51 protein-coding genes and 1 tRNA gene (1 of these 52 only partly in view) are annotated in these 56,280 nt (G+C 66.4%); 25 read left to right on the forward strand and 27 right to left on the reverse strand.

The window, feature by feature from the left end:
* Nucleotides 1-386: 386 nt before the first annotated feature.
* The 5 genes from AC5P9I_RS09265 to AC5P9I_RS09285 are packed head-to-tail and all read right to left on the reverse strand — an operon-like array spanning nt 387 to nt 3,408.
* Complete coding sequence (locus tag AC5P9I_RS09265; protein WP_053462448.1) at nt 387-866, reverse strand: hypothetical protein; 480 nt, start codon at nt 864-866, stop codon at nt 387-389.
* 46 nt (nt 867-912) lie between these two features.
* Nucleotides 913-1,173, reverse strand: a complete 261-nt coding sequence (gene minE / locus AC5P9I_RS09270; protein WP_005408532.1) for a cell division topological specificity factor MinE — start codon at nt 1,171-1,173, stop codon at nt 913-915.
* A 2-nt stretch (nt 1,174-1,175) separates the two neighbouring features.
* Nucleotides 1,176-1,985 (reverse strand): septum site-determining protein MinD, encoded by an 810-nt coding sequence (gene minD / locus AC5P9I_RS09275; RefSeq protein ID WP_006424120.1) that lies wholly within the window; start codon nt 1,983-1,985, stop codon nt 1,176-1,178.
* 35 nt (nt 1,986-2,020) lie between these two features.
* Complete coding sequence (gene minC, locus AC5P9I_RS09280) at nt 2,021-2,866, reverse strand: septum site-determining protein MinC (RefSeq protein WP_049464940.1); 846 nt, start codon at nt 2,864-2,866, stop codon at nt 2,021-2,023.
* Nucleotides 2,812-3,408, reverse strand: a complete 597-nt coding sequence (locus AC5P9I_RS09285) for a GNAT family N-acetyltransferase (RefSeq protein ID WP_005415684.1) — start codon at nt 3,406-3,408, stop codon at nt 2,812-2,814. Before AC5P9I_RS09285 ends, minC begins: the two co-directional genes overlap by 55 nt.
* Before the next feature lie 151 nt (nt 3,409-3,559).
* Between AC5P9I_RS09285 and AC5P9I_RS09290 the strand changes: the two genes are divergently transcribed.
* The 4 genes from AC5P9I_RS09290 (at nt 3,560) to AC5P9I_RS09305 (ending at nt 7,181) form a co-directional block, all read left to right on the forward strand.
* Nucleotides 3,560-4,756, forward strand: coding sequence for a sensor histidine kinase (locus AC5P9I_RS09290; protein ID WP_049464938.1), 1,197 nt, complete (start codon nt 3,560-3,562; stop codon nt 4,754-4,756).
* Nucleotides 4,756-5,397, forward strand: a complete 642-nt coding sequence (locus AC5P9I_RS09295; protein WP_006424175.1) for a response regulator — start codon at nt 4,756-4,758, stop codon at nt 5,395-5,397. Before AC5P9I_RS09290 ends, AC5P9I_RS09295 begins: the two co-directional genes overlap by 1 nt.
* Nucleotides 5,398-5,631: 234 nt before the next feature.
* Complete coding sequence (locus AC5P9I_RS09300; protein ID WP_049464936.1) at nt 5,632-6,705, forward strand: polyketide cyclase; 1,074 nt, start codon at nt 5,632-5,634, stop codon at nt 6,703-6,705.
* Between the two features lie 104 nt (nt 6,706-6,809).
* Nucleotides 6,810-7,181, forward strand: a complete 372-nt coding sequence (locus tag AC5P9I_RS09305; protein ID WP_049464934.1) for a DUF423 domain-containing protein — start codon at nt 6,810-6,812, stop codon at nt 7,179-7,181.
* 155 nt (nt 7,182-7,336) lie between these two features.
* Here the strand turns inward: AC5P9I_RS09305 and AC5P9I_RS09310 are convergent, their stop codons facing one another.
* The 5 genes from AC5P9I_RS09310 to AC5P9I_RS09330 are packed head-to-tail and all read right to left on the reverse strand — an operon-like array spanning nt 7,337 to nt 10,035.
* Nucleotides 7,337-8,146, reverse strand: a complete 810-nt coding sequence (locus AC5P9I_RS09310) for a M15 family metallopeptidase (RefSeq protein WP_049464932.1) — start codon at nt 8,144-8,146, stop codon at nt 7,337-7,339.
* A gap of 9 nt (nt 8,147-8,155) precedes the next feature.
* The gene (locus tag AC5P9I_RS09315) at nt 8,156-8,749 is read right to left on the reverse strand and encodes a PH domain-containing protein (RefSeq protein ID WP_049464929.1); all 594 of its coding nucleotides are present in this window, start codon (nt 8,747-8,749) and stop codon (nt 8,156-8,158) included.
* A gap of 3 nt (nt 8,750-8,752) precedes the next feature.
* A complete protein-coding gene (locus tag AC5P9I_RS09320; RefSeq protein WP_049464927.1) occupies nt 8,753-8,932 on the reverse strand; it encodes a DUF4177 domain-containing protein in 180 nt (59 codons plus the stop codon).
* The gene (locus AC5P9I_RS09325) at nt 8,929-9,108 is read right to left on the reverse strand and encodes a type II toxin-antitoxin system antitoxin (RefSeq protein ID WP_005408543.1); all 180 of its coding nucleotides are present in this window, start codon (nt 9,106-9,108) and stop codon (nt 8,929-8,931) included. The genes AC5P9I_RS09320 and AC5P9I_RS09325 overlap by 4 nt, the downstream gene beginning before the upstream one ends.
* 45 nt (nt 9,109-9,153) lie before the next feature.
* Nucleotides 9,154-10,035: an SPFH domain-containing protein gene (locus tag AC5P9I_RS09330; RefSeq protein WP_049464925.1), complete on the reverse strand. Its 882-nt coding sequence runs from the start codon at nt 10,033-10,035 to the stop codon at nt 9,154-9,156.
* Between the two features lie 136 nt (nt 10,036-10,171).
* Between AC5P9I_RS09330 and purT the strand changes: the two genes are divergently transcribed.
* Nucleotides 10,172-11,359, forward strand: coding sequence for a formate-dependent phosphoribosylglycinamide formyltransferase (gene purT / locus AC5P9I_RS09335; protein ID WP_049464923.1), 1,188 nt, complete (start codon nt 10,172-10,174; stop codon nt 11,357-11,359).
* Between the two features lie 113 nt (nt 11,360-11,472).
* On the opposite strand, the gene AC5P9I_RS09340 is transcribed toward purT, so the two are convergent.
* Nucleotides 11,473-12,687 carry an endonuclease/exonuclease/phosphatase family protein gene (locus tag AC5P9I_RS09340; RefSeq protein ID WP_049465631.1) on the reverse strand — a complete coding sequence of 405 codons (1,215 nt, stop codon included), beginning with the start codon at nt 12,685-12,687 and terminating at the stop codon, nt 11,473-11,475.
* Between the two features lie 38 nt (nt 12,688-12,725).
* Nucleotides 12,726-13,481: an arginyltransferase gene (locus AC5P9I_RS09345; protein WP_005408547.1), complete on the reverse strand. Its 756-nt coding sequence runs from the start codon at nt 13,479-13,481 to the stop codon at nt 12,726-12,728.
* Between the two features lie 156 nt (nt 13,482-13,637).
* On the opposite strand from AC5P9I_RS09345, the gene AC5P9I_RS09350 reads away from it, so the two are divergent.
* Entirely contained in the window at nt 13,638-14,198 is a 561-nt protein-coding gene (locus tag AC5P9I_RS09350; protein WP_049465635.1) for an EF-hand domain-containing protein, read from the forward strand.
* A gap of 51 nt (nt 14,199-14,249) precedes the next feature.
* Here AC5P9I_RS09350 and AC5P9I_RS09355 read toward each other — a convergent pair whose 3' ends face one another.
* The 4 genes from AC5P9I_RS09355 to AC5P9I_RS09370 form a co-directional block, all read right to left on the reverse strand.
* Nucleotides 14,250-15,467, reverse strand: coding sequence for an RNA polymerase sigma factor (locus AC5P9I_RS09355; protein WP_088476382.1), 1,218 nt, complete (start codon nt 15,465-15,467; stop codon nt 14,250-14,252).
* Between the two features lie 208 nt (nt 15,468-15,675).
* The gene (locus AC5P9I_RS09360; protein WP_049469051.1) at nt 15,676-16,179 is read right to left on the reverse strand and encodes a pathogenicity-like protein; all 504 of its coding nucleotides are present in this window, start codon (nt 16,177-16,179) and stop codon (nt 15,676-15,678) included.
* 4 nt (nt 16,180-16,183) lie between these two features.
* Complete coding sequence (gene tesB / locus AC5P9I_RS09365; protein ID WP_032953622.1) at nt 16,184-17,083, reverse strand: acyl-CoA thioesterase II; 900 nt, start codon at nt 17,081-17,083, stop codon at nt 16,184-16,186.
* A gap of 153 nt (nt 17,084-17,236) precedes the next feature.
* Nucleotides 17,237-18,013, reverse strand: coding sequence for an enoyl-CoA hydratase/isomerase family protein (locus AC5P9I_RS09370; protein WP_049469053.1), 777 nt, complete (start codon nt 18,011-18,013; stop codon nt 17,237-17,239).
* A 34-nt stretch (nt 18,014-18,047) separates the two neighbouring features.
* Between AC5P9I_RS09370 and AC5P9I_RS09375 the strand changes: the two genes are divergently transcribed.
* Entirely contained in the window at nt 18,048-18,494 is a 447-nt protein-coding gene (locus AC5P9I_RS09375) for a copper chaperone PCu(A)C (protein ID WP_049469055.1), read from the forward strand.
* 52 nt (nt 18,495-18,546) lie between these two features.
* Here AC5P9I_RS09375 and AC5P9I_RS09380 read toward each other — a convergent pair whose 3' ends face one another.
* The 3 genes from AC5P9I_RS09380 to uvrA all read right to left on the reverse strand — a co-directional run bounded on the left by AC5P9I_RS09380 (nt 18,547) and on the right by uvrA (nt 22,776).
* Nucleotides 18,547-19,272: a hypothetical protein gene (locus tag AC5P9I_RS09380; protein ID WP_049469056.1), complete on the reverse strand. Its 726-nt coding sequence runs from the start codon at nt 19,270-19,272 to the stop codon at nt 18,547-18,549.
* A 97-nt stretch (nt 19,273-19,369) separates the two neighbouring features.
* Complete coding sequence (locus AC5P9I_RS09385; RefSeq protein WP_032956469.1) at nt 19,370-19,777, reverse strand: acyl-CoA thioesterase; 408 nt, start codon at nt 19,775-19,777, stop codon at nt 19,370-19,372.
* Nucleotides 19,777-22,776 carry an excinuclease ABC subunit UvrA gene (gene uvrA / locus AC5P9I_RS09390; RefSeq protein ID WP_049469058.1) on the reverse strand — a complete coding sequence of 1,000 codons (3,000 nt, stop codon included), beginning with the start codon at nt 22,774-22,776 and terminating at the stop codon, nt 19,777-19,779. The genes AC5P9I_RS09385 and uvrA overlap by 1 nt, the downstream gene beginning before the upstream one ends.
* Nucleotides 22,777-23,093: 317 nt before the next feature.
* Here uvrA and rplU point away from each other — a divergent pair, with 317 nt between their 5' ends.
* The 3 genes from rplU (at nt 23,094) to cgtA (ending at nt 24,914) form a co-directional block, all read left to right on the forward strand.
* A complete protein-coding gene (rplU, locus tag AC5P9I_RS09395; RefSeq protein WP_005408557.1) occupies nt 23,094-23,402 on the forward strand; it encodes a 50S ribosomal protein L21 in 309 nt (102 codons plus the stop codon).
* Nucleotides 23,403-23,420: 18 nt separating this feature from the next.
* Nucleotides 23,421-23,684, forward strand: a complete 264-nt coding sequence (rpmA, locus tag AC5P9I_RS09400) for a 50S ribosomal protein L27 (protein ID WP_005408558.1) — start codon at nt 23,421-23,423, stop codon at nt 23,682-23,684.
* A 177-nt stretch (nt 23,685-23,861) separates the two neighbouring features.
* Nucleotides 23,862-24,914, forward strand: a complete 1,053-nt coding sequence (gene cgtA / locus AC5P9I_RS09405; RefSeq protein ID WP_049469069.1) for an Obg family GTPase CgtA — start codon at nt 23,862-23,864, stop codon at nt 24,912-24,914.
* 228 nt (nt 24,915-25,142) lie between these two features.
* Here the strand turns inward: cgtA and rpsT are convergent, their stop codons facing one another.
* Nucleotides 25,143-25,412, reverse strand: coding sequence for a 30S ribosomal protein S20 (rpsT, locus tag AC5P9I_RS09410; protein ID WP_005408560.1), 270 nt, complete (start codon nt 25,410-25,412; stop codon nt 25,143-25,145).
* A gap of 117 nt (nt 25,413-25,529) precedes the next feature.
* On the opposite strand from rpsT, the gene murJ reads away from it, so the two are divergent.
* The 7 genes from murJ (at nt 25,530) to AC5P9I_RS09445 (ending at nt 35,215) form a co-directional block, all read left to right on the forward strand.
* The gene (murJ, locus tag AC5P9I_RS09415; RefSeq protein WP_049469062.1) at nt 25,530-27,134 is read left to right on the forward strand and encodes a murein biosynthesis integral membrane protein MurJ; all 1,605 of its coding nucleotides are present in this window, start codon (nt 25,530-25,532) and stop codon (nt 27,132-27,134) included.
* Nucleotides 27,135-27,209: 75 nt separating this feature from the next.
* Nucleotides 27,210-28,157 carry a bifunctional riboflavin kinase/FAD synthetase gene (locus AC5P9I_RS09420; RefSeq protein WP_049469065.1) on the forward strand — a complete coding sequence of 316 codons (948 nt, stop codon included), beginning with the start codon at nt 27,210-27,212 and terminating at the stop codon, nt 28,155-28,157.
* Nucleotides 28,154-30,985: an isoleucine--tRNA ligase gene (gene ileS / locus AC5P9I_RS09425; protein ID WP_088476375.1), complete on the forward strand. Its 2,832-nt coding sequence runs from the start codon at nt 28,154-28,156 to the stop codon at nt 30,983-30,985. Before AC5P9I_RS09420 ends, ileS begins: the two co-directional genes overlap by 4 nt.
* A complete protein-coding gene (lspA, locus tag AC5P9I_RS09430; RefSeq protein WP_014646377.1) occupies nt 30,985-31,509 on the forward strand; it encodes a signal peptidase II in 525 nt (174 codons plus the stop codon). Before ileS ends, lspA begins: the two co-directional genes overlap by 1 nt.
* Before the next feature lie 27 nt (nt 31,510-31,536).
* Nucleotides 31,537-32,487, forward strand: a complete 951-nt coding sequence (gene ispH / locus AC5P9I_RS09435) for a 4-hydroxy-3-methylbut-2-enyl diphosphate reductase (RefSeq protein WP_049466122.1) — start codon at nt 31,537-31,539, stop codon at nt 32,485-32,487.
* A gap of 182 nt (nt 32,488-32,669) precedes the next feature.
* Nucleotides 32,670-34,553: a M61 family metallopeptidase gene (locus AC5P9I_RS09440; RefSeq protein ID WP_130768609.1), complete on the forward strand. Its 1,884-nt coding sequence runs from the start codon at nt 32,670-32,672 to the stop codon at nt 34,551-34,553.
* Nucleotides 34,550-35,215, forward strand: a complete 666-nt coding sequence (locus AC5P9I_RS09445) for a lysoplasmalogenase (protein WP_049466126.1) — start codon at nt 34,550-34,552, stop codon at nt 35,213-35,215. Before AC5P9I_RS09440 ends, AC5P9I_RS09445 begins: the two co-directional genes overlap by 4 nt.
* 88 nt (nt 35,216-35,303) lie before the next feature.
* Here AC5P9I_RS09445 and AC5P9I_RS09450 read toward each other — a convergent pair whose 3' ends face one another.
* Genes AC5P9I_RS09450 through AC5P9I_RS09470 form a run of 5 tightly spaced genes read right to left on the reverse strand, consistent with a single transcriptional unit; the run spans nt 35,304 to nt 41,310 of the window.
* On the reverse strand, nt 35,304-36,011 hold the full coding sequence (locus AC5P9I_RS09450) for a hypothetical protein (protein WP_049466128.1): 708 nt from the start codon (nt 36,009-36,011) through the stop codon (nt 35,304-35,306).
* The gene (locus AC5P9I_RS09455; protein WP_049466130.1) at nt 36,008-36,964 is read right to left on the reverse strand and encodes a hypothetical protein; all 957 of its coding nucleotides are present in this window, start codon (nt 36,962-36,964) and stop codon (nt 36,008-36,010) included. Before AC5P9I_RS09455 ends, AC5P9I_RS09450 begins: the two co-directional genes overlap by 4 nt.
* 43 nt (nt 36,965-37,007) lie before the next feature.
* Nucleotides 37,008-39,803 carry a TonB-dependent receptor plug domain-containing protein gene (locus AC5P9I_RS09460; protein ID WP_130768618.1) on the reverse strand — a complete coding sequence of 932 codons (2,796 nt, stop codon included), beginning with the start codon at nt 39,801-39,803 and terminating at the stop codon, nt 37,008-37,010.
* 14 nt (nt 39,804-39,817) lie between these two features.
* Complete coding sequence (locus tag AC5P9I_RS09465) at nt 39,818-40,786, reverse strand: FecR family protein (RefSeq protein WP_049466134.1); 969 nt, start codon at nt 40,784-40,786, stop codon at nt 39,818-39,820.
* Nucleotides 40,783-41,310, reverse strand: a complete 528-nt coding sequence (locus tag AC5P9I_RS09470; RefSeq protein WP_074726204.1) for an RNA polymerase sigma factor — start codon at nt 41,308-41,310, stop codon at nt 40,783-40,785. The genes AC5P9I_RS09465 and AC5P9I_RS09470 overlap by 4 nt, the downstream gene beginning before the upstream one ends.
* A 236-nt stretch (nt 41,311-41,546) precedes the next feature.
* Here AC5P9I_RS09470 and AC5P9I_RS09475 point away from each other — a divergent pair, with 236 nt between their 5' ends.
* The 6 genes from AC5P9I_RS09475 to AC5P9I_RS09500 all read left to right on the forward strand — a co-directional run bounded on the left by AC5P9I_RS09475 (nt 41,547) and on the right by AC5P9I_RS09500 (nt 52,810).
* Nucleotides 41,547-44,420 (forward strand): autotransporter domain-containing protein, encoded by a 2,874-nt coding sequence (locus AC5P9I_RS09475; RefSeq protein ID WP_049466135.1) that lies wholly within the window; start codon nt 41,547-41,549, stop codon nt 44,418-44,420.
* Nucleotides 44,421-44,516: 96 nt separating this feature from the next.
* Nucleotides 44,517-45,521 carry a 2-hydroxyacid dehydrogenase gene (locus AC5P9I_RS09480; RefSeq protein WP_049466137.1) on the forward strand — a complete coding sequence of 335 codons (1,005 nt, stop codon included), beginning with the start codon at nt 44,517-44,519 and terminating at the stop codon, nt 45,519-45,521.
* 284 nt (nt 45,522-45,805) lie between these two features.
* Complete coding sequence (locus tag AC5P9I_RS09485; RefSeq protein ID WP_130768608.1) at nt 45,806-51,109, forward strand: RHS repeat domain-containing protein; 5,304 nt, start codon at nt 45,806-45,808, stop codon at nt 51,107-51,109.
* 22 nt (nt 51,110-51,131) lie between these two features.
* Complete coding sequence (locus AC5P9I_RS09490; RefSeq protein ID WP_231353023.1) at nt 51,132-52,103, forward strand: RHS repeat-associated core domain-containing protein; 972 nt, start codon at nt 51,132-51,134, stop codon at nt 52,101-52,103.
* Between the two features lie 27 nt (nt 52,104-52,130).
* A complete protein-coding gene (locus AC5P9I_RS09495) occupies nt 52,131-52,589 on the forward strand; it encodes a hypothetical protein (RefSeq protein WP_130768607.1) in 459 nt (152 codons plus the stop codon).
* 145 nt (nt 52,590-52,734) lie between these two features.
* Nucleotides 52,735-52,810 (forward strand) — tRNA-Thr (locus tag AC5P9I_RS09500).
* Nucleotides 52,811-52,905: 95 nt separating this feature from the next.
* On the opposite strand, the gene AC5P9I_RS09505 is transcribed toward AC5P9I_RS09500, so the two are convergent.
* Both AC5P9I_RS09505 and AC5P9I_RS09510 read right to left on the reverse strand, forming a co-directional pair.
* Entirely contained in the window at nt 52,906-53,238 is a 333-nt protein-coding gene (locus AC5P9I_RS09505; protein ID WP_049466140.1) for a hypothetical protein, read from the reverse strand.
* A 13-nt stretch (nt 53,239-53,251) separates the two neighbouring features.
* The gene (locus AC5P9I_RS09510; protein ID WP_049466143.1) at nt 53,252-53,887 is read right to left on the reverse strand and encodes a GyrI-like domain-containing protein; all 636 of its coding nucleotides are present in this window, start codon (nt 53,885-53,887) and stop codon (nt 53,252-53,254) included.
* A 354-nt stretch (nt 53,888-54,241) separates the two neighbouring features.
* Here AC5P9I_RS09510 and cyoA point away from each other — a divergent pair, with 354 nt between their 5' ends.
* Entirely contained in the window at nt 54,242-55,282 is a 1,041-nt protein-coding gene (cyoA, locus tag AC5P9I_RS09515) for a ubiquinol oxidase subunit II (RefSeq protein WP_049465803.1), read from the forward strand.
* Nucleotides 55,283-55,284: 2 nt separating this feature from the next.
* Nucleotides 55,285-56,280, forward strand: partial view of a cytochrome o ubiquinol oxidase subunit I gene (cyoB, locus tag AC5P9I_RS09520; protein ID WP_053462474.1) — the beginning only. It continues 1,002 nt past the right edge of the window; 996 of the gene's 1,998 nt are visible here — the first part of the coding sequence; its start codon is at nt 55,285-55,287; its stop codon lies beyond the right edge, outside the window.

Genomic DNA, 56,280 nt, shown 5'->3' on the forward strand with positions numbered 1-56,280 from the left:
CACGCCTTCGCGTCTTCGGCGTCCTGCTCGAACCGCGCCGAGTGAAAAGAGGGGCGCCGCAAGGTCCGGCGCGTCGCCACGCGCCCGTTGCCAACCGCGCCCGCGGCTTTACGCCACCGGCAAGCCGCGTTCGACCAGCCACTCCTTCGCGTCTTCGGCGTCCTGTTCGAACCGCGCCGAGTGAAAAGAGGGGCGCCGCAAGGTCCGGCGCGTCGCCACGCGCCCGTTGCCAACCGCGCCCGCGGCTTTGCGCCACCGGCAAGCCGCGTTCGACCAGCCACGCCTTCGCGTCTTCGGCGTCCTGCTCGAACCGCGCCGAGTGAAAAGAGGGGCGCCGCGAGGTCCGACGCGTCGCCACGCGCCCGTGGCCAACCGCGCCTGCGGCTTTACGCCACCGGCAAGCCGCGTTCGACCAGCCACGCCTTCGCGTCTTCGGCGTCCTGTTCGAACCACGCTTTCGTAGACCCCAGCCGGTACGTATACCCCCAGGCATCCATGTCGGCCATCAGCCGCTGGCTGCCGACGCCGGGCAGCTGCCCGGCCAGTACGATCTGCAGGTAGCAGGTGGCGTCTTCCTCGGCCACCGAGTCGGTGGCATCGGTATGCACCTGCGCCCGCCGCTCCGGCGGCAGCACGATCAGGTGGCAGGCCTCGTGCAGCATCGAGTGCACGGGCGTGTCGTCGCGCACGTACACGTTGCTGGCGATGATGCCGGCCTCGGGTTCGCCCCAGTAGCTGCCGGGAATCGGCTCGCCGTCGGCCACGTGGTGCAGCCGCAGGCCATGCGCGGCGAGCAGGCACTGCGCATCGGCGAAGGCGATGTCGCCCACGCAGGTGATGTCCACGGCGGTTGTCGTATCGGTCATGCGGGTCGGGCAGCCCCGCCCATGCAGGCACGGGCGGGGCAGGGGATCAGGGTTTGTCCGGGCCTTCCGGCAGCGCCACGGAGATGTCCAGCACATCGTGCTGGCCATCCTTCACCAGGTCGACCTTCACGGCATCGACGTCGATGTTCACGTACTTCTTGATCACTTCCAGCAGCTCGCGCTGCAGCAGCGGCAGGTAGTCCGGGCCACCACGGTGGCTGCGTTCCTGCGCGATGATGATCTGCAGGCGGTTCTTGGCGGTTTCGGCGGTGGTCTTCTTCGCTTTGAGGAAATCAAACAGGCCCATGCTTACCCTCCGAACAGCTTGCTGAAGAAGCCCTTCTTCTCGACGTTGGTGAAGCGCATCGGGCGTTCTTCGCCGAGGATGCGCGCGACGGCGTCTTCATAGGCCTGGCCGGCAGCGGATTCGACATCCAGGATGACCGGCTCGCCCTTGTTGGAAGCGTTGAGCACGTCGCCCGATTCGGGGATCACGCCGATCGCCTTCAGGCCGAGCACTTCCTCGACGTCGGCGATGCTCAGCATCTCGCCGCTTTCCACGCGCACCGGGGTGTAGCGGGTCAGCAGCAGGAAGGCCGGCACGTCCTGGCCGGATTCGGCCTTGTGGGTCTTCGAATCGAGCAGGCCGATGATGCGGTCGGAGTCGCGCACCGACGACACTTCCGGGTTCACCACCACAACCGCGCGGTCGGCGAAGTACATCGCCAGGAAGGCGCCCTTCTCGATGCCGGCCGGCGAGTCGCAGATGATGTAGTCGAAGCCATCGGCGGCCAGGTCCTTCAGCACCTTGCCCACGCCTTCCTGGGTCAGTGCGTCCTTGTCGCGGGTCTGCGAGGCGGCCAGCACGTACAGGTTGTCGAAGCGCTTGTCCTTGATCAGGGCCTGCTTGAGGGTCGCTTCGCCGTGCACGACGTTGACGAAGTCGTACACCACGCGGCGTTCGCAGCCCATGATCAGGTCGAGGTTGCGCAGGCCGACGTCGAAGTCGATCACGGCCACCTTCTTGCCGCGCCGCGCCAGGCCGCAGGCCAGGCTCGCGCTGGAAGTGGTCTTGCCGACGCCGCCCTTGCCGGAGGTGACTACGATGATTTCAGCCAAAGGACTTCTCCTGATGATTCTGTTTGGGTGCTGCGTCAGTCCAGCGCAGCGATCTTGATCTGGTCCTGTTCCAGCCACACCTGCACGGCCTTGCCGCGCAGGTTGTCCGGGACATCGTCCAGTACCTTGTAATGGCCTGCAATGGCGACCAGTTCCGCATGGAAATCACGGCAGAAAATACGTGCCGCGGTGTTGCCCTGGGCCCCTGCCAGCGCGCGGCCGCGCAGGGTCCCGTAGATATGGATGCTGCCGTCGGCGATGACCTCGGCGCCGGCGCCGACGGTGGCCATCACGGTCAGGTCGCAGTTTTCCGCGTACAGCTGCTGGCCCGAACGCACGTTGCCCAGCTGCATGCGGCCCGGCTGCGGCGCGGCGGCGTCGGCCACCTTGGCCACCGGCGCTGCCGGGGCCGGTTTCGGCTCGGCACGGGCTGCCCGGCGCGGTTCCGGTGCGGGCGGCGGCGGGGCCTGCTCGGCCTCGGCACGCTCGTACTGCGCGCGGAACTTGGCGAGCAACGGCAGGCCGAGCTGCTGCGAGAGCAGGTCGATCGCGCTGGTGCCATAGGCCAGCGCCACCGGCAGCACGCCGGCGCTGCGCAGGCCGTCGACCAGCGCCTGCGCGGTGGCCACGTCCGGCACCTGGCTCAGGCCGCCGAAGTCGAGGATCACTGCGGCGCGGCCGAACAGCTTCGGGGCGCGGGTCACGCGCTCGCGCATTTCCTGCACGAGGCGCTCGACGTCAAGGGTACGGATGCGCAGGTTGGCGATGCCCACCTGGCCGATCTTCAGTTCGCCGGCCTGTTCGTAATCGAAATTCACCGCCACGCTCAGGTCCCCGTCGGCCGCTGTGCCTGCGCCGGCAGTTGCCGGGCGCGTGTCCATGCCACATCCGGCAGCTTGCCGCCGTAGGTCTCCTTGACCCAGGGGTAGCTGCACAGTTCCTTGGCCAGCATGCTGGCGCGCACATCGACCTGCGGCATGGTGTTCTGGCCCAGCTCGCGGAAGCCGAAGCTGCCGTGGAAGAGCAGGGCGGCATCGGCGCCATGGTCGAGGAAGACTTCGCAGGTCATCTGCGGGTAGCGCAGCTCGGCGAAGCTCTGCGCGTCGGCGTAGAACGCACGGCCGACACCACCGCCACGGCGGCGGCTGGCGACCACGATGCGGTCGATGTAGAAGAACGGGGTGTCCAGCTGCTGCTTGAACCAGGCGAAATTGCTGCTGTCGTGCTGGCTGTCGCTGCCGAAGCCGATCAGGAAGCCGGCCAGGTTGCCGTCGCGCTCGGCGACGCGGAAATACTCAGCGGTCTCATAGAACAGGCGCAGGCGTGCCGCATCCAGGGGAAGGATGGCCAGGCCAGCGTTGTTGTTCAAAGCCAGGACGGAATCGAGCTCGTGCTCGCGCACGTCGCGGATGACAATCGACATTGTGACTCCGTGGGGTAACGCGGTTGGTCCATCAAGGGACCCTGCGCACGATTATTGCATGCCCGGGGTGGGCTGCGGCATGAACAGGCGACCGGGCAGGCATGACTTCCGTGGGAGTGCGCGAGGCAGCCCGGGCCCGTAGAGTGCTGGCATGTTGGGAGTCCTCAGCCATACCCGCGTCCTCCGTCTGGCCGGCCTGTTCACCTGGGTCATGGTCGGCCTGCCGCTGGCCTACTCGCAGTTCGAGAACCTGCACAGCCGCAGCGACATGGGCGGCTGGGCGATCCTGCTGTTCGTCGCCTACCTGTCTTTCGGCACCGCCTATTACTGGCTCACCCGCATCCTGCGCAGCGACAGCCATACCAGCTGGCTGGACCGTGGCCTGCTGCTGCTGCTGACGATCTCGGCGCTGGGGGTCAGCTTCCTCAGCGGCTCGGGCCTGGGCAGCATCCTGATGATGGTGGCCGCCGGGGTCATCCCGTGGATGCTGTCGGTGCGGTTGGGAGTGCTGTGGCTGCTGGTCAGCCAGCTGGCGGTCGCGCCGGTCTACTACATGCTGCTGCGCTTCCCGCTGTTCGAAGCAGTGATGCAGTCGCTGCTGTATGGCGGCTTTTCGATGTTCATCTTCGTGACCAGCCTGGTCGCGCGACAGCAGACCGAGGCCCGCGACGAGCAGCGCCGGCTCAATTCGGAGCTGCGCGCCACCCGGGCCCTGCTGGCCGAGAGTGCGCGGGTCAACGAGCGCACCCGCATTTCGCGCGAGCTGCATGACCTGCTCGGCCACCAGCTGACCGCGCTGACCCTGAACCTGGAAGTGGCCGGCCACCTGGCCGAGGGCCAGGCGCTGGACCACGTCAAGCGCTCGCATGCACTGGCCAAGCTGCTGCTGGGCAACGTGCGCGAGGTGGTCAGCCAGCTGCGCGAGACCGGCGCCATCGACCTGGCTGCGGCGCTGCGCCCGCTGACCGAGAACGTGCCCTCGCTGGACATCCAGCTGGACATCGAGGACCCGCTGAACGTGGAGGACCCGCAGCGGGCCCACGTGCTGCTGCGCTGCACCCAGGAGATCATCACCAACGCGGTGCGCCATGCCAGTGCCCGCCACCTGTGGATCAAGGTGTACCGTGAAGCCCCCGACCGGGTGGTGGTGGAGGCCCGCGACGACGGCGTCGGCGCGGATATGGTCAACGTGGGCAATGGCTTGCGCGGCATGCGCGAGCGCCTGCAACAATGTGGCGGCCAGCTGCAGATCGAGACCCGCCCCGGTGAAGGCTTCCGGCTGCGGGCGACGGTGCCGGCAACGGTGCTGGTGGCCGCCCTTACCAAGGTTCCTGAAGGAGTGCGTTGATGATTCGCGTCTGCCTGGTCGACGACCAAACCCTGGTGCGGCAGGGAATCCGCTCCCTGCTGGCGCTCGACGACGGCATCGAGGTGGTGGCCGAGGCCGGCGACGGCCGGCAGGCGGTCGAGCTGATACCGCAGGTGCGCCCCGACGTGGTGCTCATGGACATGCGCATGCCGGTGATGTCGGGCCTGGAGGCCCTGCAGGTGCTGTCGCGGCAGGAACAGCTGCCGCCGACCATCATCCTCACCACGTTCGACGATGACCAGCTGGTGCTGGCCGGGCTCAAGGCCGGTGCCAAGGGCTACCTGCTCAAGGATGTCACCCTGGCGCAGCTGGTCGGTGCCATCCGCACCGTGGCCGATGGCGGTTCGCTGGTGCAGCCGGCGGTGACCCAGCGGCTGCTCTCCGGCCTGGAGCACATGCGCAACGAGTTCGTCAGCCTGGACCGCCCGGACCCGCTGACCGACCGTGAGACCGAGATCCTGCGGCTGATGGCCAGTGGCTTCTCCAACAAGGAGATCGCCAACTCGCTGGGCGTGGCCGAGGGCACCATCAAGAACCACGTCTCCAACATCCTCTCCAAGCTGGGCGTGCGCGACCGAACGCGGGCCGTACTGAAGGCGTTTGAACTCCAGTTGGTCTAGGAAAAATCCTTTTGGTACAAGGGCTTGGGTGGCGCCCGGGGGTTCCCGCCAAGGTTGCCCCCTACTTGCCGGGCAGCGGTATGCGTTACCCTTCGAATTCTTTGTCCATACAAATACGCAGCCGGCACGGAAACCGGTGCGCCAATCCCGATAAACAATGCCCGCGAAGCCTGCTAGGATTGGCGCTTCGCTTCAATCAACCCGGCCGTGGGATCGGCCCCGGAGACTCTCTGAATGACCCGTATTATCGAGTTCCTGATCGCCTTGGGGATCGTGGCTGGCCTGTTCGTCATCATTGGCGTATGTCTGCCGGGCGAGCGTCACATCACCGAAAGCATCGAGACCAACCGCAAGATGACGATCGTGTACGACACGGTCAGCAGCCTGCGCCGCTTCAAGGACTGGAACCCGCTGGTACTGCGCGATCCCGCCGTTGAACTGAAGCTGTCCGGCCCGGCGTCCGGTACCGGTGCCACCCTCGACTTCAACTCCAAGGACCTGGGTACCGGTTCCTGGAAGATCACCGAAGCCGAAGAGAACAAGCGTGTTGTGATCGCCATCGAAGACGCCACCAAGGGTCACGACAAGGTCACCACCTTCAACCTGGAGCCGACCGGCAAGGGTGGTCGCAACGTCAAGATCACCCAGGACTACTCGGTGAAGTACGGCTTCGACCTGTTCGGCCGTTACGCCGGCCTGTATGTCAGCCGCCAGATCGGCGATGACATCAAGCTGGGCCTGTCGCGCATCGCCAACATGCTCGCCAGCGTTCCGAACGTCGACTACCGCACCCCGGAAGCCCCGCTGACCGACCTGGCCATCGTGGAAGTGCCGGCCGAGAACCTGCTGGTGGTCAACGCTGGTAACGTGGATCGCGGCCAGGATTCCATCACCAAGTCGATCAAGGACAACCAGGAGTGGATCAAGCGCGTGATGGAGGCCAATGGCCTTGAAGCCGCCGGTCCGTTCCGCATCATCACCACCGACTTCGGCCAGGAGAAGTACGCCTTCGACATCGCCCAGCCGGTGAAGAAGAAGGGTGCTGAAGGTGCTGCAGCCGACGAGCTGACCGTCAAGATCGACGGCGGCGCACCGGTCAAGTACGTGCACGTTGCTCCGCACCGTTCGGCGCATGCGGCCTACACCGGCCACATGGCAGGCCTGGACGTTGCCCGCAACGGCCTGCGTGCCTGGGCCGTGACTTCGGGCAACGAAGTCATCGACCGCCCGTACGAAACCTGGAAGGACGGCATCGACAAGTCGTTCACCCCGGAAGGTACCTACGACATCTACTGGGCCGTCAAGTAAGCCTCGGCTGTCCCATGTAGTGTTGGACACGAAAACGCGCCGCTGACTGCGGCGCGTTTTTTTTTATTCCGCACCCGGTGAGGGGTGCTGCGCAAGGAGCCTTCATGTTCAACCTTGAACGTCGCGCGCGTAAGCCGTCCCTGCTGGCCTGCGTGGGTGCGCTGCTGGCCGCTGCCTCGATCGGCCTGTCTGCCTACGCATCGCACGGCGTAGCCGACCCGCTGGCGCAGCAGCACCTGAACCTGGCAGCGCTGTATGCGTTCGCGCATGGCGCGGTGCTGGTGGCGCTGGGGCCGCGCGCGCACGGAGCGATCGCGCACCTGGCGCTGTACGTGCTGCTGCTGGGCGTGCTGCTGTTTTCCGGCAGTCTGGTGGGCGGGGCGTTGTGGCAGTGGCCGACGCGGATGGCGCCGATCGGCGGCACCAGCATGATGGCCGGCTGGGTGTTGCTGGCGATCAATGCGTTGAGGCGGTGAGGGCAATCCGGGGTGCAGCCGAGCATGGCCCGGCATTACATGGGGGCGTTGCGCGGCAGCGGCTGTAGAGCCGAGCCATGCTCGGCTTCGAGCGAAGCGGCCCGCTTCTGTCTCTGCTCTCTCGTTCCATTCCGCGTGCGGGCGCCACGCCGGGCTCAGCCGTTGGCCGGTCTCCAGCACCAGTGCCAGGGTTCGTAGACGATGCCGTGCGGGTTGTCGCGTGGGTAGCTCAGATGGAAGCCATGCCCGCCGGCATGCACCTGCAGCCAGGCGAACGCGTCGGTGGCTTCAAATGATTCTTCGGCCGGTGCATCGCCCGGTGTGCCGATGTCCAGTGCGTGGCCGCTGTGGTGTTCGCTGAACCCCGGTGCGGCATTGACCTTCAGGATCTCCGCCACGCTCAGCCCGCGTGCCAGCTTCCGCTCGAAGATGCCCAACTGGTAGGCATGGCTGCGGAAGCCGGAGATTGCGTCGAGCGCGATGCCCTCCCGTGCCGCGTGCAGGCGCATCCGCCGCCATCCCTGCGCGGCGCCGCGGCGCAGCCACAGCGGGCGGCCGAACCGGTCACGGCCGGCGAAGTGCAGCAGGCACGGTTCGGGCTCCAATGGCAGGCCGCTGTCGTCGGCATAGCGCTGGGCATCCAGGCCCAGCTGCTGCAGGCGCTGCTGCAGGCCCGCCAGTGGCAACCACTGATCCTGCAGCGCAGCGCCGAAGGGCCGCGCCGCCGCTGCATCGAGCAGCGCCAGAGCCTCCTCGACCCCGGGTTCGCGCGGCAGGCGCGGCACCAGCGAATGCACGCCATGCGTCGTCACCGCCGCCAGGAAGCGGCCATCGCGCTTGCGCCGCAGCACCCACTGTGCCTGCGACAGCAGCCGGGCATCCAGGGTGCTGCATGCGCGCAGCAGGTGGGAGGGCCACAGCTCGATGGCCTCGGTATTGATCAGCAGGGGCGCGCGTCGTTGCATCGCCGCAGCTTACTGCCGCGGCGCCGGTGCGGCCACCTTGCGCAGTGCGTCCAGCAGTACCTGCGGCCGGTCCAGGCTGAGCAGCAGCGCGCTGCCGTCGCGTACCGGCAGCACCAGAACGCGGCTGCGGTCGGTGACCAGGGCAAAGCCCTTGCCGCCGCCCTGCAGGCGGAAGTGCCCGGAGTAGAAGCCCGGCATCGCATAGCCGTTGGTCTTGAAGCGGATGCCATAGCGGCGGTCGCGGGCAAGATCGACCACCTCGGCCTGGTCCAGCCGCAACTGCGTCACCGGAATACGGCGGCGGTACATCGTCGAGCGCACGTCCAGCACGTCGTCGGCCAGTTCCACCCGGCGGCGGAAGAACGCCGCGCCCAGCCCGACGCCGAGCGCTGCAATGACCAGCAGGCTCCAGGCGGCGCTGCCGCCCATCCGGAACCAGGGCGGCGACAGCGTCACTTCAATCCAGGGTGCCGTCGCCGGTGCCTTGTACAGCTGCGCATACAGGCAGGCCACGAAGGCGGCGAGCAGGGGCAGCACGATCCACAGCACGCGCAACGGCGAGCTTTCGGCCACCTCGTACTGCTTCGGATCGCTGGCAGTCATGGTTCAGGCCTGCTTCTTGAACACCAGCATCGCCGGGCGCATCGGTGCCGGGATGATGATGTTGACCAGTTCCCAGCCCAGCTGGCCCTGGCGGGTCAGCTCGGCCTGGACGTCCTCGGCCTTGAGGACGCCCATCATGGATGTCTTGACCTCGATGGTCTGGTAGCTCCAGCGCGTGCTCATTCCTTGTCCTCCGGCGATGGCGTGGGTTTTGGCAGGCGTCCTGCCTTGCGCAGGGCGTCGCGCAGCACGTATTCGATCTGCGCGTTGAGGCTGCGCAGCTCGTCGTCAGCCCAGCGCTGCGCGGCGGCCAGGACCTCGGCGTTGATGCGCAGCGGATAGGCTTTCTTCTCACTCATGAAAACTCCTGGCGGGGCGGTGGGGCGCCCCGTTGCGAGGGTGGTTCAGTACAGCGAACCGGCGTTGACGATCGGTTGGGTGCCGCGGTCCGAGCACAGCACGGTCAGCAGGTTGCTGACCATGTGCGCCTTGCGTTCCTCGTCCAGCTCAACCACGCCGTTCTTCTGCAGTTCGGCCAGGGCCATTTCGACCATGCCCACCGCACCGGCCACGATGCGCGTGCGCGCGGCGATCACCGCGTTGGCCTGTTGCCGCTGCAGCATCGCCTGGGCGATTTCGGCGGCGTAGGCCAGGTGGCTGATGCGCGCATCGATCACCTGCACGCCCGCGTCGGCCAGGCGCTCGGCCAGTTCGTTCTTCAGGTGCTGGGAGATCTCGCTGGCGTGGCTGCGCAGTGCCAGCTGGCCGTCCTCGTGCTGGTCGTAGGGGTAACTGGTGGCCATCGCGCGCAACGCCGATTCGGACTGGATATGCACGAAGCTCTCGTAGTCGTCTACGTTGTAGACGGCCTCGGAGGCGTCGACCACCTGCCAGACGATCACCGCGGCGATCTCGATCGGGCTGCCATCGAGCTCGTTGACCTTCAGCTTGCCACTCTCGAAGTTGCGCACGCGCTGGCTGACCCGGCGCTTGGCATAGAAGGGGTTGTTCCAGCGCAGGCCGTTGTCCTTCACGGTGCCCACGTACTTGCCGAACAGGCTCAGCACCGCGGCCTGGTTGGGCTGGATGGTGTACAGGCCGGCCAGAATGAACACGCCCAGGACCCCCAGCAGCGCACCCAGCAGCATCAGCAGCAGGTTGGGCGAGCCGGTGCTGGCCTTGGCGGCCACGCCCAGTACGAACAGGGCAGCGCCGGCGAGGGCGACGAGCAGGGCACCGGCCAGCGTGCCGAGGCCGTTGAGGGAGGCAAGCGACTTCTCTTTCATGGCGGTACGTCCTTGAGGATTCGATTCAAGATATCAAAGTGATATCACATTTGGGCAACCGTTCGTCGGACGCCCTGCCCGGGGTGCCCGGCCAGCTAGAATGCCCCTCCGCCTTCACACCGTTGCTGGAACCGCCATGGCCAAGCTTGGAACTCCGTTGTCCCCCTCCGCCACCCGCGTGCTGCTGCTGGGCTCGGGCGAACTCGGCAAGGAGGTGGCCATCGAGCTGCAGCGGCTGGGCGTGGAGGTGATCGCCGCCGATCGCTATGCCGATGCCCCGGCCATGCAGGTCGCGCACCGTTCGCACGTGATCGACATGCTCGATGCCATGGCGCTGCGTGCGCTGATCGCCCAGGAGCAGCCGCACCTGGTGGTGCCGGAGATCGAGGCCATCCATACCGAGACCCTGGTCCAGCTGGAGCAGGAGCAGGGCCTGCGGGTGATCCCGACTGCGCGCGCCGCACGCCTGACCATGGATCGCGAAGGCATCCGCCGCCTGGCCGCCGAAACCCTGGGCCTGCCGACCTCGCCGTACCGCTTCGTCGATACCGAGGCCGAGTACCGTGCTGCCGTGGCCGCCATCGGCCTGCCGTGCGTGGTCAAGCCGGTCATGTCGTCCTCGGGCAAGGGCCAGAGCACCCTGCGCAGCGAAGCGGACATCGCCCCGGCGTGGGAGTACGCACAGACCGGTGGCCGCGCCGGCGCCGGCCGCTGCATCGTCGAGGGTTTCATCGACTTCGATTACGAGATCACCCTGCTGACCGTGCGCCATGCCGGTGGCACCTCGTTCTGCGCGCCGATCGGCCATCTGCAGAAGGACGGCGACTACCGCGAAAGCTGGCAGCCGCAGCCGATGTCGAGCGCGGCACTGGCGCGTGCCGAAGAGATTTCGCGCGCGATCACCGACGACCTCGGCGGCTGGGGCCTGTTCGGTGTCGAGCTGTTCGTGAAGGGTGATGAGGTGTGGTTCAGCGAAGTGTCGCCGCGCCCGCACGACACCGGCCTGGTGACGCTGGTATCGCAGGAGCTGAGCGAGTTCGCGCTGCACGCGCGCGCCATCCTTGGCCTGCCGGTTCCGGTGATCCGCCAGAGCGGCCCGTCGGCCTCGTGCGCGCTGTTGGCACACGGCGAGGGCGTGCCGTACTTCAACAACGTCGCCGCCGCACTGCAGGTGCCGGACACCGCCGTGCGCCTGTTCGGCAAGCCGAGCGTGCATGGCCACCGCCGCGTCGGCGTGACCCTGGCGCGCGCGGCAACCATCGACGAAGCACGCGCCATCGCGCGTGACGCCGCCGACGCCATCGGCGTCGAACTGCGCCCGTAAACCGAAAAAGGGGACGGAGGGGATTAAGTCGTTTGTGCCACAAACGACTTAATCCCCTCCGTCCCCTTTTTCCACCGTGCAGTCGACCAACAGTCGACTCTACCCAGTCGACGCTACCGCACGTCCACCCACACCAGGTGGTGGTCGCTGCCGTCGGCGATCTTCGCTTCCGGGCTCTCATTGGCCGGCCAGAAGATGCCGCTGCCCACGTACTCGAAACCGGTCGAGGGCAGCACGTAGTCCAGGCGCATCGTGCCGGACTTCGGGCCGAAATCGCCGGTGGCGTGGAACGGCGCGCCCTTGCGCTCGATGCCCTTGGCCGCATAGGCCAGGCTGGTCTGCTCGCCGCCGACGCTGCGCGGGGTGGGGTAGCGCAGCACGCGGGCGTTCTCGATCAGCTCGACGATCGCCTCATGGCGGCCATCGCCATCGGCCGGGTCATTGTTGAGGTCGCCGAGGATCACAAAGCGCGCATCCTGCGCCAGGCCGCCGCACTGGCCCTTGTCGTCGCACAGCCAGGGCTTGTCACCCTTGGACAGGTATTCCTGCCACAGGCGCAGTTCGTCATGGTTGCGCGCCGCGTTGCGCTTTTCCGGGCCATCGAACACCGGCGGGGTCGGGTGCGAAACCAGCGCGTGCACCACGCCGGCCGGGGTCTTCACCGGCACGTCCCAATGCGACTTCGACGACAGCCGCAGCTGCGACCACACATGATCGTTGTAGAAGCTCTGGCCGGTACGCGGGTCGACCGGGCGGATCGCACCGGGCATCGCGCTCCACTTCAGCAGCTGGAAGCTGCGCACCTTGGCTTCATCGATCGGATAGCGCGACAGTACCAGCATGCCGTACTGGCCCGGGTGCAGGCCGTAGCCCCACGCGTCATTGCCACGGCTGCGGCCTTCGCCGCCGACCACGCCGTTGTTGTCCAGGTCCAGGCCGCTGGGCACGCCGGTGTTGACCGGGGCCAGGTAGCGGTAGGCGAAATGCAGCGGCTTGCCGCCACCGGGCTGGGCCACTTCCAGGTAGCGCTTCTGGAACAGCTCGGCGGCGCGATGGGCATCGTCGAAGTCGAACTCGTTCAGCAGCACCAGGTCCGGGCGCACCTGCTGCAGCACCGCGGCGATCTTGCGCGCGTGCTCGCTCTCGCCTTCCAGCTCCTTGATCAGGCCGCCGGCGTCATCGGAGTACAGCGAGGTGTTGTAGGTGGCCAGGCGCAGCGCAGCGGACGGCTTTTCGGTCATCGCAGGGGACGTGGCGAAGGCAGGGGCCGTGGCGCCGCAGAGCAGGGCCAGGGCGAGGATCAGGGGATGGCGGCGGGTCATGTTCATGGGCCGTATTGTGCACCCGGCCCGGTGTCAGCGGTTTGTCAGCGCCCGTCCAGATCATTGTCGAAATCGTGCCAGCGGCGGCCGTCATACGCCTCCAGCGGATGGAAGCGGCGCTTGTAGTCCATCTTCTGGTGGCCGCGGATCCAGTAGCCCAGATACACGTGCGGCAGCCCCTCGCGGCGTGCCCATTCGATCTGCTGCAGGATCGCGAAGGTGCCCAGCCCGCGCGCGGCGTGGTCCGGGTCGAAGAAGGTGTAGACCGCCGACAGTCCGTGCTCGGTGACGTCGGTCACCGCCACCCCCAGCAGCTGGCTGGGCTGGCCGTCGTGGCCGGGCAGGCGCATCTCCATGAAGCGGGTGTGCGACCAGCTGCCGATCAGGAACTGCTCGAACTCGTGCGGGCCGTGGTCGTCCATGCCGCCGTTGGCGTGGCGGTGGGTGAGGTAGCGGTGATACAGCGCGAACAGGTCGTCGCGGGCGGTGGCGGCGGTGATCCGCACCTCCAGGTCGGCATTGCGGGCGGCGCAGCGGCGCTGGCTGCGGTCCGGAGCGAAGCGTGCCACCGGGATCCGCACTGCAACGCAGGCCTGGCAGTGCGCGCAGTGCGGCCGGTAGACCAGGTCGCCACTGCGGCGGAAGCCCCAGCTCAGTGCCAGTGGATAGAGCGCGCCGAGGCGGCGGTCGTTCGGGTCCAGCACCAGGTCGCGTGCCACCCGGTCCGACCAGTACCCGCAAGGGTGCTCGCCGGTCTGGAAAAGTCGCAGTTCGTCGTCTCTGTCGCCATGGATCGCCATGGACACAGCATAGCCCCAGCCCGTCGCAGTGGCGGCGACTGTCCGCCGGATGAACGGAACCGGCAGCGGCGTCAACCGATGTCGCGTCCGGGCGTTGTTGTCCCTCGAGGGTGAAGTGATCACCCCGACGCTGTTCCCATCCCCAGGAGTGACCTCATGATCCGTACCCCCCTGCTGCTGGCCCTGTTGCTGGGCACCTCTGCTTCCGGAATCGCGCTGGCCGCCGACACCCCGGCCACGCCGGCACCGCGCCCGGCCAAGCTGGACACCAACGGTGACGGCGTCATCGACCGCAGCGAGGCGGCCGCGAACCCGCGCCTGGCAGCGAAGTTCGACGAGCTGGACAAGAGCAAGGACGGCAAGCTCTCGCGCGACGAACTGCCGCGCTGGCAGCATGGCCGCTGCGGCCATGGCGGTGAGCGCTGGGCCACGCTGGACGTCAACAAGGATGGCCGCATCAGCCGCGAGGAAGCCAAGGCCGATCCGCGCCTGGCCGCGCGTTTTGACCAGCTTGATCTGAACAAGGATGGCTACCTGGACAAGGCCGACCGCGAGCTGCGCATGAAGCAGCATCGTGATGCCTGGTTCGCTGCCGCCGACACCAACAAGGACGGCCAGCTGAGCAAGGCCGAGTTCGATGCGGCCAAGGGCCCGATGCATGGTGGCCCGCGCCATGGCGGTCCGCGCGACGGTGCTGCACCGGCGCCGCAGCGCTGAGGGTCAATGCAGTGAATGACGACAACGCCGGCAGAGTGCCGGCGTTGTCCGTTATAGGTTTCCGCCGCGCATCAGCGCATACACCACCAGACCGATCACGAAGACGTTCGCCCCGATGATGCCGGTGCGCCCGTAGACGGATTCGTAATGCCAGTTGGTCCCGCTGCGGCCGCGCCGCGCCGAATCGCGCGTGATCATGGGGGCCATCAGGCGCTGCAGCGGCACCAGGCACTGGTAGTTCACCGTACCCAGGCCGATGACGAGAATGGCAAGTTGCAGCCACAGCGGCACCTGCAGCATCAGCGAGACCAGCAGGCTGGTGCAGACGACCATCGCAGTGAACGTATTGAGGTGCACGAACCGTCGCACGGCCGCCCGCTCCTGCGGGGTGTCTGCGAAGCGCAGCAGGAAGCGGCCCCCCAGATAGCTGCCGATGATGCCACCGACGACGCCCCCGGCAACGGCGGCCCAGTTGCTGGCGGGTATCAGGTGCAGCTGGCTGGCGGCGGCCGTCAGTGAACCCATGGCTGCGCCGCCTGCGGCACTGACGCCGCCCAGGCCCAGCTTGCTGCCGCCCACGCCGACGCCGGTGCTGAGCAGGATCGCGGCGCTGGCGGTGCCGGGCGCGGCCACCAGGACCATCGACACCACCGCGGTGGCGAATGCAGCGCTCGGCGCGCTGCTGCGTGCGAACTCACCGAAGCGCTGCAGCAGGCCGTCGCGGACCAGGGCGCGGGCGCGCGACAGGCGCTTGCGCACGGCTGCGTCGCTGAGCCCGAGCAGGTCGGCCACCTGCTGCGAACGCTGGCCTTCGCGGTAGTACAGGAGCAGCACTTCGCGGCTGTCGGCGGGCAGCGCCGAGATGATGTCCTCGGCGGCGATCTCTTCCTCCACCCGCTGCAGGCGGTCGGCGGCACCCGGGGCCGGGTCGGCAGCCATGCCCATCGCCACCTCGGCCGCCTCGCCGGTCAGCGGTCGGCCACGCTGGGCACGCAGCCAGTCGCGGGCCAGGTTGCGGGTGATCTGCCGCAGCCAGGGCAGGAAGCTGGTCGAGCTGCGCAGCTGGTGCAGCTGCTGCCAGCCCTTGACGAAGGCTTCTTGTGCGATGTCTTCGCTGGCCTGGCGGTCGCGGGTGATGGCCAGCGCGATGGCGGTGACCGTGTTCTGGCAGGCCAGCACGATGCGGCCGTAGGCGTGTTGGCAACCGCTGGCGGCGGCGGGCAGTTCGCGTTCCAGGGTCTGGTCGATCGATGCGGCGAACGTCGTCATGGCGGCGGCTCTCCTGCTGGGATTGTGTCCCATGACGGAGCCGCGCGCGAAGTGTGACCGGCTTTCTGCACGGTCGTGCCGGCCCCCGGCCGGCAACCTCACGAAAAAAAAGGGGACGGAGGGGATTAAGTCGTTTGTGCCACAAACGACTTAATCCCCTCCGTCCCCTTTTTGCAGTTGCCGGCCAGCGGCGGGTACGACCCGTGGGTTACTTCGAGGGCTGGATGCGGACCCGGACTTCTTCCTCTTCCGGCGCTGCCTGCGGGGCCGGCTGGGCCGGCTGCGTCTGGGGAGCGGGCGCCGGCGCCACCGGGGCCGGGGCGCTGCGGTGGCGCAGGCCGATCACCAGCGCCACACCGGCGATCACCACCAGCAGGGCGATGCGGATGCGCCAGGCCCAGCTGCGGCCGCCGCCGCCCTGTTCCGGGGCATCGCGGAAGGCGAACTCGGCGGTCGGGTGGTCGCGGCGGGTGGTGTCGAGCAGGCGTGCCTCGCGCAGGATCTCTCGCGCGCGCGGCTGGTCGTCGGCGCGCACGATCCACACCGCCGGGTAGGCGTTGGCGTTGCCCAGGTCGGTATAGCTGAACTGCCCACGGCGGCGGGTCTTGTAAGAGCGCCCGTTGGTCACCTTGACGTCGATGCCATGCCCGCGCAGGAGCTCAGCCACGCCTTCGACGGTTTCCACACGCTGGCTGCTGAAGATCTGGCGCATCGGATCACTCCTTGGCCGGCACGGCGGCCGCCGCTGCCTGGTCGGGTACGACGCGGATCAGGCCTTCCTGCGCGGTGCTGGCCACCAGCACGCCGTTGCGGGTGAAGAACTGGCCGCGGGCCAGGCCGCGCGAATCCTGTGCGCTGGGGCTGTCCAGCGAGTACAGCAGCCAGTCGTCGGCACGGAACGGGCGGTGGAACCAGATCGCGTGGTCGAGTGAGGCCATCTGCACGTGCGGGTGGTAGTAGCTGATGCCGTGCGGGAAGGTCGCCGTGCCCAGCAGGTGGAAGTCCGAGGCGTAGGCCAGCAGGGCCTGATGCAGCTCCGGGGCATCGCCGACCGGCTCGCTCAGGCGCAGCCACACCTGGTGGTAGGGCGGACGCTTGGGCGGGTTCAGTTCGTCGCGCGGATAGACATGGCGGAACTCGAACGGACCTCCACGCGACAGCCAGCGCTGCACCTTGATCGGCAGGCGTTCCAGCACCTCGGCCGGCAGCGGCCGGTTCGGTTCGATGTCCTCCGGCTGCGGCACTTCGGGCATCTTGTGCTGGTGCTCGGCGCCGGTCTCGGCCTGCTGGAACGAGGCCGCGCAGAAGAAGATCACCTTGCCGTGCTGGATCGCGGTGACCCGGCGTACCGAGAAGCTGCCGCCGTCGCGGGTACGGTCCACGTCGTAGACGATCGGGTGGTCGATGTTGCCGGCGCGCAGGAAGTAGGCGTGCAGCGAGTGCACGTGGCGGCCGTTGTCGACCGTGGCTTGCGCGGCGGCCAGCGCCTGTCCCAGCACCTGCCCGCCGAACACGTACTTGGTGCCGATGTCGCGGCTCTGCCCGCGGAACAGGTTGTCCTCCAGCCGCTCCAGCGTGAGCAGGTCGATCAGCTCGGAGACGACGGGTTCGGGCATGTCGTTCAAGGGGGCGGCCACAGCAGTGAAAGAGGGCCTGATTATACCGGTCAGGGCGGCGGCCCCATCTTCGGTAGTGCCGGCCGCTGGCCGGCAACCTCATGATCCTCTTGGGGGGGGCTGCGGATGCCGGCCAGCGGCCGGCACTACCGTTTACTTGCCCAGCCGGGCGACCAGCGCCTGCAGGGCGTTCTGCGCATCCGGGGCGAACCAGGCTTCGACGAAGCGGTCGAGCTGGATCAGGTCCGGGTGCAGCGCTTCGTGCAGGTCAGCGCGGGCAATCGCGCGCGTCAGCAGCATCGGCTGGCGCGGCTGCCTGAGCAGGTTCTGCAGCCAGGCCACGGCACGTGCCACCACCAGGTCACCTTCGGCCAGCTCATCGACCAGGCCGATCTGCAGCGCCTGTTCGGCCGGCACCAACGCGCCGGTGGTCAGCAGCGCGCCGGCGCGGTGCACGCCCACCGCACGGCGCAGCAGGCGCTGGATGCCTTCCGGTGCAATCAGGCCGACCTGTACTTCGTTCAGGCCGATGGCATACGGGCGCGACGGATCGGCGCTGCGCGCCATCACCCGGTAGTCGCAGCACAACGCCAGCACGCAGCCACCCGCCGGGGCGTGGCCGGTGATCGCCGCGACCACCGGAATGCGGCTCTCGGCCAGCGTGCGCACGGCGCCAAAGAAGGCGTTCCAGGTGTCCAGCAGCTTGTGCTTGTCATCGCCATGCGAGAGCAGGTGCGGCACGTCCATGCCGCCGGTGAAGACGCGCTCGCTGCCCGACAGCACGATGCCGTGCGCGTCTTCGGCCATGGCCAGCTCGATGGCATGGATCAACTGCCGGCACAGGTCGGTGTCCAGTGCATTGACCGGCGGCCGCGCCAGGCGCAGTTCGCGGATGGGGCCATGGTTGATCACCTCGATGAGCGTCGTCATGCTGCGGTCTCGTTGCGAAGAAGGAACCTGGGCGATGATAACCAAACCATTCGTTGGCGTACTGTTGGTGCTGTGTGCGGCCGCAGCATCGGCTTCCGCTGCTGAGCCGGCCTGCGTCACGATGGAGCGGGGCTGGGCGCGGCTGCCACCGAATCCAGCGATGCCGATGACCGCCGGCTATGGCGTGATCCACAACGGTTGCAGCAGCGCGGTGGCAATCACCGGCGCGACCAGCAGTGGATTCGGAGATGTGTCGCTGCACGAGACCACGATCGTCGACGGGGTCAGCCGGATGCGGGCCGTTGAACGCCTGCCCTTGGCGCCGGGGGCGCGTGCCGAGCTCAAGCCCGGTGGCCTGCACCTGATGTTGATGCAGGGCAAGGGCGCGCTGAAGGAAGGCCAGGCGCTGCCGCTGCGGCTGCAGCTGGAGGGCGGTGCTGAAGCGAACGCGACGTTGACCGTGCGCAAGGTCGCGCCGTAGCGGGATGGTAGTGCCCGCCGCTGGCCGGCAGCACGGGCAATGCCAAAGAGGCTTACGACCAGTCGTACGAGAACAGCACGGTGCGGCTTTCCGGCTCGTACAACATCACGATCGCATCGGCGCCGGTGGCGCACCAGTTGTACCCGGCCACGCCGGCCACGGCGAAGAACGCGTTGCCGTTGCGGGTGATGACCACCGTTTCGGCATCGTCCGCAGCGTTGGGGTCATCGGCCGCGTCGGTAAAGCCCAGCTCGAATGCCGCAGGAATCTCTGCGGTCTCGGTCCAGTTGCCGAAACCGATCGGTCCCCCCAACGTATCCAGGTAATCGCGCTCGCTGGGCTCGCCCTTGCCGAAGCGCGAGTAGCAGGCGAGGCGACCATGGGCGGCATGGTAGTCACGCGCCTTGGCATAGCTCTCGCGCATCTGCGCGATGTGTTCCTGCGCGTGCCTGTCCTGCACCTGGTCGCCGATGAAATAGCCCTCGTTGCCAAGGAAGCGCATCTCGTTGCCGGCGGTCAGTTCGAAGGCGATCCAGTTGGTGCCGGTGAACTCGTTGTGGTGTTCTTCGGTGGTCTCGCCGATGCAGCCGTCATACGGCTCGATCGGGCACAGCATCGTTGCCACCTGGCCGGCCAGTTCCGGCCGCAGCACGCCCAGGTCGATCTTCAGCAGCGGCAGCAGGTGCTGGCCGAGCCAGGCCTGGTCGGCGGGGAACACGTCGGTGGGAAAGGGGACCATGCCGGGCAGCAGGTCGCGCAGTTCAGTCTGGTGGATCATGTCAGTCCTTTGATCAGTGTCGGTAGTGCCGGCCGCTGGCCGGCAACCTCATTGCCGCCGAAGCGTGCCGACCAAGGTCGGCACCTACCAGGGTGTGTCAGGTAGAGGCGCTGCGGATCGCCTCGGGCAGCGGCGCGCTCTTGCCGGTCTGGGTATCCATCCAGACCACCACCACGTTGCCGTCGGAATACAGCTTCGACGCGTCCTGCTGGTCGACGATGCGGTGGCCGATGGTCACGCTGCTGTTGCCCAGGCGCTCGACGAACAGCTCGACCAGGATGTCGTTGGGCCACACGATCGGCAGCCGGTAATTGACGTTGGTCGCGGCCACCACCGGTGCGATGCGGTCGGTCATCGACACGCCGTCCACGCCGAGCATCCAGCGCACGCGCGCCTCCTCCAGGTAGGAAATGTACTTGGCGTTGTTGACGTGGCCCATGCTGTCCATGTCGCGCCAGCGCACGCTGATCGGGATGCGGGCCAGGATCTTGTGTTCGCTGCTCATCAGGCGTCCTTCTTCTTGCTGGCAGTTGCGGTCTTGCTGGTCTTGCCGGTGCTCTTGGCGGCCACCGCCTTCTTCGCCACCTTGGCGGGCTTTTCAGGCTTCACCTTGCGCGGCGGGCGGGCGTCGGGCTTGTTGGCCACGGCGGCCGGCTGCTCCGGGCGTGCGCTGGTGGAAGGCAGCATGCGGGCCAGGAACTGGCCGGTGTAGGACTGCGGGCAGGCCGCCACGTCTTCCGGCGTGCCGGTGACCAGGATGGTGCCACCGCGATGGCCGCCTTCCGGGCCCAGGTCGACGATCCAGTCGGCGGTCTTGATCACGTCCAGGTTGTGCTCGATCACCACCACCGTGTTGCCCTCGTCGCGCAGCTTGTGCAGCACGCCCAGCAGCGCTTCGATGTCGTGGAAGTGCAGGCCGGTGGTCGGCTCGTCGAGGATGTACAGGGTGCGGCCGGTATCGCGGCGCGACAGCTCCTTGGACAGCTTCACGCGCTGTGCTTCACCACCGGACAGCGTGGTCGCGCTCTGGCCCAGCTTGATGTAGCTCAGGCCGACGTCGACCAGCGTTTCCAGCTTGCGTGCGATCGACGGCACCGGTTCGAACAGCTTCAGCGCATCCTCGACGGTCATTTCCAGCACGTCGTTGATGTTGAAGCCCTTGTACAGGATCTCCAGTGTCTCGCGGTTGTAGCGCTTGCCATGGCAGACGTCGCAGGGCACGTACACGTCCGGCAGGAAGTGCATCTCCACCTTGATCAGGCCGTCGCCCTGGCAGGCCTCGCAGCGGCCACCGCGCACGTTGAAGCTGAAGCGGCCCGGCGAGTAGCCACGTGCACGGGCTTCGGGCACCTGTGCGAACAGTTCGCGCAGGGGCGTGAACAGGCCGGTGTAGGTGGCCGGGTTCGAACGCGGGGTGCGTCCGATCGGCGACTGGTCGATGTCCACCACCTTGTCGAACAGGTCCAGGCCATCGATCTCCTTGTACGGGGCGACCGGGTGCGAGGAGCCATTGATCTCGTTGGCGGCCAGCGAGAACAGGGTGTCGTTGATCAGGGTCGACTTGCCGGAGCCGGACACGCCGGTCACGCAGGTCAGCAGGCCCGACGGAATCGCCAGGTCCACGCCCTTGAGGTTGTTGCCGCTGGCCCCGCGCAGGTGCAGGGTCATCTTCGGGTTCGGCTTGTGCCGGCGCGCCGGGATCTCGATCGCGCGCTTGCCCGACAGGTACTGGCCGGTCAGCGAGCGCGGTGCCTCCAGGATGTCCTGCAGCGTGCCCTGGCCGACGATCTCGCCGCCATGCACGCCCGCGCCCGGGCCGATGTCCAGCACGTAGTCGGCCAGGCGGATCGCGTCCTCGTCATGCTCGACCACGATCACCGTGTTGCCCAGGTCGCGCAGGCGGGTGAGGGTGCCGAGCAGGCGTTCGTTGTCGCGCTGGTGCAGGCCGATCGATGGTTCGTCGAGCACGTACATCACGCCGACCAGGCCGGCGCCGATCTGGCTGGCCAGGCGGATGCGCTGCGCCTCGCCACCGGACAGGGTGTCGGCCTTGCGCTCCAGGGTCAGGTAATCCAGGCCGACGTCGACCAGGAAGCCGAGGCGTTCGCCGATTTCCTTGACGATCTTCGCGGCGATCTCGCCACGCCAGCCGGGCAGGCTCAGTTCGCTGAAGAATTTCAGCGCCTCGTCGATCGGCAGCACCACCAGCTCCGGCAGCGGGCGGTCGGCCACGAACACGTTGCGTGCCGCCTTGTTCAGGCGCGCGCCATGGCATTCCGGGCACGGCTGTTCGCTGATGTACTTGGACAGCTCTTCGCGAACCGCCGGCGATTCGGTTTCCTTGTAGCGGCGCTCGAGGTTGGGAATGATGCCCTCGAAGCGGTGCTTGCGCTGGGTGCGGCCACCGGCTTCGGTGAAGTAGGTGAAAGTGATCGCCTCATCGCCGCTGCCGTACAGCACGGCCTGCTGCACGTTCTGCGGCAGCGAGTTCCATGCCGCGTCGACGTCGAACCGGTAGTGCTTGGCCAGCGAGGCGATCAGCTGGAAGTAATAGGCGTTGCGACGATCCCAGCCGCGCACCGCACCGGCGGCCAGCGACAATTCGGGATGCACCACCACGCGCGAAGGATCGAAGAACTCGGCCATGCCCAGGCCGTCGCAGCCGGGGCAGGCGCCCATCGGTGCGTTGAACGAGAACAGGCGCGGTTCCAGCTCCGGCAGGGAGTAATCGCAGACCGGGCAGGAGTACTTGGAGGAGAACAGCGTCGGCGAAGCGTCGGCACTGTCCAGGCTCTGCACCGAAGCCATGCCATCGCCCAGCTTCAGCGCGGTCTCGAAGCTCTCGGCCAGGCGCTGCTTGATGTCCTCGCGCGGGCGGAAGCGGTCGATCACCGCCTCGATGGTGTGTTTCTGGCGCAGCGCCAGCGGCGGCACCGCGTCGATTTCATGCAGTTCGCCATCCACGCGCACACGCACGAAACCCTGCGCGCGCAGCTGGTCGAACACCTGGGCATGCTCGCCCTTGCGGTCGCGGATGACCGGCGCCAGCAGCATGTAGCGCTGTTCCGGGTCCAGGGTCAGCACCTGGTCGACCATCTGGCTGACCGTCTGCGCCTCCAGCGGATAGCCGTGGTCCGGGCAGCGCGGGGTGCCGACGCGGGCGTACAGCAGGCGCAGGTAGTCGTAGATCTCGGTGATCGTGCCGACCGTGGAACGCGGGTTGTGCGAGGTCGACTTCTGCTCGATCGAGATCGCCGGGGACAGGCCCTCGATGTGGTCCAGGTCCGGTTTTTCCATCACGCTCAGGAACTGGCGCGCATAGGCCGACAGCGACTCGACGTAGCGGCGCTGGCCTTCTGCATAGATGGTGTCGAACGCCAGCGAGGACTTGCCCGAGCCGGACAGGCCGGTGATCACGATCAGCTTGTCGCGGGGCAGGTCGAGGTCGAGGTTCTTCAGGTTGTGCGTCCGCGCGCCGCGGATGCGGATGAAATCCATCGCCATGGGGGATCCGGTTGTGGGGGCGTTGGCTGGGTGCCGGGCCAGCAGGGAACGGCAATCGGTCAGCCTACCGAGGTGACCAGATGGGGGCAATGGGCCACAATGCCAGCCCGGTGTCTCATCGGGTGAGACAGGCCGTCAGGCAGGGGTCAGATCCCTCTTCACGGCGTGACAGGGGTTCTGGCGCTGTTCCGGTCCCGTCTCCTTCGGCGTTCAGGGGTTGACTTGACCCGCGCCCGCTGATCTGCGTACAATCCCGCTCCTGTCCGCCCTCGATGGCGGCAGCTCAGACCACAATAACTACAGAGGAAGGCCTGGTCATGTACGCAGTACTGGTCACCGGCGGTAAGCAATACCGCGTGGCGCAGGGCGAAAAGCTCCGCATTGAAAAGCTCGAAGTCGAAGTCGGCAGCGAGATCAAGTTTGACAACATCCTGATGCTGGGTGACAGCGACGGCGTGAAGCTGGGCGATGCGCTGAAGGGCGCTGCCGTCACCGCCAAGGTCCTGTCCCAGGGTCGTGCTGACAAGGTCCGGATCATCAAGTTCCGTCGCCGCAAGCACCACATGAAGCGTCAGGGTCACCGTCAGTACTACACCGAAATCGAGATCACCGGCATCGCCGGCTAAGCATCAGGAGAAGCAGTCATGGCACATAAAAAGGGCGTAGGCTCCTCGCGCAACGGTCGCGACTCCAACCCGAAGTACCTGGGCGTCAAGATCTTCGGCGGCCAGGCCATCGAAGCCGGCAACATCATCGTGCGTCAGCGCGGCACCCAGTTCCACCCGGGCACCGGCGTTGGCCTGGGCCGTGACCACACCCTGTTCGCCCTCGTGGACGGCAAGGTGGAGTTCTCGGTCAAGGGCGCCAAGAAGCGTCGCACCGTCAGCATCGTCTCGGCCGACGCCTGATCCAGGCATCGCCGGCACCCGTGCCCCGGCATGGGAGTGCTGCATGAAGAGCCCCGCTTCGGCGGGGCTTTTCGTTAGAGTTGAAGCAAGACCGGCTGGGCCGGGTTGCCGGCCCGCAGCCGGCATGACATTCAAGGCGGCGGCCAGCAGGCCGCGCCCATCGCAGGCATCGAAACAATGAAACTGGTAGACGAAGCAGAAATCGAAGTGTTCGCCGGCAACGGCGGCAACGGCTGCATTGGCTTCCGTCGCGAGAAGTTCATTCCGCTCGGCGGCCCGGACGGCGGCGACGGCGGTGCGGGCGGCAGCGTGTACATCCGCGCCGACGAAAACCTGAACACCCTGGTCGACTTCCGCCATGACCGCATCTTCAAGGCGCAGCGCGGCGAGAACGGCATGGGCCGCCAGGCCTATGGCAAGGGGGGCGAAGACCTGACCATCACCGTGCCGGTCGGCACCGTGATCATCAACGTTGCCACCGATGAGGTCATCGGCGACCTGACCCGGCACGGCGACCGCCTGCTGGTGGCCAAGGGCGGGCGCGGTGGCCTGGGCAACATGCACTTCAAGAGCTCGACCAACCGCTCGCCGCGCCAGGCGCTGCCGGGCGAGCCGGGCGAAGAGCGTACGCTGAAGCTGGAGCTGAAGCTGCTGGCCGATGTCGGCCTGCTGGGCTTCCCCAATGCCGGCAAGAGCACCCTGATCCGTGCCGTTTCGGCGGCAACGCCGAAGGTGGCCGATTACCCGTTCACCACGCTGTATCCGAACCTGGGCGTGGTGAAGGTGGAGAACCACCGCAGCTTCGTGATTGCCGACATTCCCGGCCTGATCGAAGGCGCGGCCGATGGCGCCGGTCTTGGTGCGCAGTTCCTGCGCCACCTGCAGCGCACCCGCCTGCTGCTGCACCTGGTCGACATCTCACCGATGGAAGGCGGCGTGGAAGGTATTTCGCCGGTGGAGCAGGTGCGTGCGATCGAGCGCGAGCTGGAAAAGCACGACCCGGAGCTGCTCAACAAGCCGCGCTGGCTGGTGCTGAACAAGGCCGACCTGATGTTCGAAGACGAGGCGCAGGCCGCGGCCGAGCAGATCGTCGCCGAGCTGGGCTGGAAGGAGCCGTGGTTCCTGGTTTCCGCGCTGGGGCGCGAAGGCACCTTCCCGATCATGAGCCGGATCATGGCCTTCTTCGATCGCCAGAAGGAAGAAGAACAGGAAGCCCGCGACGCGCAGTAACGTCGACGGCTGGCCGACTGGCGTTGGCAGAAACCCGGCTCCGGCCGGGTTTTTTGTTGGGTAGTGCCGGCCGCTGGCCGGCAATCCCGGTGAACCGCCGGCCAGCGGCCGGCACTACCGGTCGCGCGGGCCCGCTGGGATCGCCCGGATCGCAGGCAACAAAAAACCCGGCCGAGGCCGGGTTCTTGTCTGCTGCCGCGCCCCGAAGGGCAGGGCGGCAACGCCGGATCAGGCGGCCTTGAGGGCCTTGATGCGGTCGTTCAGGCGGCTCTTGTGGCGAGCAGCCTTGTTCTTGTGGATCAGGCCACGCGCGCTGAAGCGATCCAGGATCGGCTGGGCAACGGCGAAGGCGGCTTCAGCGCCGGCGGCATCGTTGGCGTCCAGCGCCTTGATCACTTTCTTGACAGCGGTGCGCAGCATCGAGCGCTGAGCCACGTTGCGCGCGTTGCGCACGACGGTCTGCTTGGCGCGCTTCTTGGCGGACTTGATATTGGCCACGGTGGTGGTTTCCTGAAAAAATCGGTGTTATGGGAACAGCAAGCTGGCTAGTATGATGGCCCGAGAAATGCACGTCAAGTCGATTGTCAAGAGGGACGCTGAGTGAGTTCACCGAAGATGTTGCGGGGCCTGCTGTCGTTCAGCAGCATGACCATGGTCTCGCGGGTGCTCGGACTTGTCCGTGACCAGGTGATCACCACCACGTTCGGCACCAATGCGGTTACCGATGCGTTCTGGGTTGCCTTCAGGATACCCAATTTCCTGCGCCGGCTGTTCGCCGAGGGGTCCTTCTCCACCGCCTTCGTGCCGGTGTTCACCGAAGTGAAGGAAACCCGCAGCCATGCTGAACTGCGCGAACTGATGGCCCGTACCGCCGGCACCCTGGGCGGGGTGCTGATGTTGGTGACCGCCCTGGCGCTGATCTTGGCACCCCAGCTGGCGGTGGCATTCTCAAGTGGCGCTGATACCGACCCGGTCAAGCAGACCCTGCTGGTCGACCTGTTCCGGCTGACCTTCCCGTTCCTGCTGTTCGTGTCTCTGACCGCGCTGGCCGGTGGTGCGCTGAACAGTTTCCAGCGCTTTGCGATGCCGGCGCTGACCCCGGTCATCCTCAACCTGTGCATGATCGCCGGCGCGCTGTGGCTGGCACCACGGCTGGGCGGCACGCCGGAAAAGCAGATCCTGGCGCTGGGCTGGGCGGTACTGGCCGCCGGCATCCTGCAGCTGCTGTTCCAGCTGCCCTCGCTGAAGGGCATCAACCTGCTGACCCTGCCGCGCTGGGGCTGGAACCATCCGGGGGTGCGCAAGGTGCTGACGCTGATGGTGCCGACGCTGTTCGGTTCGTCGGTGGCGCAGATCAATCTGCTGCTGGATACCCTCATCGCCGCCAAGCTGACCGACGGCTCGCAGTCCTGGCTGTCGCTGGCTGACCGCTTCCTGGAGCTGCCGCTGGGCGTGTTCGGCGTGGCCCTGGGCACGGTGATCCTGCCGGCGCTGGCCCGCCACCACGTCAGCACCGACCGCGAGGGCTTCTCGCGCTCGCTGGACTGGGGCCTGCGCATGACCCTGCTGATTTCCGTGCCGGCCATGCTGGGCCTGGTGCTGCTGGCCGAGCCCCTGATCGCCACGCTGTTCCAGTACCGCCAGTTCACCGCCTTCGATACCCGCATGACCGCCCTGTCGGTATACGGCCTGAGCTTCGGCCTGCCGGCGTTCGCGCTGCTGAAAGTGGTGCTGCCGGCGTTCTATGCGCGGCAGGACACCAAGACCCCGGTGCGTGCCGGCGTGGCCGCGCTGGTGGCCAACATGGTGTTCAACTTCGCGCTGCTGGCGGTGCTGTACCAGGTGATGGTGCCCGACGCGCTGAAGGCGCAGGGCGTGATGACGGCGATCGGCAAGCAGCCGGGCCTGCACCTGGCGCTGGGCATTGCCAGTGCGCTGTCCAGTTACCTGAACCTGGGCCTGCTCTGGTACTGGCTGGGCAAGACCGATGTCTACCAGCGCCGGCCGGGCTGGGGCAGCTATCTGGTGCGGCTGCTGGTGGCCTGCCTGGCCATGGTCGGCGTGCTGCTGGCCCTGCTGCACTGGGTCCCCGACTTCACCGGCATGGACAAATGGCACCGTATCGGCGGCCTGATGCTGCTGGTCGGCGGCGGCGGCCTGACCTACCTGCTGGCCATGCTGGCGATGGGCTTCCGCCCGCGCGACCTGCGCGGTCATTGATCGCGGCGTGTGGCGGCTATACTTCAGGGTTACACCATTGAAGCGGCGGCCCCGACCGGGCCGGAACGAGAGTTGATGAGCAGGCTGTTCAGAAGCGTCGAGGGCGGGGAGCTGTTCCCCAACGGAAGCGTGGTCTGTATCGGTGCATTCGACGGCCTCCACCTGGGCCATCGCGCACTGGTCCGCCACGCCGTTGCCCGCGCGCGCGCCTTGGGTGTGGCCGCAGTGGCCGTGGCATTCGAGCCGCTGCCGCGTGAGTTCTTTGCGCAGGGCACGCCACCGCCGCGGCTGACCCTGGCCCGCAGCAAGGTCGAGATCCTGCACGAGCTTGGCGTCGATGCGGTTGGCCTGCTGCGTTTCGACGCGGCGATGGCGGCGATGCCGGCCGAGGCCTTCGTGCGCCAGCTGCTGGTGCACCGGCTGGGGGCCCGCGAAGTGTGGATCGGTCCGGAGTTCTGCTTCGGCAACCGTCGGCGCGGCGACCTCGCCCTGCTGCAGCGGCTCGGCGCAGAGCTGGGTTTCAGTGCCGGCGAGATCGAAGCGGTCGACCTGCACGGCGAGCGCATTTCCAGTACGCGCATCCGCCAGCTGCTGAAGGACGGCGATTTCGCCCGCGCCAACGACCTGCTCGGCCGTCCGTACACGATCAGTGGGCGGGTGGTGCGCGGGCGCCAGCTCGGCCGTACGCTGGGTTTCCCCACCGCCAACCTGCGCTTCCCGAAGACCCCGGCGCTGTCGGGCATCTACGCGACCTGGGTGCACGGCGTGTTCGACCAGCCGTGGCCCTCGGTGTCCAGCTTCGGCACCCGGCCGACCGTGGACGGCGTGGAGCCGCTGCTGGAAGCCCACCTGTTCGATTTCCAGGGCGACCTGTACGGGCGCCACATCGACGTGGAGTTTGTCGCCAAGCTGCGCGACGAAGAGAAATTCAATGATCTGGCGGCACTGACCGACCAGATGCACCGCGACGCCGAACAGGCGCGCGCCCTCCTTTCCGAACATAGATTGCGAGCCACTGCGTGAGCCAGGACTACAAGACCACCCTGAACCTGCCAGCCACCGAATTCCCGATGCGCGGCGACCTGCCCAAGCGCGAGCCGGGCATTCTGGCGCGGTGGGAAGCGCAGGGGCTCTACCAGCAGCTGCGTGACAACGCCGCCGGCCGCCCGCTGTTCGTGCTCCACGACGGCCCGCCGTACGCCAACGGCCGCATCCACCTGGGCCATGCGGTCAACAAGATCCTGAAGGACATCATCGTCAAGTCGCGCTACCTGGCCGGCTTCGATGCGCCCTATGTGCCGGGCTGGGACTGCCATGGCCTGCCGATCGAGATCGCGGTCGAAAAGAAGTGGGGCAAGGTCGGCACCAAGCTCGACGCGGTTGAATTCCGGCAGAAGTGCCGCGAGTTCGCCGAAGAGCAGATCAACATCCAGCGCGTGGACTTCAAGCGCCTGGGCGTGACCGGCGATTGGGACAACCCGTACAAGACCCTGAGCTTCGACTTCGAAGCCAATGAGATCCGTGCGCTGGCCAAGGTCGTCGCCAACGGTCACCTGGTGCGTGGCGCCAAGCCGGTGTACTGGTGCTTCGACTGCGGTTCGGCGCTGGCCGAGGCGGAAATCGAGTACCAGGAAAAGGAATCGCCGGCGATCGACGTGGCCTACGCCGCGCGCGATGCGCAGGCCATCGGCCAGGCGTTCGGCGTGAGCGTGCCGGCCGACGTCGAAGTGGCCGTGCCGATCTGGACCACCACCCCGTGGACGCTGCCGGCCTCGCTGGCGGTGTCGCTGGGCGCGGAGATCAACTATGTGCTGGCCGAAGGCCCGGCGCACAACGGCAAGCGCCGTTGGCTGGTGCTGGCCGCCGCGCTGGCCGAGCGCGCGCTGCAGCGCTACGGCGTCGAGAGCGTGGTGCTGCACGGTGAAACCACCGGTGCGGCGCTGGAGAACCAGCTGCTGGCGCACCCGTTCTATCCGGAGCGCGACATCCCGCTGCTCAATGGCGACCACGTCTCCGACGAGGACGGTACCGGTGCGGTGCACACCGCCCCCGGCCATGGCCAGGAGGACTTCGTGGTCAGCCAGAAGTACGGCCTGCTGGACAAGTACAACGCCGGCCAGGTGACCCCGATCGACGGCCGTGGCGTGTACCTGGAATCGACCCCGCCGGCCGGTGACCTGGTGCTGGCTGGGCAGCACCTGTGGAAGGCGCAGGAAGCCATCGTCGGCGTGCTGCGCGACAACGGTTCGCTGCTGGCCTTCCACCCGATCCGCCACAGCTATCCGCACTGCTGGCGCCACAAGACGCCGGTGGTGTTCCGCGCCACCCCGCAGTGGTTCATCTCGATGGACAAGGCCAACCTGCGCAGCGATGCGCTGGCCGCGATCGACACCGTCGGCTGGTTCCCGACCTGGGGCAAGGCGCGCATCCAGAGCATGGTCGACGGTCGCCCGGACTGGACCATCTCGCGCCAGCGTACCTGGGGCGTGCCGATCGCACTGTTCACCCATCGCCAGACCGGCGAGATCCACCCGCGCTCGGTGGAGCTGATGCAGCAGGTTGCCGACCGCGTCGAAGCCGAGGGCATCGACGTGTGGTATTCGCTGGACGCTGCCGAACTGCTCGGCGCCGACGCGGCCGACTACGAGAAGGTCACCGACATCCTCGACGTCTGGTTCGATTCGGGCGTGACCCATGAAGGCGTGCTCGCCGCGCGTGGCTTCGGCAAGCCGGCCGACCTGTACCTGGAAGGGTCCGACCAGCACCGCGGCTGGTTCCAGTCCTCGCTGCTGACCGGCGTGGCGATCGACAAGCGCGCCCCGTACAAGCAGTGCCTGACCCACGGCTTCACCGTGGACGAGCACGGCCGCAAGATGTCCAAGTCGCTGGGCAACGGCATCGAGCCGCAGGACATCATGAACAAGCTGGGCGCGGACATCCTGCGCCTGTGGATCGCCTCGGCCGACTACAGCAACGAGATGTCGCTGTCGCAGGAGATCCTCAAGCGCAACGCCGACGCCTACCGTCGCCTGCGGAACACCGCACGCTTCCTGCTTGGCAACCTGGACGGCTTCGATCCGGCCCAGCACCTGCAACCGCTCGAGCAGATGGTCGCGCTGGACCGCTGGATCGTGCATCGCGCGTGGGAGCTTCAGGAGAAGATCAAGGCGGCCTACGACGGCTACAACATGGCCGAGATCGTGCAGCTGCTGCTGAACTTCTGCAGCGTGGACCTGGGCTCGCTGTACCTGGACGTGACCAAGGACCGCCTGTACACGATGCCGACCGATTCGCACGGTCGCCGTTCGGCCCAGAGCGCGATGTACCACATCGCCGAAGCGTTCACCCGCTGGGTGGCGCCGATCCTGACCTTCACCGCCGACGAGCTGTGGGGCTACCTGCCGGGCGAACGCGCCGGCCACGTGCTGTTCACCACCTGGTACGACGGCCTAGCGCCGCTGCCGGCCGATGCCCAGCTCAATGCCGCCGACTTCGACCAGCTGCTGGCCGTGCGCGAGCAGGTGGCCAAGGTGCTCGAGCCGATGCGCGCCAACGGCGCGATCGGTGCGGCGCTGGAAGCGGAGATCACCATCGCCGCCAGCGAAGAGCAGGCCGCACGCTGGCAGCCGCTGGCCGATGAACTGCGTTTCCTGTTCATCAGTGGCGACGTGCAGGTGCGCCCGGCGACCACCGACGAGGTGTTCGTCAGCGCCCAGCCGACCACCAAGGCCAAGTGCGTGCGCTGCTGGCACCACCGCGCCGACGTCGGCAGCAACGCCGACCATCCCGAGCTGTGCGGCCGTTGCGTGAGCAACGTGACCGGCGCCGGCGAAGTGCGGAGCTGGTTCTGATGGCCGCGCCCCGTCCGCATCCGAACGCCCTGGTCTGGCTGCTGCTGTCGGTGGCCATCATCGGCCTGGACCAGTGGTCCAAGGCCTGGGTGCTGTCGAGCCTGCCGGAGTTCCAGCCGGTGGTGGTCATCGACGGCTTCTGGAACTGGTACCGCACCTACAACACCGGCGCGGCATTCAGTTTCCTGAGCGACGCCGGTGGTTGGCAGAAGTACTTCTTCACCGCGCTGGCCATCGCCATCAGCGGGCTGATGGCCTGGTGGCTGCGCGGCACCGCCCGCGGCAACTGGAAGGCCGCGGTGCCGTATGCGCTGATCATCGGCGGCGCCATCGGCAACGTGATCGACCGCCAGGTGCACGGCCACGTGGTCGACTTCATCCAGTGGTACGTGGGCAGCTACACCTGGCCCTCGTTCAACATCGCCGACTCGGCCATCGTGGTGGGTGCCATCGGCATCGCCCTGTTTGGCCTGTTCGACGGCAAGTCCGCCAAAAAGGCGGATAATGCCAACCCGAAACCGTAAGCCGGCTGCCGCCGGGAGACTGAACTGATGGATGTGCTGCTCGCCAACCCGCGTGGTTTCTGTGCCGGTGTCGATCGTGCGATCGAGATCGTCAAGCGCGCGATCGAAACGCTGGGCGCGCCCATCTACGTCCGCCATGAAGTGGTGCACAACCGCTTCGTGGTCGACGACCTGAAGCAGCGCGGCGCGATCTTCGTCGAAGAGCTCGACGAGGTTCCGGACAACAACACGGTGATCTTCAGCGCGCATGGCGTGTCCCAGGCGGTGCGCCAGGAAGCCGAACGCCGTGGCCTGAAGGTGTTCGACGCCACCTGCCCGCTGGTGACCAAGGTCCACTTCGAGGTTGCCCGCCACTGCCGTGCCGGCCGTGACGTGGTGCTGATCGGCCACGCCGGTCATCCGGAAGTGGAGGGCACCATGGGCCAGTGGAACCGCGAAGCCGGGACCGGCCAGATCTACCTGGTCGAGGATGTCGAGCAGGTCGCCACGCTGCAGATCAACCAGCCGGACAACTTCGCCTACACCACCCAGACCACGCTGTCGGTGGATGACACGCGCGGCATCATCGACGCGCTGCGCGAGCGCTTCCCGGCGATGCAGGGCCCGAAGAACGACGACATCTGCTACGCCACGCAGAACCGCCAGGATGCTGTGCGCGACCTGGCCAAGCGCTGCGACCTGGTGCTGGTGGTCGGTTCGCCGAACAGCTCCAACTCGAACCGTCTGAGCGAGCTGGCCCGCCGTGAGGGCGTGGAGTCGTACCTGATCGACGGCGCGCACGAGATCGACCCGCGCTGGGTGGAAGGCAAGCAGCACATCGGCGTCACTGCCGGCGCCTCGGCGCCGCAGGTGCTGGTCGACGGCGTGCTGGCGCGCCTGGCCGAGCTGGGGGCCAGTGGCGTGTCCGAGCTGGATGGCGAACCGGAATCGATGGTGTTCGCGCTGCCGAAGGAACTGCGGCTGCGGTTGGTCGACTGACCGCGGAAGCGCCTCATCCACGCATGGCGTGGATCTACTGAAACTGCTCTGGTGGGTGCGAACCTGGGTTCGCACGCTTTTTCGCATGCAAGGATGGGCGGCCTGCCCATGACCTTTGGCCATGGGGCAGGGCACGCTACAGGCCTAGCATCGGAGGATTCCCCGCTGTTGGAAGCTGCCTGATGAAGACCCGAGCCCTGGCACTGTCGTTGCTGTTTGCGCTGGCGGCCACGCCCGCGCTGGCGCAGGCCTCGCCGCCGGGGGATGCCGCAGCCGCCGGCCTGCTGCGCATCGATGTCGACGCGCGTGACCTGGCCCGGCGCATCTTCAAGGTGACCGCCACCGTACCGGCTAAGCCCGGCCCGATGACCCTGCTGTACCCGCAGTGGATTCCCGGCAACCATTCGCCCACCGGCCCGATCGACAAGCTGGCCGGCCTGCGCGTGACCGCCAACGGCAAGCCGCTGGCCTGGCAGCGCGACCAGTACAACGTCTATGCCTTCAAGGTGAACGTACCGGAGGGCGTCAGCGAGATCGTCGCCCACTTCGATTTCCTGTCCTCGCAGGGCGGCAGCCAGGGCCGGGTGGTGATGACCCCGGAAATGCTCAACCTGCAGTGGAACGCCAACTCGCTGTACCCGGCCGGCGTCGATGCGCGCCAGCTGCAGGCGCAGGCCAGCGTGACCCTGCCCAAGGGCTGGTCGTTCGCCACCGCTCTGGAGACCGCACGCCGCGACGGCGACACCGTGGTGTTCAAGCCAATCTCCTACGACCACCTGGTCGATTCGCCGCTGTTTGCCGGCGAGCACTACCAGCGCATTGATCTCGATCCGGGCGCGAAGGTACCAGTGCACCTCAACGTGTTCGCCGACGACGCCAAGTCGCTGAAGCCGAGCGAGGCGCAGATCACGATGCACCGCGCGCTGGTGCAGCAGGCCGACAAGCTCTATGGCGCGCGCCACTACAACCACTATGAGTTCCTGCTGGTATTGACCGACCGCCTCGGTGGCATCGGCCTGGAGCATCACCGTTCCAGCGAGAACAGCGCCGACCCGGGTTACTTCACCGAGTGGGACAGCAACGCCTGGATGCGCGACCTGCTGCCGCACGAGTACACCCATTCCTGGAACGGCAAGTACCGTCGCGGCGCCGACCTGGCCACTGCCAACTTCAACGTGCCCATGGGCGACAGCCTGCTGTGGGTGTACGAAGGGCAGACCCAGTTCTGGGGGCAGGTGCTGGCGGCACGCTCGGGGTTGTGGTCGGCTGCGCAGGCGCGCGACATGCTGGCCAATGTGGCCGCGACCTATGACCGTGGCCGCCCGGGCCTGGCCTGGCGTCCGCTGCAGGACACCACCAACGACCCGACCATCGCCCAGCGCCGCACGCTGCCGTATCGCAACTACCAGATGAGCGAAGACTACTACTCCGGCGGCCAGATGCTGTGGCTGGAAGTGGAAGGCAAGCTGCGCGAACTGAGTGGCAACCGCCGCAGCCTGGATGACTTCGCGCGCACCTTCTTCGGCGTCGGCAATGGCGACTGGGACGTCAACCCGTACACCTTCGACGACGTGGTCGCGACCTTGAACGGCATCGCGCCGTACGACTGGGCGACGTTCCTGCGCGGGCGCCTGGACGGCCACGGCGCGTTGACCGGTGGCCTGGAGCTGGCGGGCTGGAAGCTGGTCTACCGCGATACGCCGAACGACGCCTACAAGGCGCAGGAGAAGCGCGCCAAGGCCGCATTGCTGGCGTACTCGCTGGGTGCGACGGTGCTCGACAACGGTACGGTCGGCGACGTGATCTGGGACAGCCCGGCCTTCAACGCCGGCCTGGCGCCTGGCATGAAGGTGATTGCCGTTGGCGGACGCGAGTACAGCAGCCAGCGCTTGAAGGATGCGGTAGCTGCGGCGGCGAAGGACAAGGCGCCGATCGTGTTGCTGGTGAAGCAGTTCGACCGCATCGACGCGATGAACATCGACTACCACGGTGGCCTGCAGTACCCGGTGCTGGAGCGTATCGCCGGCAAGCCTGACCGCCTTGCGGAGCTGTGGAAGGCGCGATGAAGCCGCGCGCCCGCGATGGCGTGATCCTGCTGATGGCGATCCTCGCCATCCTCGGCGCGTTCCTGGACGGTGACGGGCGCTGGCTGCACTGGCTGACCAAGCCCGCGACCACGCTGCTGATCGCGGCCATCGCCTGGCGGGTGTGTGATCCCGCGCAGCCGTTCTACCGGCGCGCGGTCCTGGCTGGCATGCTGCTGTCGTGCGTGGGTGACATCGCGTTGATGTTGCCGGTGGATGCGTTCGTGCCGGGGCTGGTGGCATTCCTGCTGGCGCACCTCTGCTACATCGTGGCCTTCCGCGACGGCCTGCGCGCTGGCCGCGGACTGTTCGTCGCCGCCGTGTTGCTGGGCGCCTTTGCCATGCTCAACGTGATGGGCCTCTGGCCGCACCTGCCCGCACCGATGCGCATTCCGGTGCTGGCGTATGTGGTGGTGCTGGCCTCGATGGCGGTGCTGGCCCTGGCACGGCAGTGGCGCCGGCCACCGCCCGCTGCCGTGGAAGCCAGCAGCGCGCGCTGGGCGGCCGCCGGTGCGCTGCTGTTCGTCGCCAGCGATTCACTACTGGCCTGGGACCGCTTCGCCGGCGGCCTGCCACTGGCCAGCCTGCTGGTGCTCTCCACGTACTACGGCGCGCAGTACGCCATCGCCCGCTCGGTGAAATAGCAAAAAGGGGACGGAGGGGATTAAGTCGTTTACAGCACCGTGGCGTAAACGACTTAATCCCCTCCGTCCCCTTTTTTTGGGGCGTTGGCTATCGGTGGCTTACGTTGCCGGGCCGGCCCTGCGCATCGAACGACAGTCGTGCGGACTGGCGATCACCGGCGACCTCGTCCGGCAGCCAGGCCAGGGTGCCGCCCTTGCGCACGATCACATAGACGTGGCCGACGTCACCCGGTGTGCCCATCAATGCGTTGCGCTGTGCCTGCAGCGCCTGCGCCACGCGGGGTACGGCCTCGAAATCGATGTTGGCCAGCGCCGTGCTGCTGCGGCGCAGGGTGATGGTGGGCGCGAAGCGTTGCGGATCGACCGGGTCGCCCTTGCGCCATTGACCACGCTCGAAGTGGTAGCTGTCGACGCGGGTCGGCTGCTGCGGATCGACCAGGTCCAGGTTGATGCGGCCGTCGTCGTAGAAGTGGATGCTGTGGAACACCGTCAGCCGGTGCCCAGCCAGCGCAGGCATCTGTTCCAGTGCCTGGCGGGCGGCCAGCAGGTAGTCCGCATCGAACAACCGGTTGTTGCGTTCGGGCACCAGCGGCGGCCGCGGCTCGGTCATCGGCGCGAGCGACGCGGGCCTCTCACGCGCGGGCGGCATGGCGATCGGCGCGCTTGCGCTGTCGGCCTGCACCGAATGGCCCAGTGTTTCGCCGATCGTCTGCAGCGCACCACCGGCAACGGCGGCGCCGGCCAGCACCAGCAGAACGGCGGAAAACACCACGGACGTGGAAGGCGGCTGCTTCATACACCCTCCAGGCGCACGTTGCTGCGGTCATCCGGGTCGTACAGCAGCGTGACCCGCTCGCGCGGGAGGCTGGCCAGCTCGATCAGCGGGATGAAGCGGCGCACGCGGGCCTGTTGCACGCTGCCTTCGCGGTCGATGTATTCCAGCTGGAACTCCACCTGCGGTTGTTCGTTGAGATAGGTGCCGGTCTGGCGCACCTTCAACACCCGGGCCTCTACGCCGATGCCGCGATACTTCAGCGCGTCACCGCGGGCATCGGCCTGCAGCAGCCGGCCGAGCAGGCGCAGGCCCAGCGCGTAGCCGCACAACACCAGTGGGCACACCAGCAGGGGATGGCCGAAAGACAGGAAGGTCCAGCCCAGGCCCTCGCTCTGCAGCCGATAGGCGACCACGTAGGCACTGGCCACCGCCACGATGCCGATCACCGCACCGACACCACGGCGCCAGAGGCTGCCGACATCCAGCTCCGGTTGCGCCCCCTCCAGCACCACATTGGGAAACGCGCCCGGCGCGCGGCTCAGGCGGGCCTCGATGCGCTTGCCGGCCACGAAACGCTGCAACTGCGGCTTGCTGTCCACCACCAGGAGTTGTTCGCTGATCGGGGTGCCGGACAGGTTCTCGAAGGCCAGCTGCAGTTTCCATTGCGCCAGGCCACGCACCTGCACGCCGGTCTGCTCGGCCTGTTCGATCAATGCGTCGCGCGCTTCACCGTCGGCCAGGATCGAGCGCACGCGGTGCAGGGCACGCGGCGGGCCCAGCAGCAGGTAGTGCAGGAAGGCGAGCAGCAGGGCCAGCCACAGGATCACCGACAGCGCGAGCAGCAGCAGGGCCAGCCAGGGCGCGCTGCGGTCGGCCAGTTGCACCGGCCACGACGTGCCGACGTAGAGGATGCAGGGGAAGGGCAACGCGAAGAACAGCAGGAACGCGCCCCAGAACCAGAGATAGGCCTTCATGGGGTGGTGGGACCGATGGAACAGGTCGCGTAGGGTACTACGCTCAGCGGATCTGCAGCGTCAGCAGGAAATAGCGGCCGAGTGGATCATCCAGCCCCGGCATCTGGCCACCATTGCCGACCAGATAGTTCACCGGTTGCGTGTCGAGCACGTTGTGCACGTCCAGCGCGGCGACCACGCGCGGCCCCAGCCGTCGTGCGAGATGCAGGTTCCAGCGCAGCTGCCGGGGGTTCATGCAGTGGTTCTGCTCGCGCTGTTCCTCCGGGCATTCCGCACCGGGCAGCCAGGCGCGCGTGCGCCCGACCTGGTTGCCGCGCAGGGCAATGTCCCAGCTGCTGTTCTGCCACTGCACATTGAGCACCGCGGCCATCGTCGGCGTGACATGGCCGCGCAGGTCCACGGTAGCGTCCTGGCCACGCTCTCGGCGCAGCGCCTGCTGCTTCAGTGCATCGAGCGAGAACAGCCACTGGCCGGTGCTGCCGGTGTCGATGTGGTATTCCCCACGCAGTACAAAGTTGCGCGACGTGGTACGGCCGATGTTGTCGAAGGACAGGCGCAGGTTGTACAGGCGTCCCTCCTCGTCCAGCTCCCAGGTGCTGCGGTTCCACACCGCATCGGCCGGTTGCAGGGCCAGGATTTCATTGCGCAGCTCGACGATGTTGTGGGTCAGCGACAGCGAGAACGTGTCGGTCGGCGTCCAGGTCGCGCCGAGCGAATGGCTGCGCGACCGCTCGGCCTTCAACGCATCGTTCTCCACCACGTCCACGGTGACGCTGCAGCGCCCGTTGCCGCTGCTCTGCGCGCAGTCGGGCAGTGCGCTGGAGGCCGGCAGCTCGATCGCACCGAAGTAGCCCGGGGGGCGCCGCTGCTCGAACAGGCTGGGGGCCCGGTAGCCGCGCCCGCTGGCGAGCAGGAAGGACCACCGGGGCGTGGGGCTCCAGCGCACGCCCACGCGGGGGGAGAAGGCCTGGTAGTCGCCGTCGCGGTCCCAGCGTGCGGCCAGGTCCATGCGCAGCGTGTGCGCCAGGGGCAGGCCGAGCTCGGCATAGGCACCGCCGCTGCGGCGCGACAGGTGGCGCTGTTCCTGCGGCAGGCCCAGCGCCAGGTCGCCCTGGCTCAGCAGGGCGTCGGGATGCGAGGTCCAGCGCTCCTGGCGCAGGTCGATGCCGGTGGCCAGTTGTGCAGCACCGCCGGCCAACGGCACCAACTCGCGCTGCATGCCCCACCAGCCCTGCCACTGCTCGGTACGCCCGCGATTGCGGATCGAGGGGAACAACTGCGCGGCGGTCTCCGCCGGCAGCGAGGTGAAGCCGGGCAGGAAATCCAGCGTCTCCGCCGCGCGCAGCAGCGGTTCGGCACGCACCGTACCCGACGTGGTAAGGGTGACATCGCTGCGCTGTGCGCTGATCCCGGCCTCCCAGCTGCGCCGGCCCTGGTCGCGGCCGATGCCGACGGTGACATCGGCGTCGGTGGCGCGTACATGCGGGCGCACGTTGCCGGCTTCGCGCAGCACGCTGTTGAAGGTGAAGCCATACAGGCCGATGGCAACGGCGGTCGGGCCCAGGTCGAAGCGTTGCCGGTTGTGGCTGGCCCGCGCCTCGGCGTAGGCATAGCGACCTTCACCACGCTCATGGCGATAGCGCAGGTAGGCCGCGGCGGTATCCGAAGCCGGTTGCAGCGAGCGCGGGCGCGCGCTGTCGAACCAGCAGGCACCGTCGCGTCGCTTCAATGGTCCTTCGCAGCGCTTTGCCGGCCAGTAGCGTCCATCGCGGAACGCGCCGATCAGGTACTGCGAGGTTTCCGCATGCCACTCGCGACGATCACCGGCCACGTGCTCGATGCGGTGCAGGTCAATGCCGGCGAACCAGCGGTCCCCCCCTTCGCGCACGCCACCGGTCGCCGCCTGCACGCGATACTGGCCGGCGTCGCCGCGTCCGCTCAGGCCGGTCTGCAGCATGGCCTCAGGGCCGTCGGCCTGGTCGCGCAGGATGATGTTGACCACGCCGGACATCGCGTCGGCGCCATAGATGGCCGAGGCGCCGCCGCGCACCAGTTCGATGCGTTCGACGAAGCTGAGCGGGATGCCGCCCAGGTCGGTGAGGCCGCCCTGTTCCAGCGACACCATGGGATAGCGTGGCAGGCGACGGCCATTGACCAGGAACAGGGTCGCACGCGGGCCCATGCCGTCCAGGCTGGTGGTGGTGGCCGCACCGACCGGCAGGTATTGCGAATCGCCACCCCGCGAGGTGCTCATCGCCGGGTGCCCGTTCATGCCCGGCAAGTGCCGCAGCAGGTCGAACAGGCTGCCGTAACCGCTGCGCAGGATGTCATCGCGGTCGATGATGGTCACCGGCAGCGTGGTCTGCACGGAGGTGCGTGGCAGTCGGCTGCCGGTGACATGGATCGGCGCCAGTTCCACCTGTGGTGGCGCCTCGGCCGCTTTGCGCGGTGCAGGGACGGCGGGCGCGGCGCGCACTGCGGCCGGCGGTGGCGACGGCGGCGCGGAGTGGATGCGGCGTATGACGAACCCGCCTGAGGGTGTGCGCAGGATGTTCACCGGCATGCCCGCGACCAGTTGCTTCAGGGCTGCGGCCGCATCGCTGTGGCCGCGGGTGCCGGAGGTGCGCAGGCCGTCCAGCTCGCGGGCGTCGAACAGCAGCGCGATGCCGCTCTGCCGTGCCCATTGCTGCAACGCCGGCGCCAGGGGCCCGGCACCCACGTGCAGCTCCAGCGTGCCGGCCTGTTCGGCCGCATCGGCAGGCGGCAGGGCGGCCAGGCTCAGCGAGATGCAGAACAGGCTGCGGAGCAGCCCCGCCTGCAGCGCGCCCGGTACTGCCATCACTGCAAGTCTCCTCAGTACGTGCGGCGCAGTTCCAGCGCGCCATCCGGTCGCGTCTGGCCAGCCACCGACCAGCCCAGTTGCAGTGCCGACAGCAGTTCCTGCGCGTCGCCGGCACGGAAGGTGCCACTCACCGCCAGGTTGGCGATCTCGGGATCGGCGATCACCAGCGGCGCGTGGCCGTAGCGGTTCATGCGCTCGACCACGATCGACAGGGGCGTGGCATCGAACACCAGCTGTCCCTGCAGCCAGGCTTCGGCAGCCGCATTGGACGACAATGCCGGGCCGGGCTGGATGCGGCCCGATGGCAGCACCTGCAGCTGCTGGCCGGGTGACAGGGTGTGCTGGGCGCTTCCCGTGCTGACTTCCACCGCGCCTTCCAGCAGCGCGACTTCGACCAGGCCGCTGCGCAGGCGTTCCACCTGGAAGGTGGTGCCGATGTCGCGGATGGTGCTGTCGCCGACGCGCAGCTGCAGCGTCTTGCGCGACGGCGCGACCTGCAGCTGCATCCGGCCCTGTTCCAGCACCAGCTTGCGATGGCGCCAACCGAATCGCGCGTGCAGGGTAGTGCCGGCATCGAGGGTGACGGTGCTGCCATCGGCCAGCGTCTGCTGCCGGGGCTGGTGCGAATCATTGGCGTAGCGCAGCGGCGTGGGGTTGCCGTCGACGGCGACCATCCAACCGATCCCGATCGCCAGGCAGATGCCTGCGGCAGCGGCCAGCGCTGGCAGCCAGCGACGTCGCGCCGGCCGCGCCGCTCGTGCCGCGGCGGTGCGCAGCCACGGATCGGCGGCCAGTCCTTCGCCCTGCTGGAACAGGGTCTCGGCCTGGATCCAGGCGCTGACATGGGCCGGGTCTTCGGCCAACCAGTCCTCGAACGACTCGCGCTCGCCCGGCGTACAGTCCGGCGCTTCCAGCCGCGCCACCCAGGCGCTGGCGCGTTCAAACAACAGGGTGTCTTCCCTTGGCCTGGCGTGGCTCATCCGTTGTCCCTGTCGTTGTGCAGCGGATCCGATCCGAGTTCCTGGCGCAGCCCCTGCAGGGCACGGGCGATATGCTTTTCCACGGTCTTGGCAGTAATTCCACAGTGCCGCGCGATCTGCGTGTAGCTCATGCCGGTGATCCGGTTGAGCAGGTACACCTCGCGTGCGCGCTCGGGCAGCTTGAACAGGGCCTGCCGCAGCAGGGACAACATCTGCCCGGACTCGGCCTGGCGCAATGGATCGGGCGACGTGCTGGAAGGCTCGTTGCCGCCATCGTGCTCGGCGAGGGACAGATGCGGCCGCGACTGCGACGAACGGCCGCGATCTGCCAGGCGGTTGCGGGCGATACGATACAGCAGCAACCGCAGCTCGTCGGCGCTGTGCGCGCGATAGCGGATCAGCCGCTCCATGCAGTCCTGCGCGATGTCCTCGGCATCCTCCGGCCCGACACCGCGCGTGCGCAGGAATGCGCACAACGGCGCGCGCTCTTCCCGTACGAACGCAATGAACGCGTCCGCAGGCACGGACAGGTCCGGCGCGCGATGGATCAGAGGAGAGGGGGCGGACAGGGCTGGCCTCGGACGTCGGTGGCGGGTGCGTCTTCGAGTTTTACGCGACGATGACCGGATGGGGAAGAGTGTGCGTGGCCCCTGATTCCATTGTGAATGCATTCATGTTTCGACGTCCGCGCCGCTGGGGGAGATCGCACGGTCCGGACGTTGAACTCCTGACCCGTGTGTTGCGGGTGGAGAGAGACCACATGAAGCACTCGAAGTTGAGCCTGGCCCTTGCGGGCCTGATCGGCATCACCGCCATCACGGCGGTTGATGACGTCATGGCAATGAATTATCACGTGCAGGACGACCGCGTCTTCCTCAGCGGCGGGGTCACCGTCGCCGACGTGGTGGCGCTGCCCGCGCTGCTGGCCAAGGCGCAGGCCGAAGGGCGCCCGATCCGCGAGGTCGTGCTGCGCACATCCAATGGCGGCGCGCTGATCGCCGGCGAGTGGCTGCAGGCCGTGATCCGCACCCAGGGGCTGGACACCATCGTGTCCGGCCACTGCATTTCGTCCTGCTCGATCATGCAGTCCGGCGGCGTCAACCGTTACCTCGGCGGCGATCTGCCGCTGGTCGACTCGGTGCAGATCCATGCCGCCAGCAGCGGCGGCAGGATCACCTATGCACCGTCTGCGCGCATGACCCAGATCTACACCGGCAACTACGGTGGCGGCATGGATGCGGGCCTGCTGCACAAGGCCATGTATGAGGTGGTGCAGCCCAATGGCCTGCTGGTGTTCCGCGACCCGGCGCGCACCACGGGTACCTCGGTCACCTTCGATCCGGATGGCAGCGGCAGCAAGCTGCAGTCGTTCCCGGGCCAGGACATCCGCAGCAACACCATCATCAACACGGCGGGCTACCGCGATCCGGGCGACACCCTGCGTGTCACCAGCAACGTCAGTGGTGACATCAACCCGGGCTACCTGCGCACCGCGCGCCAGCTGCAGGCCTTCGTCGACGACGATTTCGCGCGCTGGAATACCGACTGGGCGAGTACCTACATCAACTATGCGGTGAGCCTGTACAACGTCTCCACGCGCGGTCCGAACGGCATCGGTGCACAGTCGCTGCAGCAGCTGCTTGCCGATCCCGACCTCCAGGACGCGTTGCGCGGACAGCTGCGGCTGGCTGATCTGGATGCCTCGACCCTGGCCAGTTCCGCCGGCGTGATCCGTGTCAGCAATGGCGCCACCTGGCGCACTGCGGAAACCACCGGCGCTGATTTCATGCTGGTCGACAACGGCACCCTCGCACTGGAGGGCGGCGCACTGCGCACTCCCGAGCTGCGGGTGATGCCGGGCAGCATCGTGGTCGGCCATGGTGACATCGCATCGGTGGGCGTGGACACCGACGCGCTGCTGGACGGCACCGGCCCGTCCTACCGCGAAGACGGCTTCAACCGTCTGCGCGTGTTCGGCACGCTGATGCCGCGCGGTGGCGATCTGGTGACCCACGGCTACGTCAACATCATGCCCGGCGGCCAGGTGCTGTTCGACGTCACCGACGCCGGTGGCGCCGGCAGTGGCCGGTTGCGCGTCGGCAGCTTCCACGATGGCGGTGCCGAAGCGGGGGCGCTGGTGATCGCACAGGGCGCACACCTGGCCTTGAACGTCGCCCAGGGCTTCTATCCCGGTGCCTACCGCCGCGACCTGGTGGAGGGGCCGATCTACCAGGGTGGTTTCCAGGATGTCGTGCGGCTCGGCGATGCCGGCTACAGCGCCAGCATCACTGCGGGCGACGTGTTCCGCCCGCGCCACAATTCGCTGCTCAGCTTCAACGTCAACCAGACGGCCGATGGCCTGTGGCTGACCGCCAACCCGGGCTTCGATCAGCTGGGCCTGTTCGGCAACGGCACCTCCGGTGATGGACTGGGGCGCGCGCTGGCAGCCGCATCGGACCGCCAGGACAGTGGCCTGAAGTCGCTGCTCGGCGCGCTTCAGTTCACCGACCGCGATGTGATCGCACAGCAGGCTGGCGCCCTGCGCGGTGATGCACATGCCAGCCTGCGGCTGGCCGACAACGCACTGCTGGGCAGCATCGGCAACGTGGTGCAGCAGCACCAGGCGGCGATGCGCAGTGGCGGCGATGCCGATGGCCTGGCCTCGCAGGCGGCGCAGTCGGTCTCGGCGCAGCCGGGCATGCGCCATGGCAGCCTGTTCAACCAGTTGGCCATGCATCTGGTCGAGCCAGCGGGCGAGGCTGCTGGCGACAGCGGCGTAGCGGGTCGCAGCCGTGGCCTGTGGGCGCGCGGTTTCGCCAGCCATGGTCGCATCGACGCCGAGGGTGGCGTGGCCGGCCTGAGCCATACCGTCGGCGGCATCGTGGTCGGTGCCGACACCCGCGTGGCCGATGACCGCGTGACCCTCGGCGTCAGCGTGGCCGCGGCCGACATGTCGACCAAGGCCAGCGATGGCTTCGGTTTCAGTGGCGACGTGCGTGCGCTGGATGTGGGCGGCTACCTGGATGCGACCTATTCGCGTGGCTACCTGTCGGCGGCCGTGCGCTACACCGACCTGCGCCACGATACCCGCCGCAGCCTGTCGGCCATCGAGGGCCTGCAGCAACCGTTGCACGCCCGATACAGCAGCGATGCGGTCTCGGCGCGGGTCGAACACGCGTTCTCTTTCACCCGCGGCAAGGGACTGGTGATCCAGCCGCTGCTGCCGGTGGTGGACTACGCGCGGACCTCGGCCATCCGCTTCAACGAAGGGCAGGGCACCGGTGCGCTGGTGGGGCGCAGCGGCAGCCTGGAGAGCATCCGCGTGGGCGCCGGCCTGCAGGCGTTCAGGACCTTCGAGGGCAACAACGGCGAGCGCATCACCCCGCGTGCCCGCGTGGTCTGGCAGAAGGAGCTGGGCGATTCGCAGGCGCGCTACAGCACCGGCTTTGCTGCGGCACCGGACCTGGTGTTTGGTGCCAGCAGCCAGGCCGTGGGCGAGCAGGTGCTGGCCTGGAACCTGGGCGTGACCAGTCGTGCCAGCGAGCGCCTGTCGATCATGGCCGACTACGTGGGTGAGCGCCGCGACGGGCAGATCCAGAACGGCGTGATGCTGGGCCTGGGCTACAGGTTCTAAGGGGGCTCGGCCCCGGCGACATCGGTATCGCCGGGGCCATCCCACCAGGACAAGTGCTGCGGTATGGTCGGCAGGGAACTCCCGCCAGGCCCGTCCATGCAGATCGCCGTTTTCAGTGCCCGCCCCTACGATCGTCGTTTCCTCGACGAGGCCAACCAGCGCGATGCGGCCGGGCAGGGCTTTGCGTTCGTGTACTTCGATGCCGCGCTGGACGTGCATACCGCAGCGCTTGCGCAGGATTGCGTTGCTGTCTGCGTGTTCGTCAACGACCGCCTGGACGCGCCGGTTCTGCACGCGCTGCATGCCTTGGGCGTGCGCGCCGTGCTGCTGCGCTGCGCCGGCTTCAACAATGTGGACCTGGCCGCCGCGAAAGCGCTGGACCTGTTCGTCGCGCGGGTGCCGGCCTATTCCCCCGAAGCTGTGGCCGAGCACGCGCTGGCGCTGGTGATGACGCTCAACCGGCAGACCCATCGCGCCTACAACCGCGTGCGCGAGGGCAACTTCATGCTCGATGGCCTGCTCGGGCGCACCCTGCATGGGCGCACGGTCGGCATCGTCGGCACCGGCAAGATCGGCCTGGCTACCGCGCGCATCTTCCACGGCATGGGCTGCACCGTGCTGGGGTACGACCCCTATCCATCGGCGGCCTTCGCCGCCGTGGGCGAAGGGGTTGAACTGGAGGAGCTGCTGGCGCGCGCCGATATCGTGTCGCTGCATTGCCCGCTGACACCCGATACCCAGCATCTGATCAATGACGCGTCGCTGGCGCGGATGAAGACCGGCGCGATGCTGGTCAACACCTCGCGCGGCGGGCTGGTGGATACCCATGCGGTGATCCGCGCGCTGAAGTCGCGGCGGCTGGGCCACCTGGCCATCGACGTCTACGAGCAGGAAAGCGCGCTGTTCTTCCAGGACCTTTCCGGCGAGATCATCGACGACGAGGCCTTCCAACGCCTGATGACTTTCCCCAACGTGCTGGTGACCGGCCACCAGGGCTTCTTCACCGTGGAGGCACTGCAGGAGATCTCGGCGATCACGCTGGGGAACCTGCGGGATTTTGCCGGGGGGCGGGCGTGTGCGAACCGGGTGGAGGATGAGTAAGCGTAGCGGCGCACTTGTAGGCGGGCAGGGTCTTTACTTTGGATGAATATCATATGAAGCTGGGGTGAAGGGGGGGCTTGCGCCTCCCTGAATCATAGGGGGCGCAAGGGACGGCGCAGTTGCAGGTTGGCCGGAACATGACGCCAGGACAGGTCGGCGGACGTGCGTAGCCCGTTTGCCGACGCATCTGGAAAGAGGGATGTTCCATGCGCAATTGGCCGTTGCGGGGAGTGTTGGGGACTGTATTGGTGGGTATGGTCTGGTCGGCTGTCGCAAGCAGCCCGTTGACCCCGCATACCGAATACAACAAGCGGATCCGGACAGGTGAGATGCTCTCGCCGCTGACATCGGAACTGTTCGGCGAGAAGATCAATCCAAGCTCCGGTGCGACCGAGTTCGTGGTTACCGACGTTGAACTCCCTGGCAACTCTGCCTTGCCGGTGCGGCTGCAGCGCCGCTTGTCGATAGGCTCATTCAAGGACCGCCAGCCACTGGGCGGATTCGGCAGCTGGGACATCGATGTCCCCTTCATCGATGGGACGTTCGAAGCCACAAACAAATGGAACATCGGGGGCAACGGGGCGACGCAACGCTGTGGTCAGCCCTTCTACCCGAAGGTTCCGACCATCGCGAATCTGTACGAGGTTTGGACCGGCAACAAGGCACACATCCCCGGTGGCTCCGACCAGGAGCTCCTCTACATCGGCGCAGCCGGAACGGTCAATCCGCGGCCGACCGATGGCGCCATCTACAACTGGGGAACGCGGGGTAATCTCCGTTTCTCCTGCCTGCCAGCCACCGCCAACGGCTATCCAGGCGAGGGATTTCTTGGGGTGGATGGCGAGGGCAACCGGTACTTCTTCGACGTGGGAATCGAGCGTTGGGTCGGGCCAATGGACTTCGGTGGCTCGAGCTTCGGAATGGTGCGGGTGTTGCTGATGGCAAGCCGGGTGGAAGACCGCCACGGCAACTGGGTCGCCTACGACTATGCCGGAGACAAGCTGGTCGGGATCCGAAGCAACGATGGGCGTGCCATCGACATCACCTACGCTGGTGACGAAATCACCAGTGCGACCGCCAATGGCCGCACCTGGCGCTATGAGTACAACGCGCGAGCCGGGGCGCTGGGATTCGCGCGCTGGCCAAGTCTGCGCGCGGTGGTCCAGCCGGACGGTTCGCGTTACACCTATGAGTACAGCGCACCTGACGAGTTTGGCGGACTGAACCCCGAGTATGGATCCTGGGATGGAAACCCGACGCGTTGCACCAAACCATCGTTCATTCCTTCGACGTTTACGTTGGTCGCGACCCATCCAGCGGGCGCGCGCGGCGAGTTCGAGTTTGAGTACGTTCGGCGCATCCGCACGGGTATCGGTGCAAACGCCTGCGCAAAACTGGGTACCCGTTACTACCAGCGCGCCTCGGCTTCGTTCGACCTCTATGCAATCAAGCGGAAGCTTTTGTCAGGGCCGGGGTTGAGCGCCCAGGCCTGGTCATTTGAAGGCGGCGGTTACGACTCGCGTGCCGATGCTGCGGTTTCCACCGTCGTTGAACCCGATGGCACCCGCCGCCATCGCGTGTTCGGAATCAAGATTGACGAGAACGAAGGTCAGCTGTTGGAAGAGGCTGTCCGTGCCCCTGACGGAACGATCGTCCAGGTCGTTAGCAACAGCTACGTTACCGAGGCGGATGCGCCCACGATGCCGTTCGCTGACAGCTATGGTCTGCTGTCTGCAGCGGATGACGCGTTCGCGGTCAGGGCGCGTCCCTTGAAGCAGTCGGTTCTCAGCCAAGATGGCGTCAGCTTCGTCAACACGACAGATCAGTTCGATGTGCATGTGCGGCCGGTGGTGCAGACCGAGAGCAACTCGTTGGGGCGCTCGCGTACGCTGAGAACCACCTACTTCGACGACACCGGCCGCTGGATACTCGGCCAGGTCGGACGCAGTACACAGACCGTCGGTGGCGTCGAGATCGAGACCGAGCGCACTGACTTCGACGCGTTGGCGCGCCCGCAGCGTACCTACGCCTTCGGCATGCTGCAGCAGGCGCTGGGTTACCACGCGGATGGCACGCTTGCCTCCGTGACCGACGGCAAGGGCAATGCCATTGCACTGGGTAGCTGGAAGCGTGGTCTGCCGCAGACTGTTGCGTACCCGGACGGCAGCAATGCCTCGCTGCAGATCGACGACAATGGCTGGGTGCGCACGGCGCTGGAGCCCAATGGCGCCAGCCGAAGCTTCGACTACGACGGGATGGGCCGGATCGTACTGGCGACCCAGGCCGCCAATGACAGCGTGGCCTGGAATCCCTCTACAACGCGATTCTTCCAGGTGCCAGGAACCGAGATCGGACTGGAGGCGGGGCACTGGAAGCGCGAGTCCAGTACCGGCAACGCACGCGCGGTGACGTACTACGACGGGTTGTGGCGCCCAGTACTGGAAGAATCGTTCGACGCTGCGGACCGTGGCGGTACACTGCGCCAGACGGTGACCCGTTATGACAGCAATGGACGCACGGTTTTCACCTCCTATCCGACTCGTGCGGCGACCGACTTCCGTTCAGCGCTGCCCGGCACCCATACCGTCTATGACGCACTCGGGCGCCTCAACCGTAGCGAGCAGGACAGCGAACTGGGCCGGCTTGTCACGACCACCGAGCAGCTCGGTGGAGGCAGCGTAAGGGTGACCAATCCGCGCGGCATTGCCACCACCACCGACTACCTGATGTACGGCAAGCCCAGCCACGACACGCCCCTCCGAATTCTCCATGCGGAGGGGGGGGTGACGGAAATTCAGCGCGACACGCTGGGCAAGCCGCTGTCGATCCTGCGACGCAACGGCGATGGCAGCATCAGTGTACGGCGGCAGTACGTCTATGACGGCGCCCAGCGCCTGTGCAAGAGCATGGAGCCTGAGACCGGTGCGACCGGCATGGGCTACGACGCCGCAGGCAACCTGCTCTGGTCTGCCTCGGGCCTGGCGCTGCTGGGTCCTCAATGCGACAGTGACGCTGCCTATGCGTCGCCCTCGCGGGCTGACCGCACCTACGACAGCATGAATCGCTTGCTGACGCTGCGCTTCTCGGATGGCCAGGGCGATCAGGACTGGAACTATTGGCCGGGCGGAAAAGTGAAGCGTGTGCAGACCCGCAACAACGGCGCCGTCACCAGTAACGACTACACCTACAATCTGCGCGGACTGCCCACGTCCGAGAGCGTAGCCTACGACGGCGGCGAGGCCTGGGCACTAGGCTATGGCTACGATGCGAACGGCGCCTTGGCAACCCATGTGCAGCCTTCCGGCCTGACGATCGACTACAGTCCGAACGCGCTGGGACAACCGACACGGGCCGGAACCTACGCCACCAACGTGAGCTACTACGCGAACGGCGGCATGAGCGGCTTCACCTATGGCAACGGCGTCGTGCATCAGATGACGCAGAACACGCGCGGCCTTCCCGATCGCAGCACCGACAGTAGTGCAGATGGCAAGGTCATCGACGATGGCTACGATTACGATGCCAATGGCAATGTGGCGGCCATCAGCGATGGCCTGCCTGCAGCCCCGGGAAACCGCGACATGCGCTACGACGGCCTGGATCGTCTGACCGCAGTGAAGGCGGCCAGCTTCGGAAACGCAAGCTATGTCTACAACGTTCTGGACAACATCGTGGCCGCCAACGTCGGTGCGCGGCGACAGTCTTTTGAATACGACTTCAACAATCGGTTGACGAACGTGCGGGATGCTGCCAGTGGTGCGACCGTGACTGGGCTCGGGTATGACGCACAGGGCAACCTGAAGATCCGCAATGGCGTCGCGTTCCGGTTCGACTACGGCAATCGCCTGCGCGAGGTCGATGGCAAGGAGACATATCAGTATGACGCGCATGGACGTCGCACCCTGGCCAGCGCGCCCAATGGCAACATTCGTTCCCTGTATGGGCAGGATGGCGTGCTGCGCTATCAGCACGATCAGCGCCAAGCGAAGGGCTTCGACTATATTTGGCTCAACGGCAGCCTCGTTGCCAAGCGTGCCGTGGATATCGCGCCTGCAGCATTGGTCGTAACGGTTCCGGGCTACAGTGCGAACGGTGCGTTTGATGTGCAGTGGGCAGCCGTTGCTGGTGCGCAGCGTTACGAGGTTCAGGAGTCCAGTGGTGGTGAATGGCAGCCGGTCTATCAAGGGCCCGCGCTGAACGTTTCGCTGGCCGGGCGCAGCTCCGGCGTCTATCGTTATCGTGGCCGTGCCTGCAATGGCACTGTCTGCGGCGCTTGGGGTGTGGAAGCCTCCATCCAGGTGGAGCTTGCTCCCACTGCCGCGCCCGTGATGACGTCACCGGCGAACGGCATCAACGGGGCGTATTCCTTGAGCTGGTCAGTGGTGTCGGGCGCTTCCCGCTACGTGCTTGAAGAGGCAGTAGGTGCCAGCTGGATCGTGGTGTTCGATGGTTCCAGCCGTTCCTATCAGGTGGCGGGCAAGTCTGCTGGAGACTATCGCTATCGGGTCAAGGGATGTAATCCGCAGGGCTGCGGTGCCTATTCGTCCGAAGCGACGGTTACCGCTCTGTATGCCCCATCCGTGCCGACACTGTCCGTGCCCGCCGCGAGCTACAACGGCAGCTACACCCTCTCCCTTTCGAGTGTGGCTCAAGCCAGCAGTTACCGCATTGAAGAGCAGCTCAACGGTGGCACGTGGACAGAGATCAACAGGATCAGCAGCACTCAGCTGGCCATCAGCGGACGAAGCGCTGGCAGTCATGCCTATCGTGCGTTTGCATGTAATGACGCCGGGTGCAGTGCGGCCAGTTCAACTGCGAACACCGTCGTGACGCTGCCCCCTGTCCAGGCAACGGGGATCAACCTTGGCGGCACGAGTTACAGTTCCACTGTGAGTATGTGGTGGGGTGCGATTCCCGCAGCGACAAGCTATCAGTTGATGGAACAGTTCAATGGTGGTGGCTTCGGCCTTGCTCAGGAGGATGGCGCTACCTCGGTGGCGCGTGGCGGCCGTTGGCCTGGTCAGTGGGATTATCAGGTGCGTGGTTGCAATGTTGCTGGATGCGGCCCATGGTCGGCGGTAGCGGGTGTGCGCGTGATTGGTCCTCCGGCCGCTCCCGAGATCCGGGTGCCTGGAACAGCGGGCATGGGAGTGAGTTACTCCGTCGCGTTGCTGGAAGTGGCGGAAGCGTCTCGCTACGAGATCGACGAGAGCACCGACAATGCCAACTGGAGCACCATCGCGGGTGAACGCAGCGTCACCCTGAGCAAGGGCGGTGGTGGGACGTTCTTCTACCGTGGTCGTGCCTGCAATCCTGCTGGGTGCGGGCCGAGTTCCGCGTCGGGTCAGATCGTCATCTCCAGTGCGCCTCCGGTTCCGACCGGCGTGAGGATCGCCAAGAATCAACCTCAGCTGTGCTCCATCGTCTGGAATATTTCCACTGGTGCAACCTACTACCAGGTGCGTTCGTCCCGCGGTGGTGCGACCTATACGACCACGGGGGCAGGCTACGAGCTGGACACTCGGTGCGATGCAGCCTACGTCGTTCGTGCCTGCAATGCGCAGGCGTGCTCGGCATGGTCGAACTGAGGTGGACTCGATGGACGCAGGAATGAGGACGCTGCTGATTCGGACCGTTGCAGGGGCCACGCTGATTCTGGGTGGGCTGTTCAATCAGGCTGCTGCGGAGACGATTACCTATATCCACACCGATGCGTTAGGGTCACCGGTCGCTGAGACTGACTCGGCTGGCATCGTTATCCGACGTACCACCTATGAGCCCTATGGTGCTGTGGTTGGTGGATCCGTTGCTGATGGGCCTGGTTATACCGGGCATGTCACCGATGCTTCGACAGGCTTGAGCTACATGCAGCAACGGTACATGGATTCACACTTGGGTGTGTTTCTAAGTGTGGATCCTGTATCGGCTATGCGCGATCCGGTGGGCGCATTCGGACGCTACAGGTACGCCAATTCGAATCCCTACCGCTACTTTGATCCCGATGGCCGACGAGCGTGTGGCAAAGACACAGGCTGCCAGTTGGAGCAGGGGGCGCTTGGCGGTTCCTCCGGAGTGAGCAGGTCAACAGCGGGAGTGAGGAGCACTTCTATCGGTGGGCAGCGTCTCGTTGCAGACGAGATGATCAACCGTTCCGCAGGTGCCAATGGGACAAGTGAACTGGTGCGGAATTGGAGCCTTTCTCAGGTTTCGCCAAGAGGTGGTGCGATAGTCCAAGATATTTCAGTTACTGTTGAGGCGTTTGACAGGGCAGGGCATCGCATCGTGGGTCTTCCATCCACTCGCTACTGGGAAGCTTGGACGGTGTCTCCAGGGAGTTCGGTTCCTACACCCTATGGACAGGATACATTCAAGGTCAACAGGCTTCCGAGTGAATGGTATAGGGGAAAGGTGACCTGGTCTGGAAGTGCTAGGTTCTATGAGGGTTTGAGTTTGCCTTCTTCCTTTGTCCCTGGTGGAGTAGGGTTCGCAGGAGTACTTCCTTCAACATCAGTTGATCCGAAATTGAGTACTTCCTCGGCGACGCCTTCGGTAGATGTTAGATTTCAAGTGGAATGGCCTTGATGAGTTATTCGGGTATTGGAGGGATGTATGGAAGTGTTTGCACTTTTTTTTGTCCTCAGTGTTGCATCTGTAGGAGGTGGTCAGGACGTTAACCGAAGTGTCACTTCATCAGTTCATGAGATAAAAGCGCAACCTACCGCCGATGGAAGGGCTCTGGGCATGAGTGCCTTGTTCGAATATCTTTCGGGTCTCAGGAAGGAGGAAGTTAATGAAGTCAACAGCTCGACAGTGCGCGAGATCGCTTCACTTCTAGATGTTGATGGCGATGTGGGGCGGTTTTACGCATCGAAGACATTGGCAGTGCTTGGATGCCATTCTCGAGTGGCGCTGCCTCTTCTCCATGATGCAATTAAAAAGACAGAACCCATTGAGTCCAACTTGGGACCGCTGGTTCTTGCACCAGCAGTAAGCCCTCGCGAAGAGATTGGAAAGGCGATCAAAGCCATAGAGGGGACATCAACGTGCGAATTGCCACCGGGGCCGTAGGTTCACCCCCTGGCAGGCTGGGAAGGTGGCGTGGGTTGAGAGTGTGACTCAATGACTGCGGACGTTCTGAGGGGCCAGTAGGCAATTGTCCTCCCGTGGGGGTAATTGACCACAGCGAAAAGCTGCTGCTATGATGCCCAGCTAGGCCGGAATAGCTCAGTTGGTAGAGCGGCGCATTCGTAATGCGTAGGTCGCAGGTTCGACTCCTGTTTCCGGCACCAGTTGCATGAAAAGCCCCGGCCTTTGGTTGGGGCTTTTTGTCTGCGCCCGCCGGTGATCATTGGATGGTCACCTCACTGAAGGCTGCAAGCCTTCATCAACGTCTCGTCATCCCCGCACCCCGTACCAGCCACCACGCCAGCTGCCGGAGATAACCACCTGCAGCTCCCGCCAATGCGCCGATCAGCAGGCGTGCAAGCACAGTGGTCCCGCGCGCGGCCCACTCACGCACCCCTGGCAGTGCCGCCACTACCTGCGCACCCAGCAACAGCACCAGCACGTCCAGCCCGAGCGCGTCCACCACCGGCAGCAACGGCGACAGCACTGGGTTGCAGGCCAGCATGATCACCAGCGCAGCACCCAGTGCGGCCATCAGGCAGCGCACGGCGGGCAGGGGGGTCCAGCGCAGCAGCTGGTCAATCAGGCGCATGGCATTCCATGTATCACGTGTGCGAGCCCTCATCAGGCTCAATCGGCCGCACCGGTTGCCGCAGCACGGTTTTCAATCGTGCCGCCTCGGTCCTGCGCGGGTCGCTCAGGTAGATCTCATGATGGGGGCCGGCAAAGGTGGAACCCAGTGCGGGCATTACTTCGTCATGCAGGTGCGCCAGGACGGGTCCTTCGTCGTCGTAGGCGCCCACGTGCAACGTCTGCAGGCTGGGGCCTTCGGCAAGGCGTTCATGGCGGAGGCTAGGCGGGGCATCTCCCAGCTTCGCGCGCGCCTTGCTGATCGCCGCTTGCCACTGCGCAGGCCGGATATCCTCAGGCGTGCGGATCATCACGGTCCAGGCCCACTCATCCTTGCGCCGCGCGACGAAGCTGGCCGGGTCCTCGGCGCTCCACAGCGCCTCCAGCGGTGGCACCACGTAGTCGCGCCCTTCGGCCTTCAGCGCGAACTTCAGTGCGTAGCTCACCGAATACAGCCACTGCACGGCCTGTGCGTAGGCGGGAGCAGTGTTCGGGTCGCCGCGACCATCGACCATCACGTAGGGCAGGGGGGGTACATCGACCGGTACGAACCTGCCGGCGGGCGGTTGATAGAGCGCCCGGTCGCGCTTCCTGAAGTCGATCTTGTCCATCGGGGGCTTCCTCCTGTGCCGAGCATCCCATGCCGGTCACCCGGCCGTACGCTGAACCGGTTCAGGTGACTTTGCCGAACGAGGGCGAACGGCCCCGCGAACGCCCGGGGCCGGGATGCCGCCCTGGGTCATGCGCCCGTCACACCTGCGCGGTGCGACAACGTGTCGCAGCCAGAATCGGGCCTTTCCTGCGCTCGATCAATGTCAATGCCTTTCTTAAATGGTGGGTGACGGCCTAAAATTGAAAGGCTGACTCGACCCCACCTCCCTGCCTGTCTTCCGGACCGGTGGGACCGGCTTTGGCCGGAACAGGCAGGGACGGGGAACGGCATTCCCTCGCAATTGGATCGACCGATGATTCCGTTGAAAACCCTTGGGCGCTGGTTGCGCCCGGGCCTGCTGCTTTCGTTGCTGGTGATGCTCACCGGCTGCGATGCCGTGGCCATCCTCAGTCCGAAGGGCCAGATCGGCCAGGATGAGAAGACCCTGCTGATCACGGCCACCGTGCTCATGCTGCTGGTCGTCATCCCGGTCATCATCATGACCCTGACGTTCGCGTGGAAGTATCGCGCCTCCAACACCAAGGCCCGCTACGAGCCGAAGTGGTCCCACTCGACGGCGATCGAGGTGGTGGTGTGGTCGATCCCGTGCATGATCGTGCTGGTCCTGGCGGTCCTGACCTGGCGCTCGTCGCACGCACTGGACCCGTACCGTCCGCTGGATTCGGACGTCAAGCCGGTCATCATCGAGGCGATCTCGCTGGACTGGAAGTGGCTGTTCATCTATCCGGAAGAGAAGGTGGCGGTCGTCAACGAAATCAAGTTCCCGGTCAACACGCCGCTGAACTTCAAGATCACGTCCGATTCGGTGATGAATGCGTTCTTCATCCCGCACCTGGGCAGCATGATCTACTCGATGGCTGCGATGGAGACCAAGCTCCACCTGATCGCCAACGAGACCGGTGAATTCCCGGGCATGTCCTCGCACTACAGCGGCGCGGGCTTCGCCAAGATGCACTTCACCGCCTACTCGGTCACTGATGCCGAGTACCGCCAGTGGCTGGACCAGGTCCGCGCCGGCGAGCAGACCCTGGACAAGGCCTCGTTCAAGGCGCTGGGTGAAGCACGCAACGCCGAGTGGTATCCGGTCACCTACTTCGGCAAGACCGAAGAAGGCCTGTTCGACTGGGTCATCGCCAAGCACATGGGCGACAACAAGCATTACGGCATGAAGCACTCGCATGCCGGTGCCGCCGCTGCCGATGCCGCCACCCATGAAGCGCACGAGGGCCATGCCCCCAGTGACGCGCATGATTCCAAGGAATCGGGTGAAAACCTGGATGCCAACGAACACGAACACGCAGGCCATGCCGGCCACGCGGGTTCGGGAGAATGAACATGTTGGGAAAACTCTCTCTTGAGTCGATCCCCCACGATCCGATCGTGCTGACCACCCTGGTCGGCGCGATTCTTGGTGGCTTGGGCGTCGTCGCCCTGATCACCAAGTTCAAGCTGTGGGGCTATCTGTGGAAGGAGTGGTTCACTTCGGTGGATCACAAGAAGATCGGCGTGATGTACCTCATCGTCGCCTTCGTCATGCTGCTGCGCGGTTTCTCCGACGCCATCATGATGCGTACCCAGCAGGCCATCGCCGTCGGTGGCTCGGAGGGTTACCTGCCGCCGCACCACTACGACCAGATCTTCACCGCCCACGGCGTGATCATGATCTTCTTCGTGGCGATGCCGCTGATCACCGGCCTGATGAACCTGGCCGTGCCGCTGCAGATCGGTGCGCGCGACGTCGCGTTCCCGTTCGTCAACTCGCTCAGCTTCTGGCTGTTCGTGTCCGGTGCGGTGCTGATCATGCTGTCGCTGTGGATCGGTGAGTTCGCTGCCACCGGCTGGCTGGCGTTCCCGCCGTTGTCGGGCATCGAATACAGTCCAAGCGTCGGCATGGACTACTACATCTGGGGGCTACAGGTCGCTGGCCTGGGTACCACGCTGAGCGGTATCAACTTCTTCATCACCATCCTGAAGATGCGTACCCCCAGCATGAAGCTGATGCAGATGCCGGTGTTCACCTGGACTGCCCTGGTGACCAACGTGCTGATCGTCGCCGCGTTCCCGGTGCTGACCATCACCCTGGTGCTGCTGACCCTGGACCGTTACCTGGGTACGCACTTCTTCACCAATGACGGCGGCGGCAACGCCATGCTGTACATCAACCTGATCTGGATCTGGGGTCACCCGGAGGTGTACATCCTGGTCCTGCCGGCGTTCGGTGTGTTCTCCGAAGTCATCGCGACCTTCTCGCGCAAGGCGCTGTTCGGTTACAAGGGCATGGTCTACGCCACCGCCTGCATCGGCGTGCTGTCGTTCATCGTGTGGCTGCAC

It is taken from the genome of Stenotrophomonas sp. YJH_SMC_29 (genome assembly GCF_059371235.1).

Bases quoted from the DNA above. Each gene is read 5' to 3' on its own strand.
- tesB (WP_032953622.1), bottom strand. From the start codon at position 17,083: ATGCCCGAACCCGTCGTCTCCGAGCTGATCGACCTGCTCACGCTGGAG.
- AC5P9I_RS09300 (WP_049464936.1), top strand. From the start codon at position 5,632: ATGACCCGTATTATCGAGTTCCTGATCGCCTTGGGGATCGTGGCTGGC.
- AC5P9I_RS09505 (WP_049466140.1), bottom strand. From the start codon at position 53,238: ATGCGCCTGATTGACCAGCTGCTGCGCTGGACCCCCCTGCCCGCCGTG.
- rpmA (WP_005408558.1), top strand. From the start codon at position 23,421: ATGGCACATAAAAAGGGCGTAGGCTCCTCGCGCAACGGTCGCGACTCC.
- AC5P9I_RS09420 (WP_049469065.1), top strand. From the start codon at position 27,210: ATGAGCAGGCTGTTCAGAAGCGTCGAGGGCGGGGAGCTGTTCCCCAAC.
- AC5P9I_RS09450 (WP_049466128.1), bottom strand. From the start codon at position 36,011: ATGAAGCAGCCGCCTTCCACGTCCGTGGTGTTTTCCGCCGTTCTGCTG.
- AC5P9I_RS09465 (WP_049466134.1), bottom strand. From the start codon at position 40,786: ATGAGCCACGCCAGGCCAAGGGAAGACACCCTGTTGTTTGAACGCGCC.
- minE (WP_005408532.1), bottom strand. From the start codon at position 1,173: ATGGGCCTGTTTGATTTCCTCAAAGCGAAGAAGACCACCGCCGAAACC.
- uvrA (WP_049469058.1), bottom strand. From the start codon at position 22,776: ATGGCGATGGATTTCATCCGCATCCGCGGCGCGCGGACGCACAACCTG.
- AC5P9I_RS09380 (WP_049469056.1), bottom strand. From the start codon at position 19,272: ATGATCCACCAGACTGAACTGCGCGACCTGCTGCCCGGCATGGTCCCC.
- AC5P9I_RS09285 (WP_005415684.1), bottom strand. From the start codon at position 3,408: ATGTCGATTGTCATCCGCGACGTGCGCGAGCACGAGCTCGATTCCGTC.
- cgtA (WP_049469069.1), top strand. From the start codon at position 23,862: ATGAAACTGGTAGACGAAGCAGAAATCGAAGTGTTCGCCGGCAACGGC.
- AC5P9I_RS09495 (WP_130768607.1), top strand. From the start codon at position 52,131: ATGGAAGTGTTTGCACTTTTTTTTGTCCTCAGTGTTGCATCTGTAGGA.
- AC5P9I_RS09455 (WP_049466130.1), bottom strand. From the start codon at position 36,964: ATGAAGGCCTATCTCTGGTTCTGGGGCGCGTTCCTGCTGTTCTTCGCG.
- AC5P9I_RS09475 (WP_049466135.1), top strand. From the start codon at position 41,547: ATGAAGCACTCGAAGTTGAGCCTGGCCCTTGCGGGCCTGATCGGCATC.
- AC5P9I_RS09370 (WP_049469053.1), bottom strand. From the start codon at position 18,013: ATGACGACGCTCATCGAGGTGATCAACCATGGCCCCATCCGCGAACTG.
- rplU (WP_005408557.1), top strand. From the start codon at position 23,094: ATGTACGCAGTACTGGTCACCGGCGGTAAGCAATACCGCGTGGCGCAG.
- cyoA (WP_049465803.1), top strand. From the start codon at position 54,242: ATGATTCCGTTGAAAACCCTTGGGCGCTGGTTGCGCCCGGGCCTGCTG.
- AC5P9I_RS09345 (WP_005408547.1), bottom strand. From the start codon at position 13,481: ATGGCGATCCATGGCGACAGAGACGACGAACTGCGACTTTTCCAGACC.
- murJ (WP_049469062.1), top strand. From the start codon at position 25,530: ATGTTGCGGGGCCTGCTGTCGTTCAGCAGCATGACCATGGTCTCGCGG.
- AC5P9I_RS09445 (WP_049466126.1), top strand. From the start codon at position 34,550: ATGAAGCCGCGCGCCCGCGATGGCGTGATCCTGCTGATGGCGATCCTC.
- AC5P9I_RS09490 (WP_231353023.1), top strand. From the start codon at position 51,132: ATGAGGACGCTGCTGATTCGGACCGTTGCAGGGGCCACGCTGATTCTG.
- AC5P9I_RS09305 (WP_049464934.1), top strand. From the start codon at position 6,810: ATGTTCAACCTTGAACGTCGCGCGCGTAAGCCGTCCCTGCTGGCCTGC.
- lspA (WP_014646377.1), top strand. From the start codon at position 30,985: ATGGCCGCGCCCCGTCCGCATCCGAACGCCCTGGTCTGGCTGCTGCTG.
- AC5P9I_RS09295 (WP_006424175.1), top strand. From the start codon at position 4,756: ATGATTCGCGTCTGCCTGGTCGACGACCAAACCCTGGTGCGGCAGGGA.
- AC5P9I_RS09340 (WP_049465631.1), bottom strand. From the start codon at position 12,687: ATGAACATGACCCGCCGCCATCCCCTGATCCTCGCCCTGGCCCTGCTC.
- AC5P9I_RS09325 (WP_005408543.1), bottom strand. From the start codon at position 9,108: ATGAGTGAGAAGAAAGCCTATCCGCTGCGCATCAACGCCGAGGTCCTG.
- AC5P9I_RS09290 (WP_049464938.1), top strand. From the start codon at position 3,560: ATGTTGGGAGTCCTCAGCCATACCCGCGTCCTCCGTCTGGCCGGCCTG.
- purT (WP_049464923.1), top strand. From the start codon at position 10,172: ATGGCCAAGCTTGGAACTCCGTTGTCCCCCTCCGCCACCCGCGTGCTG.
- AC5P9I_RS09315 (WP_049464929.1), bottom strand. From the start codon at position 8,749: ATGACTGCCAGCGATCCGAAGCAGTACGAGGTGGCCGAAAGCTCGCCG.
- AC5P9I_RS09360 (WP_049469051.1), bottom strand. From the start codon at position 16,179: ATGCGCCAGATCTTCAGCAGCCAGCGTGTGGAAACCGTCGAAGGCGTG.
- AC5P9I_RS09265 (WP_053462448.1), bottom strand. From the start codon at position 866: ATGACCGATACGACAACCGCCGTGGACATCACCTGCGTGGGCGACATC.
- minC (WP_049464940.1), bottom strand. From the start codon at position 2,866: ATGGACACGCGCCCGGCAACTGCCGGCGCAGGCACAGCGGCCGACGGG.
- AC5P9I_RS09350 (WP_049465635.1), top strand. From the start codon at position 13,638: ATGATCCGTACCCCCCTGCTGCTGGCCCTGTTGCTGGGCACCTCTGCT.
- AC5P9I_RS09440 (WP_130768609.1), top strand. From the start codon at position 32,670: ATGAAGACCCGAGCCCTGGCACTGTCGTTGCTGTTTGCGCTGGCGGCC.
- AC5P9I_RS09510 (WP_049466143.1), bottom strand. From the start codon at position 53,887: ATGGACAAGATCGACTTCAGGAAGCGCGACCGGGCGCTCTATCAACCG.
- AC5P9I_RS09355 (WP_088476382.1), bottom strand. From the start codon at position 15,467: ATGACGACGTTCGCCGCATCGATCGACCAGACCCTGGAACGCGAACTG.
- AC5P9I_RS09310 (WP_049464932.1), bottom strand. From the start codon at position 8,146: ATGCAACGACGCGCGCCCCTGCTGATCAATACCGAGGCCATCGAGCTG.
- AC5P9I_RS09320 (WP_049464927.1), bottom strand. From the start codon at position 8,932: ATGAGCACGCGCTGGAGCTACCAGACCATCGAGGTCAAGACATCCATG.
- AC5P9I_RS09480 (WP_049466137.1), top strand. From the start codon at position 44,517: ATGCAGATCGCCGTTTTCAGTGCCCGCCCCTACGATCGTCGTTTCCTC.
- AC5P9I_RS09375 (WP_049469055.1), top strand. From the start codon at position 18,048: ATGATAACCAAACCATTCGTTGGCGTACTGTTGGTGCTGTGTGCGGCC.
- ispH (WP_049466122.1), top strand. From the start codon at position 31,537: ATGGATGTGCTGCTCGCCAACCCGCGTGGTTTCTGTGCCGGTGTCGAT.
- AC5P9I_RS09460 (WP_130768618.1), bottom strand. From the start codon at position 39,803: ATGGCAGTACCGGGCGCGCTGCAGGCGGGGCTGCTCCGCAGCCTGTTC.
- AC5P9I_RS09330 (WP_049464925.1), bottom strand. From the start codon at position 10,035: ATGAAAGAGAAGTCGCTTGCCTCCCTCAACGGCCTCGGCACGCTGGCC.
- AC5P9I_RS09385 (WP_032956469.1), bottom strand. From the start codon at position 19,777: ATGAGCAGCGAACACAAGATCCTGGCCCGCATCCCGATCAGCGTGCGC.